Genomic DNA, 56,945 nt, shown 5'->3' with positions numbered 1-56,945 from the left:
CGTACAGGTGCCGGCGCGCCTCCATCAACTCCCGCCACTGCTTGCGCGGGTTGACCGCCAGCAGCGGGCGGGCCGTGTTGAGGCCGGTCCGCCGCACCGCCTCCTCCACGTCCATCGACAGGTACACCACCCGCCGGCCGGCCAGCAGGGCGCGCGTGCCGGCGTCCAGGATCGCGCCGCCGCCCAGGGCCAGGACGCCGTCGTGCTCGGCGACCGCCCGGGTCACCGCCTCCTTCTCCAGCGCCCGGAAGGCCGCCTCGCCCTCGTCCACGAAGATCTCGGCGATGGTGCGGCCCTGCGCGGCCACGATGTCGTCGTCGGTGTCCCGGTAGCCGGCTCCGAGCCGCTCGGCCAGCAGCCGGCCGACGGTGGACTTGCCCACCCCCATCGGGCCGACCAGGACGATCAGCGGCGAGCTCATCGGACGGCCAGGTTCTCGAGGTAGCCCCGCACGTTGCGGCGGGTCTCGGCCACGCTGTCGCCGCCGAACTTCTCCGCGACCGCGTCCGCCAGCACGAGGGCCACCATCGCCTCGGCGACGATGCCGGCCGCCGGCACCGCGCACACGTCCGAGCGCTGGTGGTGGGCCTGGGCCGGCTCGCCCGTGGTGACGTCCACCGTCCGCAGCGCCCGCGGCACGGTCGCGATCGGCTTCATCGCCGCCCGCACCCGCAGCAGCTCACCGGTGGACAGTCCGCCCTCGGTGCCCCCGGACCGCCCGGTGGCCCGCCGGATGCCCTCGTCCGTGGTGACGATCTCGTCGTGCGCCTGGGAGCCGGGCACCCGGGCCAGCTCGAACCCGTCGCCGACCTCGACGCCCTTGATCGCCTGGATGCCCATCAGCGCCGCCGCCAGCCGCGCGTCCAGCCGCCGGTCCCAGTGGACGTGCGAGCCGAGGCCCACCGGCACGCCGTACGCCAGCACCTCGACCACGCCGCCGAGGGTGTCGCCGTCCTTGTGGGCCTGGTCGATCTGGGCGACCATCGCCTTGGAGGCGTCCGCGTCCAGGCAGCGCACCGGGTCGGCGTCCAGCCTCTCCACGTCGGCCGGGGTCGGGTACACGCCGTGGGGCGCCCTGGCGCCCGCCAGCTCCACGACGTGGGAGACGATCTCGACGCCGGCCGTCTCCTTCAGGTACGACCGGGCCACCGCGCCGAGCGCCACCCGGGCCGCGGTCTCGCGGGCGGAGGCGCGCTCCAGGATCGGCCGGGCCTCGTCGAACCCGTACTTCTGCATGCCGGCCAGGTCGGCGTGGCCGGGACGCGGCCGGGTCAGCGGGGCGTTGCGGGCCAGGCCCGCCAGCACCTCCGGATCGACCGGGTCGGCCGCCATGACCTGCTCCCACTTGGGCCACTCGGTGTTGCCCACCATGATCGCCACCGGGGAGCCCAGGGTGAGACCGTGCCGGACACCGCCGAGGAAGGTCACCTCGTCCCGCTCGAACTTCATCCGCGCACCGCGCCCGTAGCCCAGCCGCCGCCGCGCGAGATGGTCCGCCACCATGTCCGTGGTGATCGGCACGCCGGCGGGAAGACCCTCCAGCGTCGCGACGAGTGCGGGACCGTGGGACTCCCCCGCGGTCAGCCAACGCAGCCTGCTCAACGGTGCTCCTCAGTGCTCGCGCCCCGGTACTGCCCTGCGTACGCGCGTCCTCGCGTACGGCGACGGCGCGACCGGGTGCGCGGCCCCGGTCCGCCGCCTCCGATCCTCCCACGTCCGGCTCCCGGACCCGGCCCGCGGTCCATCAGGCGGACGGCACGGTCCGGGTCCGGCGGCCGGCCGGTGGACGCGGGCCGTCCTCCCCGCCCGGTTCCGCGCCCCGCGGAACCGGGCGGCACCTAGCGGGCCGCCAGCGCGTGCTCGCCCGCTCTCCGCATGGCCTCCACCGGCGCCGGGGCGCGTCCCGTCATCTGCTCGACCTGCAGCACCGCCTGGTGCACCAGCAGGTCGAGGCCGCTGACGACGGCCCCGCCGTGCGCCGACCAGCGGGCGGCGAGCGCGGTCGGCCACGGGTCGTACAGCACGTCGAACAGGGTGGCGGGCATCTCGGGGACGGCGGAGGCGAGCGCGTCGGTCGTCCCGGACGGCGTGGTGGCGACGACGAGCGGGGCGCGCAGCGCCTCGGCCGCGTCCGCCCAGTCGGCGGTCCGGACCTCGACGCCGAGCCGCTGCCCCCACTGCCGCATCTCGGCGGCGCGGGCCTCGCTGCGGACGTAGGCGACGACCTCGCCGGTGCAGACGCGGGCCAGGGCGGCCAGCGCGGAGGAGGCGGTGGCGCCGGCGCCGAGGATCGCGGCCGAGTCGACCTGCTCGATGCCGCGCTCGCGCAGGGCGGCCACCATGCCGGGGATGTCGGTGTTGTCGCCGACGCGGCGGCCGTCCTCGGTGAACACGACGGTGTTGACCGCGTCGACCAGGGCCGCGGTCTCGCTGATCCCGTCCAGCAACGGGATCACGGCCCGCTTCAGCGGCATGGTGAGCGAGAGTCCGGCCCACTCCGGCCCGAGCTGCTCCAGGAAGCCGGGCAGCGCCGCCTCGTCGACCTCGAACCGGTCGTACGTCCAGCCGGTCAGGCCCAGTTCCCGGTAGGCGGTGCGGTGCAGCACCGGGGAGAGGGAGTGGGCGATGGGCGAACCGAGCACCGCGGCCCGGCGGACGTCAGTTGCCCGAGCTCTCATTGAACTTGTCCTTCAGCCTCTCGAACTCGGCGTACGTCTTGGCGAATTCGGTCTTGTTCACGCCGTCGGTCGCCACGAAGTAGATCCAGCCGTCGTCCGTCGGGTCCAGCGTCGCCTTCAGGGCGTCCTCGCCGGGGTTGCCGATCGGCCCGGGCGGCAGCCCCTTCTGGGTGTACGTGTTGTACGGGTCCTGGTTGCTGTTGATCTCGGACTCGCTGATGTGGATGTTGCTCTCGTTCTTCAGGTAGTTGAAGGTCGAGTCGAACTGGAGCAGCTGGTTGGTCTCGGTGTTCGTGGGCTTGAGCCGGTTGTAGACCACCTCCGCCATCTTGCGGAAGTCGTCGTGCGTCTTGCCCTCGGCCTGGACGAGGCTGGCGACCGTGACGACCTGCAGCGGACTCTCCAGGTCCAGTTCCTCGGCCTTCTCCTCCAGGTCGTACTCGCCGTACTTCACGACCGCCTGGGCGACCATCTCCTTCAGCACCGATTCCGGCTTCATGCCCTCGGCGGCGGGATAGGTGCCCGGGTAGAGGAAGCCCTCCAGCGGGTCCTTGATGTCGTCGTTGTCGTTCGCCCAGCTCGGCAGTCCGAGGCTCTCGTACTTCTCCTCGGCGACCTTCCTGGTGGTGCCGGACGACAGGCCGAGCTTTTCGTCGATCGCCTTGTAGACGCTCACGTTGCGCTGACCCGGAGTGACCATCACGTTGTTCTGGCTCTTGGGGTCGAGCATCATCGCGACGGCGCTCCGGGCGGACATCTGCTTCTTCAGCAGGTAGGCGCCCGCCTGGATCGACTTCCCCTCGGGGTGCTGCGACTGGGCGGCGACGAACGCGTCGACGCTCTTGACGACGCCGGCCTCCTTCAGCCGCTGCCCGATCTCGAATCCGCCCGCGCCCTTGGGGATCTGGACGGTCACGGTCTCGCCGGTGCCGTCGCCCGCGTAGTCCGGCGCCGCACCGAAACGCTCCTGGTAGAACTGGTAGCCGAAATATCCGACACCGGCCACACCGCCGCCGAGCACCAGGGCCACCACCAGGCAGGCGAACCCGTTGCGGCCCTTTCTGCCCTTGCCCCGGCTCCGCCGGTCACCGCGGCCACGGGCGCCTTCCTCGTCCCCGTCGTCACCGTCGTCCCCGCCCGCGAAGAAGGCGTGTTCGCCCTGGTCGGGGCCCGGGTCCCAGTCCTCCTGCCGCGGTTCCGGCCCGGTGTGCCGGCGGCTCGGCGGCTCCGGCGGCGGATACGCGTCCGGGGAGCCGTAGAAGTCGGGCTGCTCCCCGCCGTACGCGGCGGTCTGCTGCCCGTAGGGGTCGGCCGGGTCGGCGCCGTACGGAACCTGCTGGTGCGTCCCGGTGGCCCAGCCGCCGCCGTCGTACTGCTGCTGGTGCTGCTGCGCCGGGTCGGCGTACTGCTGGTGCTGCGCCGGGTCGGCGTACTGCTGCTGGTGCTGCTGCGCCGGGTCGGCGTACTGCTGACCGTGCTGCTGGTGCTGCTGGTGCTGCTGCGCCTGGCCGTAACCGGGCTGCTCGCCGGTGCCCCAGTCGTCGTACTGCGCCTGCTGCGGCTGCTCCGGATAATGCTGCGGCCGGCCGCCGTAAGGGGACTGCCGGCCCGCGTGGGTCTGCTGTCCTCCCCATCCGCCGTCCCCGTACAACGGGTCCTCCGGATGCCACGGTTCGGAGCCTGGGCCCCGGCCATACTCAGTCATCGATCCCCTAGAGCCGCGAGGCGGCGGTCGCGCGGCTTCCGGCCCGGCTCCGTCCCGCCTCTTGCTGTGCGGCGGCTGTTCGAATGCCGCCGCATCGCGCGGAACGTTACCGTATCGCGATCAGATGACCACTTCGACGCCCTCACCGGGTGCGGTGCCTGACACCCGTTCGGATTCGAGCGCCTGCTGCAGGATGATCACTGCCGCCGCCTGGTCGATGACGGAACGTCCCTTCTTGGACTTCACGCCCGAGGCGCGCAGGCTCTGGCCGGCCGTCACCGTCGTCATGCGTTCGTCCACGAGTCTGACCGGAACGGGCGCGATCATGCGGGCCAGTTCCTGGGCGAAGCCGCGGACCTTGACCGCGGCCGGCCCCTCGCCCCCCTTGAGGGAGCGCGGGAGGCCGACCACGACCTCGATCGGTTCGTACTCCTCGACGAGCTGTCCCAGACGGCGCTGAGCCGCGGGGACGTCCCGTCCCGGGACCGTCTCCACCGGGGTGGCGAGGATCCCGTCGGGGTCGCACGAGGCGACCCCGATACGGGCGTCCCCGACGTCGATCGCGAGGCGGCGGCCGCGGCGCATGCCCGGGCCGCCCCCGCTCGGCTGTCCGGCGGTGTTCACTTGGCCGTGTCCGCCACGAGGCGCTCGACGGCGTCGATGGCCTCGCCGACGGCGGCCGGGTTCTGGCCGCCGCCCTGGGCGACGTCCGGCTTGCCGCCACCGCCGCCGCCGAGCGTCTTGGCGGCCGTGCGGACGAGGTCACCGGCCTTGAGACCGCGCTCGCGGGCGGCGTCGTTGGTGGCGATGACCGTGAGCGGCTTGCCGTTGTTCACGGTGAACAGGGCGACCACGGCGGCCCGGCCGCCCTGGATGCGGCCGCGCACGTCGAGGACCAGCTTGCGCAGGTCGTCGGCGGTCGTGCCGTCGGGGACCCGGCCGGTGACGAACGCCACACCGCGGACGTCCTTGGCGGACTCGGCGAGGCCGGCGGCGGCCTGGAGCACCTTCTCGGCGCGGAACTTCTCGATCTCCTTCTCGGCGTCCTTCAGCTTGCCGAGCATGGCGGAGACCTTCTCCGGCAGTTCCTCGGGGCGGCCCTTGAGCAGTTCGGTGAGCTGGTTGACCACCGTGTGCTCACGGGCGAGGAAGCTGTAGGCGTCCACGCCGACGAGGGCCTCGATACGGCGCACGCCCGAGCCGATGGACGACTCGCCCAGCAGCTTCACCAGGCCCAGCTGGGCGGTGTTGTGCACATGGGTGCCGCCGCACAGCTCCTTGGAGAAGTCGCCGATGGTCACGACGCGCACCCGCTCGCCGTACTTCTCGCCGAACTCGGCGATGGCGCCCTGCTTCTTGGCCTCGTCCAGGCTCATGATGTCGGCGCGCACGTCGAGGTCGCGGGCGAGCACCTCGTTGATCTTCTGCTCGACGTCGAGCATGACCGTCTGCGGCACGGCGGACGGCGAGCCGAAGTCGAAGCGGAAGCGGCCGGGCTGGTTCTCCGAGCCGGCCTGGGCGGCCGTCGGGCCGAGGGCGTCGCGCAGGGCCTGGTGGGTGAGGTGGGTGGCCGAGTGGGCGCGGGCGATGGCCTTGCGGCGGCGGGCGTCGATGGAGGCGTGGGCCTTGGCGCCGACGGTGACCTCGCCGACCTGGACGACGCCCTTGTGGACGTACACGCCCGGGACCGGCTTCTGGCAGTCGCGGACCTCGATGACGGCGCCGGAGTCCGCCTTGATGCGGCCGGTGTCGCCGATCTGGCCGCCGCCCTCGGCGTAGAACGGGGTGCGGTCGAGGACGATCTCGACCTCGTCGCCCTCGGTGGCGGCGGGCGAGGACACGCCGTCGACGAGGATGCCGACGACCGTGGACTCGCCCTCGGTGTCGGTGTAGCCGATGAAGTCGGTGGCGCCGGCCCGGTCGGCGATCTCGCGGTAGGCGCCCAGGTCGGCGTGGCCGGTCTTCTTGGCCTGGGCGTCGGCCTTGGCGCGCTCCCGCTGCTCCTTCATCAGGCGGCGGAAGCCCTCCTCGTCCACGGACAGCCCCTGCTCGGCGGCCATCTCCAGGGTGAGGTCGATCGGGAAGCCCCAGGTGTCGTGGAGCAGGAAGGCCTTGTCGCCGGGCAGCACGGTCCCGCCGGAGGCCTTGGTCTCGGCGACGGCGGTGTCGAGGATGTTGGTGCCGGCCTTCAGCGTCTTGAGGAAGGCGTTCTCCTCGGCGAGGGCGACCTTCTCGATGCGCTCGCGGTCGGTGATGAGCTCGGGGTACTGCCGGCCCATCATGCCGATCACGGTGTCGATCAGGTCCTTGACGACCGGGCCGGTGGCGCCGAGCAGGCGCATGTTGCGGATGGCGCGGCGCATGATGCGGCGCAGCACGTAGCCGCGGCCCTCGTTGCCCGGGGTGACGCCGTCGCCGATGAGCATGGTGGCGGTGCGCATGTGGTCGGTGACCACGCGCAGGGAGACGTCCGAGTCGTGGGCGTCGCCGTAGCGGACGCCGGTCAGCTCGGTGGCCTTGTCGATCACGGCCATGGAGGTGTCGATCTCGTACATATTCTGCACGCCCTGCAGAATCATGGCGAGCCGCTCCAGGCCGAGGCCGGTGTCGATGTTCTTGCTCGGCAGGTCCCCGAGAATCTCGAAGTCCTCCTTGCCGGTGCCCTCGCCCCGCTCGTACTGCATGAAGACGAGGTTCCAGATCTCCACGTACCGCTCGTCGTTGACGGCGGGGCCGCCCTCGGCGCCGAACTCGGGGCCGCGGTCGTAGTTGATCTCGGAGCAGGGGCCGCACGGGCCGGGCACGCCCATGGACCAGAAGTTGTCCTTCTTGCCCAGGCGCTGGATGCGCTCGGCGGGGACGCCGACGACGTCGCGCCAGATCTGCTCGGCCTCGTCGTCGTCCTGGTAGACGGTGATCCACAGCCGCTCGGGGTCGAGGCCGTAACCACCCTTGTCCTGGGGCGTGGTGAGCAGCTCCCAGGCGAGCTTGATGGCGCCTTCCTTGAAGTAGTCGCCGAAGGAGAAGTTGCCGCACATCTGGAAGAACGTGCCGTGGCGCGTGGTCTTGCCGACCTCTTCGATGTCGGGCGTGCGCACGCACTTCTGCACGCTGGTGGCGCGGTCGAAGGGCGGCTTGACCTCGCCCAGGAAGTAGGGCTTGAAGGGCACCATGCCCGCCGGGACGAGCAGCAGAGTCGGGTCGTCCGCGATGAGCGACGCCGAAGGGACGACGGTGTGCCCGCGCTCCTCGAAGAAGCTCAGCCAGCGACGGCGGATCTCAGCCGACTCCATCAGTGGTCCTCATTCCGGTTGTACGGGTTCTTCTGGTGTGCCGGGCCCTCGACGTGCTCGGGGCCGGTGCGGTTCTCGATGGCGGCGTACCGCCGGGGCGGGGGGAGCGCGCGGTCGGCGACCGGGGCGTTGAGGCCGAGCGCGTCTCCCAGCTCGGCCTCCCGCTGGACCATGTTGTCGCGGACGTCGAGCGCGAAGCCCACCGCGCGGTCCTTGAGCCGGTGGCCGGCCTCGATCGCCTTGTTCGCCGCGGTCACGGCGAGGTTCTCGGGGGTCAGTTGCTTCAGCTTCCGGTTGACCTTGGTGGTGGCCCACACTCCGGCGGCCACGCCACTGGTGAACCAGAACGTACGACGGAACATCCCTGGATCAGTCCCTCTTCCCGCGGGGGTTGCGCTTCGCTCGCCGCGCGGCCGGGACGGTGCGGCCCACGATCACGGTACGCCTCGGCGTCCCGGCGGGCTCGCCGTCCCGGCGGCCGGCGATCGCCTTGCGCACCCCGTACCCGAAGGCCGCGACCTTCACCAGGGGGCCGCCGAAGGTGGAGGCGACGGTGGTCGACAGGGCCGAGGCGTTCGACGTGACCTCCTGGACATCGGAGGCGATGGCGTCCACCCGGTCGATCTGGGTCTGCGCGGAGCGCACCGCCGCGGAGGCGTCGGCCAGCAGCGGGACGGCCTGGTCGGTCACGTCCGCCACGAGCTTGGTGGTCGCCCTGAGCGTCTGGGCCAGCCTCGCCAGCGCGACGGCGAGGAAGGAGACCAGGATCGCCCAGAAGACGGCCACCAGGATTCCGGCCACCTCTCCACCGGACACTGTGTGCACCCGCTCCCTGAAACGTGTCTGAGCATCGGAAAAGTCGTGCACCGAGCCTATCGCGCCGAGGGTGCGGCTCCGTACCGGATTGGTGTCCGCGACCGTGGGGCCGCGTGCGCCGGCGGTGCCGCGCGGGCCGGTGCGGCCGGGCGGGGAGCCCCGCACATGCGTGAGCCCGCCGCCTCGCCCGCCCGGAAGGGCGGGGAGACGGCGGGCCGGGGTACCGCGCGCCTGCCGGGGTCAGCGGGCGTAGTACTCGACGACGAGCTGCTCGTCGCAGATCACCGGGATCTCCTTGCGGTTCGGCTCGCGGTCCAGGCGGAACGCCAGGGCCTTGAGGTTCACCTGCAGGTAGCGCGGGGTCTCGCCGTCGGGGGCGAAACCGCCCTCGCGGGCGATCTGGAAGAGCGTCTTGTCCTTGCTGCGGTCGCGGACCTGGACGACGTCGTCGGGACGGACGACGAAGGACGGCTTGTCGACCTTCTTGCCGTTGACCTGGATGTGGCCGTGGACGACCATCTGGCGGGCCTGGTAGATCGTGCGGGCGATGCCCGAACGCAGGACCAGCGCGTCGAGGCGCTTCTCCAGCTCCACGATCAGGGCCTCACCGGTCTTGCCCTGGACCTTGGCCGCGCGCTCGTAGGCGCGGACCAGCTGGCGCTCGGAGATGTCGTACTGGGCGCGCAGGCGCTGCTTCTCCAGCAGACGGACCTTGTAGTCCGAGTTCTGCTTGCGGCCGCGGCCGTGCTCACCCGGCGGGTAAGGACGGGCCTCGAAGTACTTGACGGCCTTCGGGGTCAGCGCGATGCCGAGGGCACGCGACTTCTTGACCTTGGGGCGGGACTGATTCGCCACTGTCTCTGTCTCTTTTCCGTGGTTTCCGGCTCACCAGGGTTAAGGGAGGTCGCATCCGCAGCCGGGGAATCCCTGCGGGCCCGAGGGACCCGCCGGGCAGCCGCTCCCCGGTCTGGGCACATACGTGCAGCACGCGAGTGGCCCACCGACCTCTCCCGGGAATCCGGGTGGTGGTGGGCTGCCCGCGACACCGTTCGACGGTGCGCGACGCTCCTGGAGATCCCCGCCCGGGGGCCGGGTCTCCGGCTGGATGTCCCGCTCTGGTGACGCCGGCTTCCCCGGGAAGGGGCCGGACACGGGACGCAGCACTTCGCGGAAGTCTACCGCGCGCTCAGGTCCGCCTGCGACCGAGGTGTTTCCTGGTCCACTCGACGGCGTCCGCGTACCGCGCCTCGGCGCCGTGCCGGGTGGGGGCGTAGTACTCGCGGTCCTTGAGGGCGTCCGGGGCGTACTGCTGGGCGGCGATGCCCTCGGGCAGGTCGTGCGGGTACACGTACCCCTGGCCGTGCCCGAGCTTGCCCGCGCCCCGGTAGTGGCTGTCGCGCAGATGCGGCGGCACCGGCCCGGCCAGCCCCTTGCGCACGTCCTCCAGGGCGGCGCCGATCGCGGTGGTCGCGGAGTTGGACTTGGGGGCGAGGGCGAGGGCGATGGTGGCGTGGCTGAGGGTGAGGGCGGCCTCGGGGAAGCCGATCATGGCGACGGCCTGGGCGGCGGCGACCGCGATGGGCAGGGCGTTCGGGTCGGCGAGGCCGATGTCCTCGCTGGCGGAGATCATCAGGCGGCGGGCGATGAAGCGCGGGTCCTCGCCGGCCTCGATCATGCGGGCCAGGTAGTGCAGGGCGGCGTCGACGTCGGAGCCGCGGATGGACTTGATCAGGGCGCTGGCGACGTCGTAGTGCTGGTCGCCGTCGCGGTCGTACTTCACCGCCGCGCGGTCGACCGTCTCCTCCAGGGTGGCGAGGGAGATCTCCGTCTCGCCCTTGTCGAGGGCGGCCCCGGCGGCGGCCTCCAGGGCGGTCAGGGCGCGGCGGGCGTCGCCGCCGGCGATCCGCAGCAGGTGCTCCTCGGTGTCCTCGGGGAGGGTGACGGCGTCCCTCAGGCCGCGCTCGTCGGTGATCGCCCGCTTGAGCAGGCCCCGGACGTCGTCGTCGGTGAGGGGTTCGAGGGTGAGCAGGAGGGAGCGGGAGAGCAGGGGCGAGATCACCGAGAAGTACGGGTTCTCGGTGGTGGCCGCGATCAGGGTCACCCAGCGGTTCTCGACCGCCGGGAGCAGGGAGTCCTGCTGGGCCTTGCTGAAGCGGTGGATCTCGTCGAGGAAGAGGACGGTCTCCTTGCCGTACCCGCCGGAGGCGCGGCGGGCGCCGTCGATGACCGCGCGGACCTCCTTCACGCCCGCGGTGATCGCCGACAGTTCGACGAAGCGCTTGTCGGTGGCCTTGGAGACGACGTACGCCAGGGTCGTCTTGCCGGTGCCGGGCGGGCCCCAGAGGATCACCGAGGAGGGGCCGGCGGGGCCGGAGGCGCCCTCGCCGACCAGCCGGCGCAGAGGCGAGCCGGGTTTCAGCAGGTGCTGCTGGCCCACCACCTCGTCCAGGGTGCGCGGACGCATCCGTACCGCCAGGGGGCTGCCGGCCGGATCCTTCTCCTGACGTTCTTCTGCTGCGGCGGTGAACAGGTCGGGCTCCACGTCGGCAACCCTAAATCACCGCGCCGGCGACGCGACGGGCGCTGTCAGCCGGTCCAGAAGTCCCACCAGCGGGTCAGGACCAGCATGCCGATGATGCCGATGTGCAGCACGGGCAGGACCCAGGTGAACTCGCCGAAGAAGCCCTTGAGCCAACCCGGCGCGGGCAGGAACCCCGTGCGGACGTTGAAGGACGTCACGTACCAGAACATGACGATCGTGGCGACCCAGGCGAGGCAGCACCACAGGCACAGCGCGTTGATCCGGTACAGGGACTGGAACGTCAGCCAGGCGCAGAAACCGACGCCGAAGAGCGTGCCCGCGTTGAAGGTGAGCCAGTACCAGCGCGGGAAGCGGGCCCGGGCGAGCAGGCTCATGCCGACGCAGACGACGACGCCGTAGGCGACGAGGCCGAGCATGGGGTTGGGGAACCCGAAGACCGAGGCCTGGTCGCTCTCCATGACGCTGCCGCAGGAGACCACGGGGTTGAGGCTGCACCCCGGGGTGAAGGTCCGGCCCTCCACCTTGGCTTCCAGCAGCTTGAACTTGTCGATCGTGATGACCCACGCGGCGAGCAGTCCGGCCGCGCCCGTGATCACCAGCAGCAGCGCGAAGGCGCGGCTGCCGCCCTCGGCGCGCGGCGCGGCGGCCGTGCGCTCCGGCGAGGAGGCGGGCTCGGTGGAGACGTCGTTGACTGTCGTCTTGCTCATCACGCCGTTCCGTCACTTGAGAGCTGGAACATCTTCGGGCAAGGCCATTGTGCCGCACGCGTGCCCGCGTCCACCGTTCGACGGACACAACAGCAGACGTGGAGCCGTCCCCGAACGTTCGATTCCGGCCGAATTTGATGAGCATGACAACGCGCGGGGCGTGTTCGCGGCGGACGTGCGCGGACCGTGCGAGCGGTACCGGGAGGTGACCGCCGCCGGCGGCACCGAGCTGGGCATTCGGCGGGGCGGGCGAGCGGGCCGCGGGAGAATCCCGCGGGGCGGCCGGCGCGGGACGCGGGCGAGGTGTCCGTGCCCGGCCCGGATGCGGCGACCGGCACGCGCGCGGCGCGCTCGCGCGCCGGCATCGTCCGGCGGGACGAACCCGCGCTCGCGGAGTTGACGGCCGGGCGGGGCGTCCGGCCGCCGGCTTCCCGCCGGGGCCGCGGTGACGGGCGCGACGCGGTACGGGCTTCCCGGCCGGTGGCGGGCGCCGGTCCCCCGGCGCCCCCTCGGCGTGCCGGATGCGCTAGCCGAGCCGCGCCTCCAGCTCCGCCACGATCTCGTTCACGCCGATCGCCGTCTGCTCGCCGGACTCCATGTCCTTGAGCTGGACGACGCCCTCGGCGAGGTCGCGTTCCCCGGCGACGACGGCGTAGCGGGCGCCGCTGCGGTTGGCGTTCTTCATGGCGCCCTTGAGGCCCTTGCCGCCGTAGGAGAAGTCGGCGGCGATGCCGTTCTTGCGCAACTCGGTGACCTTGGCGAACAGCACGCGGCGGGCCTCCTCGCCGAGCGGGACGGCGAACACGCTGGTGGCGGCGGGCAGCTCGAGCTCGACGCCCTCGGCCTCCAGGGCCAGCACCGTGCGGTCCACGCCGAGGGCCCAGCCCACGGACGGCAGCGCGGGGCCGCCGATCATCTCCGACAGGCCGTCGTAGCGGCCGCCGCCGCCCACCGCGGACTGCGATCCCAGACCGTCGTGGACGAACTCGAAGGTCGTACGGGTGTAGTAGTCCAGACCGCGCACCAGCTTCGGGTCGTCCTCGAAGGCCACGCCCGCCGCCGCGATCAGCTCGCGGACCTCCTCGTGGTACGCCTTGCAGGCGTCGCAGAGGTAGTCACGCAGCAGCGGGGCTCCCGCCAGCTGCTTCTGGACCGACTCGCGCTTGTCGTCCAGGACCCGCAGCGGGTTGATCTCGATGCGCCGGCGCGTGTCCTCGTCCAGGTCCAGGCCGCGCAGGAACTCCTGCAGCTCCGCGCGGTACACCGGGCGGCACTCCTTGTCGCCCAGGCTGTTGAGGAGGATGCGGAAGTTCCGCAGGCCCAGCGAGCGGTACGCCTGGTCGGCCAGGATGATCAGCTCGGCGTCCAGCGCCGGGTCCTCGGCGCCGATCGCCTCGGCGCCGACCTGCGAGAAGTGGCGGTAGCGGCCCTTCTGGGGGCGCTCGTAGCGGTAGTACGAGCCCGAGTACCACAGCTTGACCGGGAGGTTGCCCGCCTTGTGCAGGTTGGCCTCCAGGGCGGCGCGCAGCACGGAGGCCGTGCCCTCCGGACGCAGGGCGAGCCTGTCGCCGCCCTTGGTCTCGAAGGCGTACATCTCCTTGGTCACGATGTCGGTCGACTCGCCGACCCCGCGCGCGAACAGCTCGACGTTCTCGAAGCCGGGCGTCTCGATGTAGCCGTACCCGGAGGTGCGCAGCGGCGCGGCGATGGCCTCGCGGACCGCCAGGTACGTGGCGGAGTCCGGCGGGATCAGGTCGTACGTGCCCTTGGGGGCCTTGAAGGTGCTCACGGAAGGTCTCTCGTCACATTCCTCGTCGGGGAGCCTCGGCGGCGCCGCTGTCCCGGCGGCCCGCCGCCACCTGCCGCAGGTAGGGGTTGGTGGCGCGCTCCTGGCCGATGGTCGTCTGGGGGCCGTGGCCGGACAGCACCACGGTCGAGTCGTCGAGCGGCAGGCACACGCGGGCCAGCGAGTCGAGGATCTCGGCCATGTCGCCGCCGGGCAGGTCGGTGCGTCCGATGGAGCCGGCGAACAGCAGGTCGCCCGAGAACAGGATCGGCGGGACGTCCGCCGCCTCGGGCATGCCGAAGGTCACCGACCCCTTGGTATGGCCCGGCGCGTGCGACACGGTGAACTCCAGCCCCGCCAGTTCCAGCTTCGCGCCGTCGGCCAGCTCCCTGACGTCGTCCGGCTCCCCCACGGTCAGCTCGCCCATGAGCGGCATCCCGATGGAACGGCCGAGCGCCTTCTCCGGGTCGCCCATCATGTACCGGTCCTCGGGGTGGATCCAGGCCGGTACGTCGTGCGCGCCGCACACCGGGACGACCGAGGCCACGTGGTCGATGTGGCCGTGGGTGAGGACGACGGCGACGGGCTTGAGCCGATGCTTCCGGACCGCTTCCTCCACGCCCCGGGCGGCCTGGTGGCCGGGGTCGATGATCACGCACTCCTCACCGGCGGCGGGGGCGACGAGATAGCAGTTCGTCCCCCAGGCCCCGGCGGGGAACCCGGCAATGAGCACGATCGTCCTTCGTTGTGTCGGTACGGGGGCGCTCTCCGGTGGTCGCGCCTGCTGTCAGAGCCTACCGGCGCTGCCGATTCCTCAGCGAACCCATATACGGTACGGGGCACACGCATGCGGTCGGCTCACAGGGCGCACGCGTACCGGTCGGCATACGAGACGCATGAGGAGAGAACCCGGTGGTCAGCCAGGAGCAGCGGCGGCGTCAGCTCGCCCGGGAGAAGTTCTTGCGGCAGCAGCAGCGGCGCACCCAGGCGCGGCGCAGGGCGCGCACGCGCAACGCGGTGATCGCGTCGGTGCTCGGCGTGGTCCTGGTGGGCAGCCTCGCGCTGTACACGACCGGGGTCCTGGAGGGAGACGACGACCGGGCCGAGGCCGGCGCGGAGGTCACGCCCAGCGCCTCGGCGAGCAAGCCCGAGGACCCGTGCGAGAAGCCCGCCGCGGGCAAGGCCACGTCGAAGACCTGGAAGAAGGAGCCGGCGATGGCCATCGACAAGTCGGCGAAGTACACGATGACGCTCGCGACGACCTGCGGCGAGATAGACATCGCGCTGAAGGCGTCGGCGGCGCCGCACACCGTCAACTCCTTCCACTTCCTCGCCGGGAAGGGCTTCTTCGACCACACCAAGTGCCACCGGCTCACCACCAGCGGCATCTACGTGCTGCAGTGCGGCGACCCGACGGGCAGCGGCAGCGGCGGCCCCGGCTACACGATCCCCGACGAGAACCTGAAGGACGAGAGCCTGAAGGACAACGTCTACCCGGCGGGCACGGTGGCGATGGCGAACACCGGGCAGAAGAACAGCGGTGGCAGCCAGTTCTTCCTGGTGTACCAGGACAGTCAGCTGCCGCCCAGCTACACACCGTTCGGCACCGTCTCGGACGCGGGGATGAAGGTGCTGAAGAAGATCGCCGCCGCGGGTGAGAGCACGGGCGCCGGGGACGGCGCCCCGAACGCGACGGTCGTGATCGACAAGGCGACGGTCACCGAATCCTGACCCCCAACTGCGAAATTTCGGTCGCGCGGGATGCGGACAGGCCGCCCGCCGGTCGCCTATGTTGGCCGTGACGAAACTGTGGACGATGCCCGGGGGAGCTCTTCGGCCCCCTGGTGGGCATCATGTGGAGGAGGCGCTGTGAGCAGCGACCCGTGGGGCCGCGTCGACGAGACGGGGACCGTGTACGTGCGTACGGCCGACGGCGAGCAGGTCGTCGGTTCCTGGCAGGCCGGCTCCCCCGAGGAGGCACTGGCCTACTTCGAGCGCAAGTACGAGGGCCTGGTTGTCGAGATCGGCCTCCTCGAGAAGCGGGTGAGGACCACCGACCTGTCGGCGAAGGACGCCCTGGCCGCCATCGACCACCTCCGGGAGCAGGTCGACGCGCACCACGCCGTGGGCGATCTGGACGCTCTCAGGGCCCGGCTGGACAAGCTCGTGGAACTGGTGGAGGCGCGCCGCGAGGAGCGCAAGGCGCAGCGGGCCCGGCAGTCCGACGAGGCGCGTCAGGCCAAGGAGGCGCTGGTCGCGGAGGCCGAGGAGCTCGCCCGGTCCGACCAGTGGCGGGCGGCCGGGGAGCGGCTGCGGGCCCTGGTGGACACCTGGAAGGGCCTGCCGCGGCTGGACCGCAAGTCCGACGACGAGCTGTGGCACCGGTTCTCGCACGCGCGGTCGGCGTTCTCCAAGCGGCGCAAGCAGCACTTCGCGCAGCTGGACGCGCAGCGCGAGGAGGCCCGCAGGGTCAAGGAGCGGCTGGTCGCCGAGGCCGAGGCGCTGTCGGACTCGACGGACTGGGGTCCGACGGCCGCGCGCTACCGCGAGCTGATGGCCGAGTGGAAGGCCGCGGGCCGCGCCCAGCGCGAGCACGAGGACGAGCTGTGGAACCGCTTCCGCGGCGCCCAGGACGTCTTCTTCGCCGCCCGCAGCTCGGTGTTCGCCGAGCGCGACGCCGAACAGGCGGAGAACCTCAAGCTCAAGGAGGAGCTGGCCCAGGAGGCCGAGAAGCTGCTGCCGATCACGGACCTGAAGGCGGCCCGCGCCGCGTTCCGCGCGATCAACGAGCGCTGGGAGGCCATCGGCCACGTGCCGCGTGACGCCCGGCCGAGGGTCGAGGGCCGGATGCACGCGGTGGAGCGGGCGCTGCAGGAGGCCGAGGAGGCCGAGTGGCGCCGGACCAACCCGGAGGCGCGCGCGCGTGCGGAGGGTCTGACCGGCCAGCTCCAGGCCGCCGTGGACAAGCTGAGGTCCCAGATCGAGCAGGCCCGCGCCCAGGGCAACGACGCCAAGGCCGAGAAGCTGGAGAAGGAGCTTCAGGGCCGCCAGGCGCTGCTGGACCAGGCGCTGAAGGGGCTGCAGGAGTTCGGCGGCTGACGCCGGCGCCGGCGCACGACGGCGAGGGGCTCCCGTACCCGGGTACGGGAGCCCCTCGCCGTCGTGGGCGCGTCCTCGGGGCCGCTACGACCGGTTGCGTGCCGACGTCACCCGGTACACGTCGTACACGCCCTCCACGCCCCGGACCGCCTTGAGCACGTGCCCCAGATGCTTGGGGTCGCCCATCTCGAAGGTGAAGCGGGAGGTGGCGACGCGGTCGCGGGAGGTCTGGACGGCCGCGGAGAGGATGTTGACGTGCTGGTCGGACAGCACCCGCGTGACGTCCGACAGCAGCCGGGAGCGGTCCAGGGCCTCGACCTGGATGGCGACCAGGAACACCGAGGACTGCGTGGGCGCCCATGCGACGTCGAGGATGCGCTCGGGCTCGCGGGACAGTGACTCCACGTTGACGCAGTCGCTGCGGTGAACCGATACTCCGCTGCCCCGCGTGACGAAACCGATGATGGGATCGCCGGGCACGGGCGTGCAGCACCGGGCGAGCTTCACCCAGACGTCCTCGACGCCCTTGACGATCACGCCGGGGTCGGCGCTGGCGCGGCGCTTGCGGCCGCGGCCGCGGGACGGCGGTACCGCCTCGTCGATCTCCTCGCTGGCGGCCTCTTCGCCGCCGAGGGCCTGGACGAGCTTCTGCACGATGTTCTGCGCGGAGACGTGGCCCTCGCCGATCGCCGCGTACAGCGCGGAGATGTCCGCGTAGCGCATCTCGTGCGCGAGCGTCACCAGGGAGTCGCCGGTCAGGATGCGCTGGATCGGCAGGTTCTGCTTGCGCATCGCGCGGACGATGGCGTCCTTGCCCTGCTCGATCGCCTCGTCCCGGCGCTCCTTGGAGAACCACGCCCGGATCTTGTTGCGGGCGCGCGGCGACTTCACGAAGCCGAGCCAGTCGCGGGAGGGGCCCGCGCCGGGCGCCTTGGAGGTGAAGACCTCGACCAGGTCGCCGTTGTCCAGTGTGGATTCGAGCGGTACCAGACGGCCGTTGACCCGGGCTCCTATGGTGCGGTGGCCGACCTCGGTGTGCACGGCGTACGCGAAGTCGACCGGGGTGGCACCGGCCGGGAGGGCTATGACGTCACCCTTCGGGGTGAAGACGAAGACCTCGTTGCGGGAGAGGTCGAAGCGCAGCGACTCCAGGAACTCGCTGGGGTCCTCGGTCTCCTTCTGCCAGTCGAGGAGCTGCCGCAGCCACGCCATGTCGTTGACGGCGGCCGCGTCCTTGCCGGCCTTGCCGGCGGGCTTGGGCGCGTCGGTGCGGATCTTGGAGGCGCCGGCGACGGCCTCCTGCTTGTACTTCCAGTGCGCGGCGATGCCGTACTCGGCGCGGCGGTGCATGTCGAACGTGCGGATCTGCAGCTCGACCGGCTTGCCGCCCGGGCCGATGACCGTCGTGTGCAGCGACTGGTACATGTTGAACTTGGGCATCGCGATGTAGTCCTTGAACCGGCCGGGGACCGGGTTCCATCGCGCGTGCACCGTGCCGAGGGCCGCGTAGCAGTCGCGGACGGTGTCCACCAGGACGCGGATGCCCACCAGGTCGTAGATCTCCGCGAAGTCACGGCCGCGGACGATCATCTTCTGGTAGACGCTGTAGTAGTGCTTGGGGCGGCCGGTGACGGTCGCCTTGATGCGGGCGGCCCGCAGGTCCTGCTGCACCTCGTCGGTGACGACGGCGAGGTACTCGTCGCGCTTGGGGGCGCGCTCGGCGACGAGGCGGACGATCTCGTCGTACATCTTGGGGTAGAGGATCGCGAAGGCGAGGTCCTCCAGCTCCCACTTGATGGTGTTCATGCCCAGGCGGTGGGCGAGGGGCGCGTAGATCTCCAGGGTCTCGCGCGCCTTCTTCTCCTGCTTCTCGCGCTTGAGGTAGCGCATGGTGCGCATGTTGTGCAGGCGGTCGGCGAGCTTGATGACCAGGACGCGCGGGTCCTTGGCCATCGCCACGACCATCTTGCGCACCGTCTCGGCCTGCGCGGCCTCGCCGAACTTGACCTTGTCCAGCTTGGTGACGCCGTCGACGAGCAGGGCGACCACGTCGCCGAAGTCGCGGCGCAGGTCCTCCAGGCCGTACTCGGTGTCCTCGACGGTGTCGTGCAGCAGGCCCGCCATCAGCGTGGCCGGGTCCATGCCGAGTTCGGCGAGGATGGTGGTGACGGCGAGCGGGTGCGTGATGTAGGGGTCGCCGCTCTTGCGTTTCTGGCCGCGGTGCCAGCGTTCGGCGACCTGGTAGGCGCGTTCGATCTGGCGGAGGGTGGAGTTCTCGATCTTCGGGTCGTTGCCGCGCACGATCCGCAGCAGCGGCTCCAGGACCGGGTTGTAGGGGTTCGCGCGCTGGACGCCGAGCCGGGCGAGGCGGGCGCGGACGCGGTTGGAGGAGCCGGAGCGGACGGGCTGTCCGGAGGACTGGCGGACCGCGGGGGGCGCGGGCTTGGGACGGGCCTGCTCGGCGGGCTTGTCGACGGGCGCGGACGGGGCGTGCCGCACCGGCCCGCGGGTGTCGTTCTTCGCGTGCGGCGCGTTCGGCGCGGGCTTCGCCGCGGCTGCCGAGGCGGACTCGGGCTTGGCGGCGGTCAGGTGCTGGGCCTCGTCTGGCAAGAGGACTCCTCGTGCGCGATCCGGGTCCCCCGGTCAGGCTCCGGAGACCCCATGGTAGCGATCCTGGGTCCCAGGAGCGCCTTCCGGCCACGGTGAGGACCGTGTACCCGGGAAACGCGGGAGGCGGACACCGGATTCCTCCGGGTCCGCCTCTTCGGTGGCGCACCGGTGTACACCGGTGCGCCCAGGGGTTTCTAGACCGTGAGCAGCGCTTCCAGCGGGGCGCCGGCCAGGGCCGGTTCCAGGCGGGCCCGGCCGCCGAGGAAGTCCAGTTCCATCAGGACGGCGAGGCCCGCGACCTCGGCACCCGCCCTGCGGATGAGCTGGATCGAGGCCTCGGCGGTGCCGCCGGTGGCGAGGACGTCGTCGACGATCAGGACGCGGTCGTCGGCGGCCAGGTCCTCGGCGTGCACCTCGATCTCCGCCGAGCCGTACTCCAGGTCGTACGCCTGGCCGAGGGTGGCTCCGGGGAGCTTGCCCGCCTTGCGGACGGGGATGAAGCCGAGGCCGGCGCGGACGGCGACCGGGGCGCCGAGGATGAAGCCCCGGGCCTCCAGGCCGACGATCTTGGTGGCGCCGGTGCGCTCGGCGATCGACGCGAGCGCGTCGGTGAGCGCGCTGAACGCCGCCGGGTCCGCCAGGAGCGGGGTGATGTCCTTGAACGTCACGCCCGGCTCCGGGTAGTCGGCCACGTCCCGGATGCGGCTGAGCAGCAGCGTCCTGATGTCGGTGAGCCCGGTCATCGGCGCTTCCCCGAGGGTCGGCCACGGCCCCGGCTGCGGGACGCGGGCTGGTTGCGCGGGCCGACGACCGCGGGGGCGGCGTCCTCGGGCTCGTCGGCGTACGGCTCGTCGGCGGCGTCCCGGGTCTCCTCCGGGGACTCGCCCTGCTCCGCGGCCTGGGCCCGCTTGGCCAGCACCCGCTTCCTGAGCGCCTTCATCTGCGGCTCGCGCTCCTTGAAGTCGGCGACGAGCGGCGTGGCGATGAAGATCGAGGAGTACGCGCCGGCCGCGAGGCCGACGAACAGCGACAGCGAGATGTCGTTGAGCATGCCGGCGCCGAGGACGCCGCCGCCGATGAACAGCAGGCCCGCCACCGGCAGCAGCGCGACCACCGTGGTGTTGATGGACCGCACCAGGGTGCTGTTGATCGAGCGGTTGGCGACGTCGCTGTAGGTCCAGCGGGTCTGCTTGGTGATGTCCTTGGTCTGTTCCTTGAGGCTGTCGAAGACGACCACCGTGTCGTAGAGCGAGTAACCGAGGATCGTCAGCAGACCGATCACCGTGCCGGGCGTGACCTCGAAGCCGACGAGGGCGTAGATGCCGGTGGTGATGGTGATGTCATGGATCAGCGCGACGAACGCGGCCAGCGCCATCCGCCACTCGAAGGCGATCGCCAGGTAGATCACCACGAGGAGCAGGAAGATGCCGAGGCCCTGCCAGGCCTTGTCCGCGATCTGGTCACCCCAGCTGGGGCCGACCAGGTCGGCGTTGATCTGCTCGGCGTCGACCTTCAGGTCCGCGGAGAGGTCGGCCTTGATCTGGTCGGCCTTGTCGGTGTCGATGCCGGCGACCTGGATGCGCAGGCTGCCGTCGCCGAGCTTCTGGACGATCGCGTCGTGCCCGGAGGCCTCCTCCGCGTACCTCTCCGCCTGGGACACCGAGACGCTGGTGTTCTTCGGCGTGGTGAAGACGGCACCGCCCTGGAACTCGATGCCCATGTTCAGGCCGCGCACCGCCAGGCCGACGATGGCCGTGATGGTGATCAGGATCGAGATGCCGTACCAGATCTTGCGGTTCTTGACGAAGTCGTAGCCGACCTCGCCACGGTGCAGTCGGGCGCCGAGGTTGCCGAGTTTCGACATCGCTCACGCCTCCTTCGTCTCGACGGGGCCAGCGGGACGACGGGTGCGGCGCAGCGGCGGCTTGGCACCCAGGCTCTTCGGGTCCAGGCCGGACCACTTGTGGCCGCTCGCGAAGAACGTGCGGCGGGCCATCAGCGTGAGCAGCGGCTTGGTGAAGAGGAAGACGACCACCACGTCGAGCAGGGTGGTCAGGCCGAGCGTGAACGCGAAGCCCTGGACCTTGCCGACGGTGACGATGAAGAGCACCGCGGCGGCGAGGAACGACACGAAGTCGGAGACCAGGATGGTGCGCCGGGCGCGCGGCCAGGCCCGCTCGACGGCGGGACGCAGCGAACGGCCCTCGCGGATCTCGTCGCGGACGCGTTCGAAGTACACGATGAACGAGTCCGCTGTGATGCCGATCGCGACGATCGCGCCGCACACGGCCGGCAGGTTCAGCGCGAAGCCGATGGCCGGACCGAGCAGCGACATGATCACGTAGGTGAGGACGGCGGAGACCAGCAGCGAGAAGATGGCGATGATCGACAGGCCGCGGTAGTAGACCAGCAGGTAGATCACGACCAGGGCGAGGCCGATGGCGCCGGCGATCAGACCGGCCTGCAGCTGCTCGCCGCCGAGCGCGGCGGTGACGGTGTTGACGCTGTCCTCCTTGAAGGTCAGCGGCAGGGCGCCGTAGGACAGCATGTTGGCGAGGCTCTGCGCGGACTCCTGGGTGAAGTTGCCGGAGATCTCCGCGTTGCCGCCGGTCAGCGCCTGGCTGACGTACGGGTCGGAGACGACCTCGCCGTCCAGGACGATGGCGAACTGGTTCTGCGGGGACTGGTTCTGGGCCAGCTTGCCGGTGATGCTCGCGAACTTCTTGGAGCCCGAGGACGTGAAGTCCATCTGGACCGTCCAGCCCGCACCGGTCTGGGTGTTGAAGACGGCCTGGGCCTTCTTGACGTCCGTGCCGTCGACCTCGGCGGGGCCGAGGATGTACTTCTGCCACTGACCCTGCGCGTTCTGGCCGCAGGCCACGGTGGAGTCGGTGGGCTTGGCGCCGTCCCCGGCGGCGGCACGGGCCGCCTTGTCGGTGCAGTCGAGCGCGGCGTACGCGGCCTGCAGCCCGCTGTCCGCCTCGGTGCCGCCGGCGCTCGCGGAGGGGGAGGCGCTCGCGGAGGCGCTCGCGCTCGCGGAGGCGCTGGGCGTGGCGTCCGCCTTCAGGGCGTCGGTGACCGCACGGCCCTGGGAGGTGGGGCTCGACGACGGGGACGTGGAGCCGGACGCGGACGGGGACGAGCTCGCCGCGTCCTTGTCGGTGGCCTTGTCCTCGTCCGAGGCGCCGCCGGAGGCGCTCGGCGAGGGGTCGGCCGTCGCGCCGCCGGAGACCTCGGTGGCGACGACCGGGCGGAAGTAGAGCTTGGCGGTGGTGCCGACCTGTTCCCGGGCCTGCTCGGAGTTCGTGCCCTTGGGAATGTTGACGATGATGTTCCTGGAGCCCTGGGTCTGCACCTCGGCCTCGGACACACCCAGACCGTTGACACGGCGGTTCATGATGTCGACCGCGGTGTCCATGTTGGTCTTGTTGATCGCGGACTCCTGGCCCGCCTCCGGGACGGCCCGGAGCGTGATGCTCGTACCGCCGGCCAGGTCGATGCCGAGGCGCGGGGTGGTGTGCCCGGAGGCGAACATGCCTCCGGTGAGCGCCACGATGGCGATCAGGATCAGGGCCAGCGAGCGCCCCGGTTTGCTCTGGGCGCTCGCGTTCCGGCCCTTTTTGGGTGCTGCCACCTTCTCGTACTCCCTCTCGGGCCGCCTCGCGCCGGGTCGGCGGACGGGCGGCCATGACATGGTGTCGGGATCCCGTGCGAGCCGCGCAGGGTCCGGGGCGCGCGGGCATGGCCCGCGCGCCCCGGGGCACGGCTACTTCGCGTCGGAGTCGCCGTCGGTCTTCTTCGGCTGTGCGTCCGTCCTCACCTCGTCGGGCACGACGGCGTCGGCCGGCTCGCCGGCCGGGTCCTTCTTGCCGAGGTCGACGGACTTGTCGTCGGAGGCGGCGGCAGCGTCGGCGGGCTCGTCGGTCCCGGTGAGGGAGGAGGCGTCGTCCGGGACGATGTCGGCGTCGGACTTCAGGTCGTGCTCGATGCCGTGGACGATGCGGTTGTACTCGTCGTCGGACAGGACGGCGCCGATCGCGTTCTTGGCGAAGAGCAGCTCGACGCCCGGACCGGCGTCGAGGAGGACCGTGTCCTCGTTGACCTCCTTGACCGTGGCGTACATGCCCCCGATCGTGCGGACGCCGGAACCGGGCTGCATCTGGTTCCGCATCTCGATGGCCTGCTGCTGCTTCTTCTTGGCCGACCGGGTCATCAGGAACATGGCCCCGATGAGCACGATGAACGGGAGGAGGGTCACGAGACTCACGGGTCGGTACTTCCTTCACACGACCGCGATGGTGAGCGGCCTGATGGTTGGGGGTATGCGTACCGCCGACGAAGGCGGCATCGGCGGAGTCTAAGCGAGTCCGCGCGCAGGGAACAACGCCCAGCATGGCACCGGGGTTCCTGCTCCGGCCACCGAGCTCGCCGGGCCGGCGCCCCCTCACGCCCCGAACAGATCCTGTTGTCCGTTTCCGCCGCCCTGCGCACGGGGCGGGGTCAGGCCGAGGTGCGCCCATGCGGCGGGCGTCGCGATCCGGCCACGCGGAGTACGGGCGAGCAGGCCCTCCCGGACGAGGAAGGGTTCGGCGACCTCCTCCACGGTCTCCCGCTCCTCCCCCACCGCGACGGCGAGCGTGGACAGGCCGACGGGGCCGCCGCCGAACAGCTTGAGCAGGGCCTCCAGGACGGCCCGGTCGAGGCGGTCCAGGCCGCGGGAGTCGACCTCGTAGACCGCGAGGGCGGCCGCGGCGATCTCCTTGGTGATCACACCGTCGGCCTTGACCTGGGCATAGTCGCGCACCCGGCGCAGCAGGCGGTTGGCGATGCGGGGCGTGCCGCGGGAGCGGCCGGCGATCTCGGCGGCGCCGTCCGGCTCGATCTCGACGTCCAGGAGGCCGGCCGAGCGGTGGATGACGCGTTCCAGTTCGGCCGGTTCGTAGAACTCCATGTGCGCGGTGAAGCCGAAGCGGTCGCGCAGCGGGGGCGGCAGCAGGCCCGCGCGGGTGGTGGCGCCGACCAGGGTGAACGGCGGCAGTTCGAGCGGGATGGCGGTGGCGCCCGGTCCCTTGCCGACGATGACGTCGACGCGGAAGTCCTCCATCGCCATGTAGAGCATCTCCTCGGCGGGCCGGGACATGCGGTGGATCTCGTCGAGGAAGAGGACCTCGCCCTCCTGGAGGGAGGACAGGATCGCGGCGAGGTCGCCGGCGTGCTGGATGGCGGGGCCGGAGGTGATGCGGATGGGGGCGCCCATCTCGGCCGCGATGATCATCGAGAGGGTGGTCTTGCCGAGGCCGGGGGCGCCGGAGAGCAGGACGTGGTCGGCGGTGGCGCCGCGCGCGCGGGCGGCGCGCAGGACGAGGTCGAGCTGCTCGCGGACCTTCTCCTGGCCGATGAACTCGTCCAGGTCCTTGGGGCGCAGGGCGGCCTCGACCGCCTGGTCGTCACGGTCGGCGGCGGAGTCCACCAGCCGCTCCGCGGCGGGACCGACGGGCCGCTCGGGGGCGGGGCTGTCGGTCGTGTCGTCCCAGTTCATGTGTGCCTCGGAGGGTCGTGGATCGAAGGGTCGTGGATGGGAGGGCCAGGGGCCGGAGGGCCGCGGGTCAGCGGGCCCGGTTCAGCATCCGCAGGGCGGCCTTGAGCAGGTGGCCCACCTGGGGCGTGCCCCCGGCCGCCTCGGCCTGCGGGGCGACGGCGGCCACCGCCTCGTCGGCCTCGCGGGCCGCGTACCCGAGGCCGACGAGCGCGGCGTGCAGCTGGTCGCGCCAGCCGGCGGCGGCCGGTGCCCCGGCGGCCGGGGCGCCGACGGGCTCGCCCAGGCGGTCCTTCAGTTCCAGGAGCAGTTTCTGGGCGCCCTTCTTGCCGATGCCGGGGACCGCGGTGAGGGCCTTCTCGTCCCCGGTGGCCACGGCCCGGCGCAGGGCGTCCGGGGTGTGCACGGCCAGCATGGCCTGGGCCAGGCGGGGTCCCACCCCGCTCGCGGTCTGGAGCAGCTCGAAGACCTGGCGCTCGTCGTCGTCCGCGAAGCCGTACAGGGTGAGGGAGTCCTCGCGTACGACGAGGGAGGTGGCGAGCTTGGCGGGCTGGCCGGCGCGGAGCGCGGAGAGCGTGTTCGGGGTGCACTGGACGGCCATGCCGACGCCGCCGACCTCGATCACCGCGGCGTCGGGGGCGAGTGCGGCGACCGTGCCGCTGACGAAGGCGATCATGCCGTACGGCCTTTCGGTGCGTGCGGGGCGTTCGCCGCCGGCGGGGTCTTCGCCGTGTGCAGGGCGACGGCCCGCTGGAGACGGTTCTGGGCGGGGGCGCGCCAGATGTGGCAGATGGCGAGGGCGAGGGCGTCGGCGGCGTCGGCCGGCTTCGGGGGCGCGCCGAGTCTCAGCAGGCGGGTGACCATGGCGCCCACCTGGGCCTTGTCGGCGCGGCCGGTGCCGGTGACGGCGGCCTTGACCTCGCTGGGGGTGTGCAGGGCGACGGGGATGCCGCGGCGGGAGGCGCAGAGCAGGGCGACGGCGCTGGCCTGGGCGGTTCCCATGACCGTGCGGACGTTGTGCTGGCTGAAGACGCGCTCGACCGCCACGTATTCCGGCCGGTACTCGTCGATCCACTGTTCGATGCCCTGCTCGATGGCGACGAGGCGGTCGCCGAGGTCCGCGTCCACGGGCGTGCGGACGACGCCGACGCCGAGCATCGTGAGCGGCCGCCCCGCGACCCCCTCGACGACACCGACGCCGCACCGCGTCAGTCCCGGGTCCACCCCCAGTACGCGCACGCGTTCCTCCTTCGGTCTTCCCCGGTCTCGTTGGGCGGTACCCCCGTTCGTGCAGGCTATCGGGTGCCACCGACAACGCCTCGCGGCGGCGCCCGGCAAAGCGACGGGCCGACGGGGTGTCCCGTCGGCCCGTGGAGCCAGTGGAGCCCGCGGCGGCGTTACGCGCCGACCTTCTCCATGATCTCGTCGCTGACGTCGAAGTTGGCGAAGACGTTCTGCACGTCGTCGCTGTCCTCCAGCGCGTCGATCAGCTTGAAGATCTTCTTGGCGCCCTCCTCGTCCAGCTCGACCTGCATGGTCGGGACGAAGTTGGCGTCGGCGGACTCGTAGTCGATGCCGGCGTCCTGCAGGGCGGTGCGGACCGCGACCAGGTCGGACGGCTCGCTGATGACCTCGAAGGTCTCGCCGAGGTCGTTGACCTCCTCGGCGCCCGCGTCCAGCACGGCGGCCAGCACGTCGTCCTCGGTCAGCCCGCCCTTGGGGACGATCACCACGCCCTTGCGGTTGAACAGGTACGACACCGAGCCCGGGTCCGCCATGGAGCCGCCGTTGCGGGTCATCGCGACGCGGACCTCGGAGGCGGCGCGGTTGCGGTTGTCGGTGAGGCACTCGATGAGCACCGCGACGCCGTTCGGGCCGTAGCCCTCGTACATGATCGTCTCGTAGTCGGCGCCGCCGGCCTCCAGGCCCGCGCCGCGCTTGACCGCGGAGTCGATGTTCTTGTTCGGGACCGACGACTTCTTGGCCTTCTGGATGGCGTCGTACAGCGTCGGGTTGCCGTCGGGGTCGGGACCGCCCATGCGGGCCGCGACCTCGATGTTCTTGATCAGCTTCGCGAAGAGCTTGCCGCGCTTGGCATCGATGACGGCCTTCTTGTGCTTCGTCGTGGCCCATTTAGAGTGGCCGGACATCTGCCTGTCTCCTTCGCGTTACCCATCCCTGTACGAACGCCTGGAATCCTACAAGGACTCGGCTGCCGTCTTGGCGCGCACCATGTCGGCGAACAGAGCGTGCACCCGGTGGTCGCCGGTCAGTTCCGGGTGGAACGACGTGGCCAGCGCGTTGCCCTGGCGGACCGCGACGATGTGGCCGTCGTGCTCGGCGAGCACCTCGGCCGCGCCGCCGACGGACTCGACCCAGGGGGCGCGGATGAAGACTCCCTCCACAGGATCGCCCGGAACGCCCTTGACGTCGAGGGCGGCCTCGAAGGACTCGTTCTGCCGTCCGAAGGCGTTGCGGCGCACGATCATGTCGATGCCGCCGATCGTCTCCTGGCCCGAGCGGGGGTCGAGGATCCTGTCGGCGAGCATGATCATGCCCGCGCAGGTGCCGTAGACCGGCATGCCGGCCCGCACACGCGCGCGCAGGGGGGCCATCATCCCGAAGAGGACGGCCAGCTTGGAGATGGTGGTGGACTCGCCGCCGGGTATGACGAGGCCGTCCACGCCGGCCAGCTCCTCGGGGCGGCGCACCGGCCTGGCCACGGCGTCGGCCGCGGCCAGGGCGACGAGGTGCTCCCGTACGTCGCCCTGGAGGGCCAGGACGCCGATGACAGGGGTTTCGTCGGTCATGGGGCGGTCACCAGCCGCGGTTGGCGTAGCGCTCGGTCTCGGGGAGGGTGTCGCAGTTGATGCCGACCATGGCCTCGCCGAGGTTGCGGGACGCGTCCGCGATGATCTTCGGGTCGTCGTAGAAGGTGGTCGCCTTGACGATGGCGGCGGCGCGCTTGGCCGGGTCGCCGGACTTGAAGATGCCGGAGCCGACGAAGACGCCCTCGGCGCCGAGCTGGCGCATCAGGGCCGCGTCGGCCGGGGTGGCCACGCCGCCGGCGGAGAACAGCACGACCGGCAGCTTGCCGAGCTCGGCGACCTCCTTGACCAGCTCGTACGGGGCGCGCAGCTCCTTGGCGGCGGCGTACAGCTCGTGGTTGTCCAGGCCGCGCAGGCGGGCGATGTCGTTCTTGATCTGGCGCAGGTGGCGGACGGCCTCGACGACGTTGCCGGTGCCGGCCTCGCCCTTGGAGCGGATCATCGCGGCGCCTTCGGCGATCCGGCGCAGGGCCTCGCCCAGGTTGGTGGCGCCGCAGACGAACGGGGTGGTGAAGGCCCACTTGTCGGAGTGGTTCACCTCGTCGGCCGGGGTGAGGACCTCGGACTCGTCGATGTAGTCGACACCGAGGGACTGCAGGACCTGGGCCTCGACGAAGTGACCGATGCGGGACTTGGCCATCACCGGGATGGAGACCGCGTTCATGATCCCCTCGATCATGTCCGGGTCGGACATGCGGGCCACGCCGCCGTCCTTGCGGATGTCGGCCGGGACCCGCTCCAGGGCCATGACGGCGACGGCGCCCGCGTCCTCGGCGATCTTCGCCTGCTCCGGCGTGACGACGTCCATGATCACGCCGCCCTTGAGCTGTTCGGCCATGCCGCGCTTCACGCGGGCGGTGCCGGTCGCGGGAGCCTGGTTCTCGGTGATGGACACGGGTTGACCTCACTGAAGGGAAGAGGGTTCGGTGCGGTACCGAGGAAACGGGAAGGAGAGGGGCCACTGCAAGGGCCAATGGGAAGGCAGTGGCCTGTTCCCTCGGCCGGAATTCACCCTTCCGTCACCGGGGCCGTCCCGGCGCCGTGCGGGACGCCCCTAGGACGCCCGGTCCACCAGCGCCGCCGGCGGTTCGTCGTCCATCTCGAAGGCCATCGGGAACGGCGCGTGGCCCGCCAGCCGGAACCAGCGCACCTTGCGGTGCCGGCGCAGCGCGCGGGCGGCCCGTACGGCGTCGTTGTGGAAGCGGCGGGCCATGGGCACCCGGCGGACCGCCTCGGTCAGCTCGCGGGCCGCCTCCTCCCCGCCGGGGGCCGCCCGCACCTCCTCGACCTGCTGGGCCTCCGCGAAGACGGCGCGCAGGGCCTGGCTCAGCTCGCTCTCGACGACCTCGCGCTGCTCCTCCTCGGCCTGCCGGGCGGCGTGCGCCGCCTCGTACAGGACGATCGAGGCGGCCGGGTCGAGCACTCCGGAGGTGGCCAGTTCCTGGGCCACCGAGGCCCGGCGCAGCAGCTGGGCGTCGAGCGCCGCGCGGGCGGCGTCGATCCGGGCGTGCAGCCGGTCCAGGCGCCCCGCCGTCCAGCTCAGATACAGGCCGACGGCGACGAGCGCGACGAGGATCCAGATGAGGGTTGCGGTCACGGGCGGCAAGGCTACCGGGGCGCTTCGCGGGGCCGGCCGGGTGCCGTGCGGCGGCCGGCCGCGGCGGCCGCACCCCCGGACACCGGCGGAGTGCGCTCCCCGCGCCCCCGGCGGAACGCTTCGACCGGTGTGGCGCCGCGGCGCCGGAAGGCGCGCCCCCGCGCCCGGCGGGGCTCCGGTCCCGCGCCCCGGGGGCGGCGCCCTCCGGCCCGGTCCGGTCCGAACGGCCCCGGAGGCGCGCCGTCGCCGTCAGTCCCGCGCCAGCCCGAACCGTGCCCGCAGTCCCGTGGTCCGCTCGTCCGCGGCCACCGCCGCCGCGCCCGCCGTCACCGTCTCGTACACCGACAGGATGTCCGCGCCGACCGTCGACCAGTCGAACCGCCGTACGTGGGCGCTGCCCCGTTCCCGCAGCTCCGCCCGCCGCTTCGGGTCCGCCAGGAGCCGTACGGCCGCGTCGGCCAGCGCGTCGGCGTCCTCGTTGGGAAACAGCTCCCCCGCCGCTCCCCCGTCCAGGACCTGCGCGAAGGCGTCCAGGTCGGCGGCGAGGACGGGGGCCCCGGCCGACATGGCCTCGACGAGGATGATCCCGAAGCTCTCGCCGCCGGTGTTGGGCGCCACGTACAGGTCGACGCTGCGCAGCAGGCGGGCCTTGTCCTCGTCGCTGATCATGCCGAGGAACTCGACCCGGGAGCGGAGCCGCGCCGGCAGGCTCTGCACCGCCTCCTCCTCGTCGCCGCGTCCGGCCACCAGCAGCCGGGTCCGCGGGCGGGCGGCGAGGATCCCCGGCAGGGCCCGCATCAGCACCGGCAGGCCCTTGCGCGGCTCGTCGATCCGCCCGATGAAGCCGATCGTCTCGCCCTGCCACTCGGGCCGGGGCTCGGCCCTGGCGAAGAAGTCGACGTCGACGCCGTTCGGGATCACCACCGCGTCCCCGCCGAGGTGCTCCACGAGGGTGCGGCGGGCGTATTCGCTCACGGCGATCCGCGCGCTGATCTTCTCCAGCGCCGCCTGCAGGATGGCGTACGCGGCGATCATGGCGCGGGAGCGCGGGTTGGACGTGTGGAAGGTGGCCACGATCGGGCCCTGGGCCGCCCAGCAGGCCAGCAGGCCGAGCGAGGGCGAGGCCGGCTCGTGGATGTGGATGACGTCGAACGCGCCCTCGTGCAGCCAGCGCCGCACCCGGGCCGCCGACAGGAAGCCGAAGTTCAGCCGGGCCACCGAGCCGTTGTACGGCACCGGCACCGCGCGTCCGGCCGAGACGACGTACGGCGGCAGCGGCGTGTCGTCGTCGGCGGGCGCCAGGACGGACACCTCGTGGCCGAGGCGGATGAAGTACTCGGCGAGGTCGCGGATGTGGAACTGGACGCCACCGGGCACGTCCCAGGAGTACGGGCAGACGATGCCGATCCTCACGCGGTCCCCTTCTCGGCGGACGCGGCGGGGCCGAGGTCCGCGAGCCACAGCCGCTGCAGCATGTGCCAGTCCTGCGGGTGGTCGGCGATGCCCCGGGCGAAGACGTCGGCCAGCGCCTGGGTCATGACGGACGTCCTCTCGGCCCGCGTGCCCGTCTCGGGCACCTCGATCGGCGGGTGCACCCGGCCCCGCATGACGGGCGAGTCGTCGTACCAGAGCGTCGCCGGCAGCAGCAGCGCCCCGGTCTGCTGGGCGAGCAGCGCGGGACCCGCGGGCATCCGGGCGGTGGCGCCGAAGAACTCGACCTCGACGCCGGAGGCGGACAGGTCGCGGTCGGCGACCAGGCAGACCAGGCCGCCGGCGCGCAGCCGCCGGGCCAGCAGGCCGAAGGCGGCGCCGCCGTCGTGCGGCAGGACCTCCATGCCGAGGCCCTCCCGGTAGGCGACGAACCGGTCGTACAGGGTCTCCGGCTTCAACCGCTCGGCGACCGTGGTGAACGGGATGCCCAGCCGGGTGATCGCCCACGCGCCGGCCAGGTCCCAGTTGGCCAGGTGCGGCAGGGCGAGCACGACGCCCCGGCCCGTGGCCAGGCCCTCGGTCAGGTGGTGCAGGTCCTCGGGGTCGAACGCCGCCCCGATGCGCTCGGGGCTCCAGACGGGGAGCCGGAAGGACTCCATCCAGTAGCGCAGGTAGGAGCGCATGCCCGCGCGCGACAGCTCGGCGAGCTGTTCGGGCGACGCGCCGGGCACCACACGCGCGTAGTTGTCCTCCAGCCGCCGCACGCCCGCGCCGCGCTGCTTCCAGGCCAGGTCGGCGATGGTGCGGCCGAGCCGCACGGCGACCGGCTCGGGCAGCTTCTTGACCGTGCCCCAGCCGAGGCCGTACAGCGCATCGGACAGCTGCTCCCGGACCGTCATGTGGCCGCCCCGCTCCCCTGGGAGGTGTTCTTCCCGGGGGCCCCGGAGGCGTTGTCCCGCGCGGGCGCCGCCTCGCCCGCCTCCGCCTCGGCCGCCTCCGCCTCGGCGGACTCCCGGCGGACGGTGACGACCCGCTGGACCAGCGTGACGAGGCTGCCGACGGCGACGACCCACAGGGCGACCGGCAGCAGGTACTGGATGCCCGGCACGCCGAACGCGTGCAGGCCCGCGAGACCGGCCGCGACCAGCGAGACCACCAGCCGCTCGGCGCGCTCGACCAGGCCGTTGACGGCGACCGGCAGGCCGATGGACTCGCCGCGGGCCTTGGTGTACGACACGACCTGGCCGCTGGCCAGGCAGAAGATCGACACCGCGCACAGCACGTCGTCGTCGCCGCCTCCGGCGTACCAGAGCGCGAAGCCGCCGAAGATCGCGCCGTCGGCGACCCGGTCGAGCGTGGAGTCCAGGAAGGCGCCCCAGCGGCTGGAGCGGCCGAGCTGGCGGGCCATGTTGCCGTCGACGAGGTCGGAGAAGACGAACAGCGTGATCACGACCGTGCCCCAGAAGAACTCGCCCCGGGGGTAGAAGACCAGCGCGCCCGCGACCACACCGGCGGTGCCGATCAGCGTGACCGTGTCGGGGCTGACGCCCCGGCGGATGAGAAACGCGGCGAACGGTGTGAGGACACGCGTGAAGAATGCACGCGCGTACTTGTTCAGCATGGCCTTCCCGACGGTCGGTGTCGCCGCGTGGCCCCTGCTGGCCACCGGCTGGCCCATCGTAGCCACGCGCGCGCGGGCGCGGCGGCCGGGCACCCGGGCGCCGTGCCGCGGCCCGGGGACGTGCCGGTCACGGCGGGACCGGGGCCTTCGTATGGACGCACCGTGACGGGAGTGGAAAGCTCGAAGGACACCGCGGGCGTCGCCGGAGCCGCCCCGCAGGCGGCCCCCGCGTGTCCGCGCCCACAGTGACCTCACCGCGCACGGGAGGCAGGATCATGGGCGACAAGGCACACACCCACCCCGGAGCCGCCGGCAGGGCACAGGCGGCCGACCATCCCCAGTCCGTACGGAACGTGGTGCTGGTCGGCCACTCCGGTTCGGGCAAGACGACACTGGTGGAGGCTCTCGCCCTGACGGCGGGAGCGGTGAACCGGGCGGGCCGCGTGGAGGACGGCGGCTGCGTCTCCGACTACGACGAGATCGAGCACCGGCAGCAGCGCTCCGTGCAGCTCTCCCTGGTGCCCGTCGACTGGGACGGCACCAAGATCAACCTTCTGGACACCCCCGGATACGCCGACTTCGTCGGGGAGCTCAGGGCCGGTCTGCGCGCGGCGGACGCGGCCCTCTTCGTCGTCTCGGCCTCCGACGGCGTGGACGGCTCGACCCGCATGGTGTGGGACGAGTGCGCGGCCGTCGGCATGCCCCGGGCGATCGTCGTCACGCACCTGGAGGCCGCACGCGCGGACTTCGAGGAGATGACGCGGATCTGCGCCGAGACCTTCGGCGCGGACGACCCCGACGCCGTGCTCCCGCTGTACCTGCCGCTGCACGGCCCGCAGGCGCCCGACGGGCACGCGCCCGTGACCGGGCTGGTCGGACTGCTGTCGCAGAAGCTGTTCGACTACTCGACCGGCGAGCGCAAGGAGTCCGAGCCCGGCGAGGACCAGCTGCCGCGGATCGAGGAGGCCCGCAACCGGCTGATCGAGGGGATCATCTCGGAGAGCGAGGACGAGACCCTCATGGACCGCTACCTCGGCGGCGAGCAGGTCGACGTCGGGACGCTGATCGAGGACCTGGAGCGAGCCGTGGCGCGCGGGGTCTTCTTCCCCGTCCTGGCCGCCGCCCCCGCGGCCGAGGGCGCCCGGCAGGGACTCGGCACGGTCGAGCTGCTCGAGCTGATCACCGGCGCCTTCCCGACGCCGCTGGAGCACGAGGCGCCCCGGGTGACGACGCTCGACGGCAGGCCGCGCGAGCCGGCGCCGTGCGATCCGGACGGGCCGCTGGTCGCGGAGGTCGTGAAGACCTCGTCCGACCCGTACGTCGGCCGGATCTCGCTCGTCCGCGTCTTCTCCGGCACCCTGCGCGCCGACCAGACGGTGCACGTGTCCGGGCACGGGCTGGCCGACCGCGGGCACGAGGACCACGACGTGGACGAGCGGATCGGCGCGCTGTCCACGCCGTTCGGCAAGGTGCAGCGCCCGGTGTCGCACGTCATCGCGGGCGATCTGGCGTGCGTGGCGAAGCTGGGCCGCGCGGAGACCGGGGACACCCTCTCCGCCAGGGACGACCCGCTGCTCATGGAGCCGTGGGAGATGCCCGACCCGCTGCTGCCGCTCGCCATCCAGGCGCACAGCAAGCCGGACGAGGACAAGCTCTCCCAGGGCCTGGCCCGGCTGGTCGCCGAGGACCCGACGATGCGGCTGGAGCAGAACCAGGACACCCGTCAGGTGGTCCTGTGGTGCCTGGGCGAGGCCCACGCCGACGTCGCCCTGGAACGGCTGCGCAGCCGGTACGGCGTCCAGGTCGACGTCGTCCCGCACCGGGTCGCCCTGCGGGAGACGTTCGCGGAGAGGTCCGCCGGGCGCGGGCGGCACGTCAAGCAGTCCGGCGGGCACGGCCAGTACGCCATCTGCGAGATCGAGGTGGAGCCGCTGCCGGCCGGCTCGGGCATCGAGTTCGTGGACCGGGTGGTCGGCGGCGCGGTGCCGCGGCAGTTCGTCCCGTCGGTCGAGAAGGGGGTGCGGGCCCAGGCCGCCAGGGGGGTCGCCGCGGGCCACCCGCTGGTCGACGTGCGGGTCACCCTGGTGGACGGCAAGGCGCACTCCGTGGACTCCTCCGACGCCGCCTTCCAGACGGCCGGGGCGCTGGCGCTGCGGGAGGCCGCGGCGGGCGCGCGGATCCATCTGCTGGAACCGGTGGCCGAGGTGAGCGTGCTGGTCGGCGACGACTACGTGGGCGCCGTGATGAGCGACCTGTCGGGACGGCGCGGCCGGCTGCTCGGCACCGAGCAGACGCCCGGCGGGCGCACGCTGATCCGGGCCGAGGTGCCCGAGATCGAGATCGGCCGGTACGCCGTCGACCTGCGTTCCCTCTCGCACGGCACGGCGCGCTTCAGCCGCCGGTACGCCCGGCACGAACCGATGCCGCCGCAGATCGCGGAGAGGATGCGGCAGAAGGAGCACGCCGCCGCGTAGTCGGTGCCGGGCGCCCGCACACGGTGTGCGGGCGCCCGCCCGTGGTGCGCGCGCGTCGTCGAGTGCCGTGTGCGCGCCGGTGAGCGGCCCGTGCGCGGAGCGCTCCCCTCCGTCCGGCGGGCGGCTTCGGCCGTCCGCCGACGGATGCCGGTGCCGAGGGCTACCCTGATGACCTGATCAACAGGTGTGCGGAGCAAGGAAGTCGGGAAGGCCGCAAAGCGACAGTGGCGGCGATCGGGGGCGGACATGACCGTTGAGAGCGGCTATGCGGACATCTTCGGGCCACAGGTGCCGCGCACGGGGGACGGGGGGCAGACGCCGACCCTCGCGCTGGCGTCGGCGGCCTACCGGGACGGCCCGGTCGAGGAGATCAAGAAGGCGGACAACGACTGGCATCAGACGACCGTCAAGCCGGGCCGGCCCTGGGCCACGATCTTCCGGCCCAATCTCGGCGAGGCCTTCTCCCGCGCGGTGGTGGACCGGATGCTGGGCAGTGGCCGCAAGCCCCTCATCCAGTCCTTCGGCGCCGAGCCGCAGGTGGTCGTGGAGCACTGCCTGGCGGCCAACCGCATCCGCCGGGAGCGCGACAACAAGCTGACCGCCGTCATGGTGGTGTGCGGTCTGCTGTTCCTGCCGGGCCTGCTGGCCTGGCTGTTGGTCTTCCAGATCCGCGCCACCGTCGCCAAGTCCGAGAACCGGCAGGCTGGGGCGTTCGGCACCGTCCTGCTCGTCGCGGTCGGCGCCCTGGCCGTGCTCTTCCTGGTCCGGATGCCCTTCGGCGGCTTCTGGGGCTGGTACGCGCGCGCGGCGGTGGTGATGCCCGTGGTCGGCTGGTTCGGGGCCAAGCAGATCTGCGAGCGCACGGCGCGGGACCTGCGGGAGCGCTGGGACAGCCTGCTGTCCGGCAGCAGCGTCGGCGCCAAGGTCCCCGAGACGGTGCCGACCGGCCCGAACGCGACCGCGGCCGAGCAGCTGCGCCGGTCCCTGGCCGAGCTCAGCGCCGAGCAGCAGTCCAACTCCGTCTTCTACGCCGGGCCCAAGGGCATACTCGGCATGGGCACCCGCTGGGGCAGCTGGCAGCTGGCCGAGGAGCTGGTGCCCGCCGACCCCGCCCGGGAGATCCACCCGTTCCGCAGCTGGGACGTCGTACGGTCCATCCACGACCAGCTGCGGATGCTGGAGCGGGGCCCGCTGAACACCGGCGGCTTCCCCACCCCGTCGATACGGCACTGGATCGTCACCCCGATCGGGGAGAACGCCTCGGCGGTGTCCCGGCCGGAGGGCACCGACGTCGAGGCCTACCAGGTCAAGCCGCACGCCATACAGGAGATCTGCAACAAGCAGCAGTTCGGCGCGGGCGACCGGCACTATCTGGGCGTGCAGTGGACGCTGTGGGACGGACAGCTGGTCATCACGATGCTGATCACGGTGACCGTGCTGCACGCGACCCTGCGGATCGAGGTCACCGGCCATGCCCTGGGCCCCGTGAACGGTCTGTTCACCTCCAAGCCGGAGGCGCCGTCGAAGGAGGTCACCAAGTCGTTCAAGCCGTGGGAGACGCGCACGGTGAAGCTGCCGCTGGTGACCACCAACGAGGTCGTGCGGCTCGCGGTGCGCGCGCCGCTGACCTGGTACCCGCCGCTGCTGAACTGGCTGGGCGGGACGATCGCCCTGCCGGAGCCGTTCGGTCTGCGGCACGCGTGGGCGGACCAGCCGTGGCGGCACCGGTTCATGGCCGACGACGCGCTGCGCGCCGCCACGCCGGTGCTGCGGGTGGTGCACACCGCGGCGATCAAGGTGCTGAAGGAGAACGGCGTGGACACGGAGAAGTTCGGCGCGCGGTCGGCGTTCCTCAGCACCCAGGTGCAGGACCCGGCGCCGAGGAAGGCCGACCTGTACGACGCGTAGTCCCCCGGCGGGTGACCGTGCGGGCGGCTCCCGGGAGAGCCGGCCCGAGACCGCGCCCCCGGGCCGCCTTCCGGCCCGGGCGGGCCCGGCCCCGGGGCCGGGTCCGCCCGGCGGTCACGCCGCCGGCCACGCCTCCGCCAGCATCTCGCGGGTGTCGGCCAGCAGTTGCGGCAGCACCCTCGTGTGACCGACGACCGGCATGAAGTTCGTGTCACCGCCCCAGCGCGGCACGATGTGCTGGTGCAGGTGGGCGGCGATGCCCGCGCCGGCCACCGTGCCCTGGTTCATGCCGATGTTGAAGCCGTGCGCGCCGGACGCGGTGCGCAGCGCCGTCATCGCCTGCTTGGTCAGCTCGGCGAGTTCCGCGGTCTCCGCCCCGGTCAGGTCGGTGTAGTCGGCGACGTGGCGGTAGGGCACGGTCATCAGATGGCCGCCGGTGTACGGGTACAGGTTGAGCACCGCGTACACCTGCTCGCCGCGTTTGACGATCAGCCCGTCCTCGTCGGACTTGGCCGGGATCGAGCAGAAGGGACATCCGTCGCCGGCCCCGGGGCCGCTCGGCTTGTTCTCGCCCTGGATGTAGGCCATCCGGTGGGGCGTCCACAGACGCTGGAACGCGTCCTGCGTCCCCACTCCCAGCTGCTGCTCCGGCTCACTCGTCATGCAGTGCAGCATATGGCTTCGCCGCGGGGGCGCGGCAAAGGCCCCCAGGAGATCCCGGGGGCCTTCGCCGCGTGCGATCAGCGGTGTGATCAGACCTGGGCCCGCTCCTCGACGACCTGCGCGATCTTCGCGATGGCCTCGTCGAACGGGATGCCGTTCTCCTGCGAGCCGTCGCGGTAGCGGAAGGACACCGAGCCGTTCGACATGTCCTCGTCGCCCGCGATGACCATGAAGGGCACCTTCTGCTTCTGGGCGTTGCGGATCTTCTTCTGCATGCGGTCCGAGGAGGAGTCGACCTCGACCCGCAGGCCCTTCTTCCTCGCCGCCGCGGCGAACTTCTCCAGGTACTCGACGTGCGCGTCGCCGATCGGGATGCCGATCGCCTGGACCGGGGCGAGCCAGGCGGGGAAGGCGCCCGCGTAGTGCTCCAGCAGCACGGCGAAGAAGCGCTCGATGGAGCCGAACAGCGCGCGGTGGATCATGACCGGGCGCTGCTTGGAGCCGTCGGCGGCGGTGTACTCCAGGTCGAAGCGCTCCGGCAGGTTGAAGTCGAGCTGGATGGTCGACATCTGCCAGGTGCGGCCGATGGCGTCCTTGGCCTGCACGGAGATCTTCGGGCCGTAGAAGGCGGCGCCGCCCGGGTCCGGGACCAGCGGCAGGCCCTGCTTCTCGGCGACCTGGCGCAGCGTCTCGGTGGCCTCCTCCCAGGCCTCGTCGGAGCCGACGAACTTCTCCGGGTCCTTGGTGGACAGCTCCAGGTAGAAGTCGGTCAGGCCGTAGTCGCGCAGCAGGTTCAGCACGAAGGTGAGCGTCTTGTCGAGCTCGTCCGACATCTGCTCGCGGGTGCAGTAGATGTGCGCGTCGTCCTGGGTGAAGCCGCGCGCGCGGGTCAGGCCGTGCACGACGCCCGACTTCTCGTACCGGTACACGGTCCCGAACTCGAACAGGCGCAGCGGCAGTTCGCGGTAGGACCGGCCGCGCGCGTCGAAGATCAGGTTGTGCATCGGGCAGTTCATGGGCTTGAGGTAGTAGTCCACGCCCTCGTCGAGCTGCATGGGCGGGTACATGCCGTCGGCGTACCAGTCCAGGTGGCCCGAGGTCTCGAAGAGCTTCCCCTTGGTGGCGTGCGGGGTGTAGACGAACTCGTAGCCCTCCTCCTCGTGGCGGCGCCGCGAGTAGTCCTCCATGACCCGGCGGACGATGCCGCCCTTGGGGTGGAAGACGGCGAGGCCGGAGCCGATCTGCTCCGGGATGGAGAACAGGTCCAGCTCGCTGCCCAGCTTGCGGTGGTCGCGCTTCTCGGCCTCGGCGAGGAAGTCCAGGTACTGCTTCAGCTCGTCCTTGGACGGCCAGGCGGTGCCGTAGATGCGCTGGAGCATGGGGTTCTTCTCGCTGCCGCGCCAGTAGGCGGCCGCGTTGCGCATCAGCTTGAACGCCGGGACGAGGCGGGTGGAGGGCAGGTGCGGACCGCGGCAGAGGTCCTTCCAGCACAGCTCGCCGGTCTTGCCGTCCAGGTTGTCGTAGATCGTCAGCTCGCCGGCGCCGACCTCGACGTCGGCGCCGTCCTCGCCGGAGGCGGAGCCCTTGAGGCCGATCAGTTCCAGCTTGTACGGCTCGTCCGCCAGTTCCTCGCGGGCCTGCTCGTCGGTCACCACGCGCCGCGCGAAGCGCTGGCCGCGCTTGACGATCTCCTGCATCTTCTTCTCGATGGCCTTGAGATCCTCGGGCGTGAACGGCCTGTCGACGTCGAAGTCGTAGTAGAAGCCGTCCTTGACCGGCGGGCCGATGCCCAGCTTGGCCTCGGGAAACAGCTCCTGCACGGCCTGCGCCATGACGTGCGCGGTGGAGTGGCGCAGGATGTTCAGGCCGTCCTCGGAGGAGATCTCGACGCCCTCCACCTCGTCCCCGTCGGAGAGCACGTACGACAGGTCCCTGAGCTCGCCGCCCACGCGCGCGGCGACGACCGAGCGCTCGCCGGCGAAGAGGTCGGCGGCCGTAGTGCCCGTCGTCACCACGCGTTCTTCCCGCTCGGAATCGCGTTGGATGATCACACGGACGTCTGACACCGGTCTCTCCTGACTGAAGGGTGGGTTCGCGGCGCCATACCGGAGCGCGCGCATGAGGGCGATCGTACCGACCCGGGCCCCTTCACCGCGAAATCATTCCTCGCCGCACGCCTCCTCGAAGAAGTCCGCGACCCCCGCGGTCTCCCGCAGCGACTTCATCAGCCGGTCCCGCTCGGCGTCGTCGACCCGCACCGGCACGACCTCCGAGGCGCCGGTGAGCCGGCGGAAGCCGCCCCGGCTCTCCAGCCGGCCCCGCACCCGCACCGGCAGCCCGGCCAGGTGCGCGTGCCCGGCGATCCGGTACGCCTCCTCGTCGAGGGTGACCCGCACGTGCGGGACGTCGGCCCCGGTGAGCACCCGCAGCCGTACGGTGCCCGCGCCGTACGGCTGGGACCTGCGCATCCGCACCACCGTGCCGGTGATCCGCACCGGCACGGACGGCTCGGCCCGCCGGTAGCGGTCCCCGGCCTCGCGCAGCGCGGGCAGGTCGCCGGGGGAGAACTCGACGGGCCCGGCGGCCGCGCAGCCCGGGGGGACGCCGGCCGCCGGGGCCCACGCGACGGCGATCCGGGCGCCCTCGGTGCCGCGCACCAGGGCGACGAGGGCCCCGGTGAGCTCGTGGCTGACGCCGGCCCGGACGGCCGAGTCGAAGGCGTCCGGGCCGCCGCCGGCCCGCCGGTGGTCGACGGCCTCGCGGGCGGCGTGCAGGGCGTGGTGCAGGCGCACGGCGAGGGGGCGGCCGGTGGCGGCCGGCACGAACGCGGTCAGGCGGCGTCCGCCGGGGGCGGGGTCGACCAGGACGTCCTGGAGCATCGCGGCGGCGAAGCGGCGGTGCCGGGCGCCGTGGTAGCCGGCCCGCGCGCGGACGGCCAGCGCCGCGGCGAGCAGCGTCCGGCGGGCGGCGGAGCGCAGCTGCTCCTCCACGGTCCAGGGGACGGTGTCGCCGGGGCCGCCGGGGACGTCCCGCCACCAGCGGATCTCGTCGCCGGGCACGGCGAGGGCGACCAGGATCTCGCGCGCGGCGGGCGTGCCGCTGCGGGCCAGGGCGTGCAGGGCCTCGCCGAGCAGGTCGTCGCTGTCGGGGAAGGCCCGGGTCTCGGGCACCAGCAGGCTCGTGCCGCCGCCGCCCGGCCCCGGCGGGGTCCAGCGGCCGTAGCGTCCGGCGGCGCCGCCGCGCCGCTGCCAGCCGTGCCGGTGCAGCAGGGCGCCGAGCACGGCCGGGTCGACCTGGCCGGGCTCGGGCGGCGGGCCGGGCCGGGCGGCGTCGGCGGGGCGCGGCCGCACGGGCCGCAGGGGTTCCCCGGTCGGGCGGTGCGTCACGGTGTCCCTCCCGTCCCGACCCGCGTCATGATCCCGCACAGCGCCCGGTCGTCGAAGATGTGCGAGGTCGGTATCCGCACGGTGGTGCGGCGCCGGCCCGTGACCGGGTGTCCGGCGAGGTTGGTCCAGTAGCAGCAGTGCCGCAGGTCGAGCCGGTCGTGGCCGGCCCGCAGCCAGTCGTCCCGCGAGCGGGGGACGAGCATCACGACGAGGATCTTGTGCACCGAGACCGGGGTGCGGGCGAGCTTCGCCAGGTGCTCGTTGTCGAGCGTGAAGGAGAAGAAGCGGCCCGGCGGGTTCGGCGGGACCTGGTACGTCGCCTTGAGCTGCACCTTGACGGTGACCTCGTCGTCGACCGTGTGGCCGGGTGCGCTGTGGCTGACGTGCCAGTCGATGCCGTTGTCCGGGAACGGCTGGGACAGCGAGCAGCCGGCGGCCGCCGCGACGGCGTGCAGATAGCCGACCTGGAGCGTCTCCATGCAGGCGGTGGTGGCGAGCGTGCCGCGGGAGGGTGCCGGACACCCGGGCAGCAGCCCGCCCCGTTCGGGCTGCGCGATGGACATGACGGACAGCCTTCCGGAACAAGCAGATCCCCGTCGCGGGCCCTTGAGGCGGAAAGACCCGTTGTTCCTGTTGTGTCCTTCCGGCGTACGGCGCAAACAGGCCGGGTATCACCGGAGCGGGCAGGCGACGGGACGTCAGCCGCCCTGGTGGATCGAGGAGTTGGTCGGTATGACGTGCTGGTACGAGGGGCCCTTGGCCGCGTTCGACACGGAGACCACGGGTGTGGACGTCGAGGCCGACCGGATCGTGTCGGCCGCCGTCGTCGTCCAGGACGCGCCGGGTCTGCGGCCGCGGGTGAGCCGCTGGCTGGTCGATCCGGGCGTGCCGGTGCCCGAGGCGGCGACGGCGGTGCACGGGCTGACGGAGGAGCATCTGCAGCGCAACGGCCGCTGGCCGGCGCCGGTGATGTACGAGATAGCGGAGGCGCTGGCCGAGCAGGCCGCCGCGGGACGTCCGGTGGTGGTGATGAACGCGCCGTTCGATCTCACGCTGCTCGACCGGGAGTTGCGCCGGCACCGCGCCTCGTCCCTGGGCCGCTGGTTCGAGGCGACGCCGCTGCGCGTCCTGGATCCGCGGGTGCTCGACAAGCATCTGGACCGCTACCGCAAGGGGCGCCGCACCCTCACCGACCTGTGCGCGCACTACGGGGTGCCGCTGGAGGAGGCGCACGACGCGGCGGCCGACGCGCTGGCCGCGCTGAACGTGGTACGGGCGGTGGGGCGGCGTTTCGCGTCCCGGCTGGAGCGGCTGTCCCCCGCCGAGCTGCACACGCTGCAGGCGGTGTGGCACGCGGCGCAGGCGCGGGGGCTTCAGGCGTGGTTCGCGCTCAACGGTTCGGAGGAGCCGGTGGACCCGGCGTGGCCGCTGCGGCCGGACCTGCCGGCGGCTGCCTGAACCAGGCGGCTCGGGCCGGCGGCGGAGGTGCGGGGCGGGATCCTCGCTCCGTGCGGCGCAACCGCGCCGGACACGACGAGAGCGACGCGGTCCGCACTGTCTGCGGACCGCGTCGCTCTCGTGGACGTGGGCGATACTGGGATCGAACCAGTGACCTCTTCGGTGTGAACGAAGCGCTCTCCCGCTGAGCTAATCGCCCGGGAACGCATTGAACAATACAGGTCTTCGCGGGCTTCCTTCAAACCGCTTGCCGGCCGTGCTCCAGGTGGCGTGCTAGCCCGCGCCGCCCGGCCCGCATCATCAGCCGGTGGTTGGCGCGAAACAGCGGGCGTCCCGGCACCGCGAACCGCCTGAGCAGCGGTTTGGTCACGTCGACGACCTGGTCGTAGCGGGCGAGGCTGCCGGTGCCGCGCGGGGTGACGGCCCAGCGCGCCGAGCCCTCGATGTCGCCGGACAGGGCGATCTCCAGGATCCCGGCCACCGGATCGCGTCGGATCCCGCGCGCGGTGAAGATCATGTCGTAGGGGAGGAAGGAGCGGATCCGGACGGTCCCGGTGGTGTCGTCGAGCCGGGTCACCTCGCGCACCTGGGGCCACCAGCGGGGGTAGTCCTCGGGTCGTTGCAGCACGTCGTAGACGGCGTCGGGCGGTGCGGGCAGGGACCACAGGCTGCGGAAGCGGTAGTGGGTCCAGTCCATGGACGGAGTGTGCCCGCGGGCGGGGACCGCATGCCGGTCCCCGCCGCCGTCCCGATCCGCACCGCACGCGCCCGCCGGGGCGCGTGCGGTGCGGCCGGCCGCCCGGCCGGACGTGGCTCCGCCGGGGGCCTCCCGTCCTCGCCGGGCTGCCGCTGTCCCCGCCCGGGGCGAGGCACGGGCGGGAGACAGCGGGGAAGCCGGACCGGTGGGCTACGACGGCATCCTGTCGCCGAGCAGCGCCAGGTTCTCGATGGCGGCGAGGCCGTACAGCGCGGTGTCGTTGGTGGACACCCAGGGGGCCTCGCTGCCGGGCACCAGCGCGACCGGACCGCTGATCTGCTCCGTCTTCCAGGGGGCGGACTCCCGGTAGCCGTCGGAGTTGTAGAACTTGTCCCACGCCCGCTCGGCGAGCTTCTCGTCGCCGGTCTGGACGGCGGCGTAGGCGTCGAGGCGCGAGTGGCCCTGGAAGAGGATCAGCGAGCCGAAGTTGCTGCCGTAGCGGGCCGCCTGCTCGGCCTTGGTGGCGTTGAAGTAGCGGCAGTAGTCGAGGTACGCCTCCTTGAACTCCGGCATGTCGACGAGGTCGATCAGTTCGGCGCACAGCTCGTTGAGGCCGAAGACCGCCGAGAGGTGGGAGACGGACACCGCCGGCTGGTCCGCGACGGCGAACCTGCCCGTGTCCAGGTCGTACAGGCCGCTGCCCTGCACGAAGCCGTTGGGCTGGGCGGCGATGGTCTCCATCGTCGACAGCACGCGCGCCCTGGCCTTCTCCCACTTGGGGCCCCGGCGCTCCCACTCGGTCAGCCACGCCGAGACCAGGCCGGACCAGTCCGTGCCGAAGCCGATGGACAGGGCGTGCGGGTCGGGCTGGTAGTCCGGGTCGGGGCGGACCTTGCGCTGCGGGTCGAGCACCAGGAACGTCTCGTCGGAGTCGACGTTGGCGTGCATGAGGTCGCCGACGCGTTCGTCGGCGGTGAGGAAGTAGTAGAAGCGGCGGTAGGTGGTGTTGGCGATGCGCTGCTGCTTGGCGCTGTCCGCGAAGTGCTGCACGCCGTGCCGGGTGCCGAGGCCGGCCCACTCGCCGATGTGGTAGACGTCGACCTCGCCGGTGTGCCGGGTCATCGCCTCGGCGAAGCGGAAGATGTCCGCGCGGCCGGAGCGCAGGTAGGCGTACCACAGCCACAGGTCCGGCGACAGCTCCGAGTTGTCCCAGGCGTAGCCGCCGACGTCGTAGCGCCACTGGTGCCGGGCCGTGTCGTAGGTGTGCATGATGTCGCCGTAGTCCCAGAAGCCGTACCAGCGGCGCTGCTCCACCTGGTCCTTGTAGTAGGTGAAGAGGAAGTCGAGGTGGTCCTCGATCCTCGCCTTGGCCGGGGTGGAGCGGTCGGGCTCGGCGAACAGGCCGGGGCCGAACACCTTGGCCTGGATGAGCTGCTTGGGCGGGGCGGCGAGCTGCGGGAGCACGCGCACGGCCCGGACCTGCTCGGCGAGCTGCTCCGCGCCGGGCGTGGACTCGTTGGCCCAGAAGAGGAGTTCGGAGGTGCGGGCGATGCCGTACGGGGTGCCGAAGCCGGGTTCGTAGTCCTCGTAGGTGATGTTGAGGCCCTCGAGCTGTTCGGCGTAGGTGTCCTGGCCCATGCCGTCGTGGTAGAAGCGCAGGTCCATGGGGAGCGCCTCGGGCGACCAGAGCCAGAGGGTGACCTCGGCCTCGTCGGTGTGGGCGCCGCGGATGTCGAGCTGGGCGGGGAACTTCTCCCAGAAGTCGCGCAGGCCGAAGGAGAATCCGCCGCTCGCGCCGCCGACGTAGCCGAAGCCGGAGGCGCGCCGGCCGCCGCCCGCGGGGATCCAGCCGTAGCCCTTCTCGGTGCGCTTGCGCACCGTGAAGCCGTCGGCGGACAGCTGGGAGAGGGTGTAGTCGCCCCACTCGGGGATGTACTGCAGGCGGATGGTGACCCGCTGGTCCCAGCTGGCCGGGTCGGGCAGCTTCCTGCCCTCGAACTGGGCCGCCTGGACGGCCGCCCCGGGGTCGCGGCGCAGGCCCGTGATGCCCTTGACGGCCTCGCGCAGCAGGCCGGTGCCCTCGCCGCCGATGCGGATGTGCCGGTCGTAGGACTCGTCCCGCATCGGCACGGTGAAGCGGACGCCGAGGCCGCGGATGAAGTCGCCGCTCGCCTTGCCGGGTTCCTGGGTGCCGTCGTAGGTGATGGTGTGCACCATGCGGAAGGAGTCGGCGCCCGCGTAGAAGTAGAGGCGCACGGAGAACGGCAGCCAGCTCCGGTCGCCCTTGCGGTGCTTGCCGTCGACGCGGACGACCGCGCGGACCGGGCCCTCCTGCTCGACCTTCACCTCCGAGATCGCGCCGTCGAAGCGCTCGGTCCTCACCGCCGTCTGGTCGCCGTCCTCGAACTCCGGCTGGCGCAGCAGCACCAGCCGTCCGTTCCTGGCGATCTCGGTGGAGCCGCGGGTGACCGACTTGACGAGGGTGGTGCCCGACTTGCCGATCCGCACGGTGATGACGCCGGTCGAGACGGTGACGGCGCCTCCGCCGCTGTCGACCGTGACCTTCTTCTCGGGCGCGGCCGGGGTCCCGGCGGTCAGGGTGAGCTTGCCGGCGCCCGAACCGACGGCGTGCGCGGTCCACTTCAGGGAGCCATCCGGCCAGTACGCGAGCGGCCAGGACTGCACGGGCACGGCCTTGCCGTCCGCGTCCGTCAGCGCGAACGTCTGGTCCTCCCGGTACGCGCCCTTGGGCCAGGGCACGCCGACGGTGGAGCCGGGGGCGGCGCCCAGGCCGCCCTCCTCCAGCCAGTCCAGGGTCACCGGGTCGGCGTCGGCGGTCCCGGCCGCGGGCGCGGCCTGGGCGTTCCGCGCTCCCAGCGCCCAGCTGAACTGGGCGGCGGCTCCGGCGGCGGCGGCCGCCTTGAGGAGGGATCTGCGGGGGATGGGGGACATGGGGGATCCAGCCTTTCCTCGTCCGTGCGGGAAGCGTTCCGTACCGAGATGGTCAGGGGCATGACAGGAAGAGGCGCGACGCCCGGAGGCGCCGGCCCCGTTTGCGGGGCGCCGGCCGTCAGCGGTGCCGGTACCGCTCCTCCACGGCGACGGCCGCCGCCGCGACGGCCCCCAGCACGGGGACCGCCAGCGGCGCCACGATCCAGGCGGAGCAGACCACCACGGCCAGCCCGCCGACGATCAGGAAGGAGCCGGCCGGGTCGAGCACGGTCCGCCGCCCGGCACCGGCGAGCAGCGACCGCCAGGAGGCGCCGGGCCGCCAGACGGCCGCCGCGCGCAGCACGGCGACGGCCGCGCCGATCAGGGCGGACAGTCCGACGGCGCCCACCAGCGGGCCGCCCGGCAGACCGGCCCGCACGGCCTGCACGTCCACCCACACGGCGGCCGCGGCGGCCCAGCCGGCCAGCCCGACGAGCCAGCCGCGGCGCGCGGCCGACCGGAAGTCGGCGGCGAACTCGCGCCAGCCGCCGCCCTCGTGGGCGGCGCGCCGCCGCAGGTGCCGGGCGCCGGCGGCGGCCGCGGCGGGCCAGGTGACCACGCCGAGGGAGGCCACCGCGATCCACACCCCGGTGAGCAGGCACTCGGCGAACAGGGCGAACCGCTCGGCGAGCAGCGACTCCCCCCGTCCGGTACGGTCCTCGACGCGTGTCCGCCTCATGGCCGGGTCACCTCAGCCCTTCAGACCGGAGGTCGCCATGCCGTCGATCAGGTAGCGCTGGAAGGCCAGGAAGAAGGCCAGGACCGGCAGCAGGGCGACCAGCGACATGGCGATCATGCCGCCGTAGTCGGCCACGGCATCCTGGTCCACGAACATCTTCAGGCCCAGCGAGACCGTGTACTTGTCGGGCTCGTTGAGGTAGATCAGCGGGCCCATGAAGTCGTTCCAGGCGTTGATGAAGGTGAAGATCGCGCTGGTGATCAGGGCGGGCCGGCTCAGCGGGAGCACGATCGACCAGTAGATGCGGAAGTGCCCGCAGCCGTCGAGGCGGGCCGCCTCGTCCAGCTCCCTGGGCAGGTTGCGCATGAACTGGACCATCAGGAACACGAAGAACGCTTCCGTGGCCAGGTACTTGCCGATCAGGAGCGGGGTGTAGGTGTTGATCATCTCCATGTTGCGGAACAGCACGTACTGAGGGATCAGCAGCACGTGGTACGGCAGCAGGAGGGTGCCGATCATCAACGTGAACAGCAGGTTCCGGCCCGCGAACCTGATCTTCGCGAAGGCGTAGGCCGTCAGCGAGCAGGACAACAGGATGCCGACCACCGAACCACCGGCCAGGAACAGCGAGTTCATGAAGAAGGTGGAGACCGGGACGTCCGCGATGCCCTCGGTCAGGCGCGTGTAGTTGTCGGTGATGGGATCGCCCGGGAAGAGGTCCAGGCTGCCGACGATGTCCTCGCTCCTCTTGAAGGAGCCGCCGACGACCCACAGCACCGGGTAGAGGATCACCGCGAGGAGGGCCAGCGCGCCGAGGTGCCAGGCGAGCGACCCGGGCAGCCGGCGGCGCAGGGCGCCGCCCCCCGCGGGCCGGGCCGCCGGGGGCGTCCCCCGATCGATCGGGGTCGAGAGACCGGGGGAGCTCATCGGGCGTCCTCCTCGTAGTGCACCCAGCGCTTCTGGGACCAGAACAGCACCGCGGTCACCAGCGCCACGGCGATCAGCAGCATCCACGCCATGGCGGAGGCCAGGCCCATCCGGCTGTTCTCGAAGCCCTGGACGTAGAGGTAGCAGGTGTAGACCATCGAGCCGTCCGCCGGACCGCAGGCGTTGCCTCCGGCGCCCCCGCCGACGATGTACGCCGAGCTGAAGATCTGGAAGGAGTGGATCGTCTCCAGCAGGACGTTGAAGAAGAGGACCGGGGAGATCATCGGCAGCGTGATGTTCCAGAACTGCCGCAGCTTGCCGGCCCCGTCCACGTCGGCCGCCTCGTACAGCTCGCGCGGCACCTGCTTGAGTCCCGCCAGGAAGATGACCATGGGGGCGCCGAACTGCCAGACGGTGAGCGCCACGAGGCTGTAGATGATCATGTCCGGGTCGCCGGCCCAGCCGCCGGCGTCGAACCCGAGGAACCGCTGCGCGCGGTCGACGGCCGCGTCGTCCGAGAAGATCGCCTTCCAGACGATGGCGATGGACACGCTCGCGCCGATCAGCGACGGCGCGTAGAACGCGGCCCGGTAGAAGGCCTGGCCGCGCCGCTTCTGGGCCAGCAGCAGCGCCACGCCGAGGGCGAGGATCAGCTTGATCGGCGTGCCGACCACGACGTACCACAGCGTCACCCGCACCGAGTGCCGCCAGCGCGGGTCGGCGAACATCTCGGAGAAGTTGTCCAGGCCGATCCACCGGGGGGCGTCGAACAGGTTGTAGTCGGTGAACGCGAAGTAGAGGGAGGCCGCCATCGGGCCCGCCGTCAGCAGCAGGAACCCGGCGATCCAGGGGGACATGAACAGGTAGCCGGCCAGGTTCTCCCGGCGGCCCCGCCGCTTCAGGGCGGCGGAGCCCGCGGAGTTCACCGGACCGTGCCGCGGCTCGGAGTCCTCGGTCAGGTCCTCCATCGCAGGGGCGTGTGTCACGGCGGTTCCCATCAGCTGCCGAGAGCCGTCTTCGACTCGGTGAAGAACTGCTTGACGGCGTCGTCCACGGACCGCTTGCCGAGGGCCAGTTCCTCCGCGATGCGCAGGAAGGCGGCCTCGCAGATGTCGGCGCCGGCCGGATGCGGGGTGATGGTCTCCAGGACGCCCGCCTCGACGAGGGACTCCTCGTAGGCGGCGATCGCCTGGTTGACCGGATCGGTGGGCCGGTACGCGTCGTACTGGGCCTGCGTCGCCGGCACGCCGCGGTCGTAGCCCATGATCTTGGCGACCTCGGGGTCGTGGACCATGAAGTCGATGAACTGGGCGACTTCCTCGGGGTGCTGGGTGCGCCTGGAGGCGCTGAGCATCAGGGAGCCGAGGTACTGGCCGGTCTTCTTGCCGTCCGTGGTCGGGATGGGCGCGAGGCCGTACTCGCTCTTGCCCTCGGAGGTGTAGCGGACGGTGAAGTTGTCCCAGGTGAACTCGCTGCCCGCGAGCTCGGCGGAGAGGGCCGACTTGGGCTTGATCTGGGCGACCTTCCTGGCGTCGGCGTACAGCCCGGCCCGCACGCCCTTCTCGGCCTTGGTCCACCAGTCCGTCAGGTCCGCCTCGGTGAAGCCGAGGCCCTTCTCGGTGAAGAACGCCTTGCCGTTCTGCCGGAGGTAGAGGTCGTAGAGGTACATGACGCCGTACATGCCGCTGTCGCCGGCGCGCCCGGTCCTGTCGCGGATCTTTTTCATCGCCTCGTCGAAGTCGTCCCACGTCCAGCCCATCTCGGGCTTCACGCCGGCCCTGGTGTAGACGGGCTTGTCGATGACCAGGGCCATCGAGTTGGAGCCGACGGGAACGCCGAGGAGCTTGCCGTCGATCTCGCCGAACTTCTCCAGGCCCGCCCGGAAGCCCTCCATGGAGAGATTGCCCGCCTTCACCTGCTCGCCGAGATCGAGCAGAACGTTCTTGGCGTCGTATTTGCGCAGGAATCCGATGGCGTTCTGGAAGACGTCCGGCGGATTCCCGCCGGAGGCCTGGGTGTTGAACTTCTTCCAGAAGTCGAGGTACGGCTGGAAGTCGGTTTTCACCTTGATCTTCGGGAACTTCTTCTCGAAGAGCGCGATGGTCCTGTTGATGCGCTCGGCCCGGTCCTGGGCGCCCCACCAGGCGTAACGGATCGTCACCGTCCCGTCTCCCGAGCCGCTGCCACCACCGCAGGCCGTGGCCGTCGCGCCCAGTCCGGCGACGGCCAGCGAGGCCCCGGCCGCTTTGAGGACTGTCCGCCTCTCAACATTCCTGCCCTGCTGCATGTGAGCCTCCCCGCGACGTTGCGTTCGCCCCATGAATCGTTTCAAGTAAGCGCTTGCTGGCACAAGTTACGTAGGCCCTACGGGGACGTCAATGATTCGGACAGGAATTCATGGGCGGCGCGGCCGGGCAGCGGAGGCCGGCCGTCCGCTCCGACTCGGCCGCCCGGGCGGGAGTGCGCAGGTAGGAACGCCGTGATCGACCGGCCGAACACCGGTGGACACTGCGGGACGCGCGCCGGGGAAGGTCACGGTTGGATGAAGACGGGCGGGAAGTGGCGGGCTCCGCCGGCCCGGACGGCACAGGCCCCGCGGCGCGCGCCCGGCCCGCACCGCGGCCCCGTCCGGTCACCCGCCGGGACGGCGGCGCCGGCCCGCTCTCCGAACGACGGCGGCCCGCCTGCGCAGTCGCAGGCGGGCCGCCGGTCCGGGTGGGCGATACTGGGTTCGAACCAGTGACCTCTTCGGTGTGAACGAAGCGCTCTCCCACTGAGCTAATCGCCCGGGCTCAGGAAGAACATTACCCCATGTCAGGGGGTGCCCGTGACCGGCGCCGGCCGGGCGCGCACCCCGCCGCGGGTCACTGGTCCTCGATCTTCCAGGGCATGACGATGCCGAACTTCCAGACGTAGACGCCGCCGATGACGGCGATGATCACCAGGCCGATCGTCGTCAGGATGATGTTGCGGCGGCGCACCCGGGGATCGAGGGCGCGCTGTGCCGCCTCGGTGACCTTGCGCTTGGTCCAGCGCAGGACGATCTGGGCCCAGACGAACTCGGTCGCCCAGATCGCCATGCCGCCGAAGATCACGACCCAGCCCGGTCCGGGCAGCGGCAGCATGACGATGCCCGCGCCCACGACCGCGAGCCCGACGACGAACACGCCGACCTGCCAGCTCAGGTGCAGCACGCGGCGGGCCTTGATGAATTCCGGCGCCCTGGAGCCGAGCCCCTGCTCGCTGTGCGCCCCGTCCGTCCTGGTCTCGTCGGATGCCACGGCTACCTCGCCCGGCTCGTCACTCCCCGTATTCATACGGCCAAACCCTACCCGAGGCAGACGAGCCGCCGGAATGACCGCACCCCGACAACGATCCCTCGGCCGGAAGAGTTACGTAAAGGCACCCAAAACACTCAGAGGGGTTTACAACGGCACTGTAGGTGGCATGTCGATTTCGCCGACGTGCGAATCCCCGAGCGCACACTGAGCGAAAGGCCCTGGCGCTTATGAACACCACGGTCAGCTGCGAGCTGCACCTGCGCCTCGTTGTGTCGAGCGAGTCCTCCCTGCCTGTCCCCGCAGGCCTGCGGTACGACACGGCCGACCCCTACGCCGTGCACGCCACCTTCCACACCGGAGCCGAGGAGACCGTCGAGTGGGTGTTCGCCCGCGACCTCCTCGCCGAGGGGCTGCATCGCCCCACGGGCACCGGCGACGTCCGCGTCTGGCCGTCGCGCAGCCACGGCCAGGGCGTCGTGTGCATCGCCCTGAGCTCCCCGGAGGGAGAGGCCCTGCTCGAAGCCCCGGCACGGGCCCTGGAGTCCTTCCTGAAGCGGACCGACGCCGCCGTGCCTCCCGGCACGGAGCACCGGCACTTCGATCTGGACCAGGAGCTCTCGCACATCCTGGCGGAAAGTTAGGCCGCAGCTCCTCGCGAAGCCGCCCGGCGCCGTCGACTCGGGGTGACGGTCCGGGCCGGGACAACCGCATACGGCACACACCGGCGCCGTCGCCGCGGGCCTCCGCGGGGCGGTGCCGGACGCCTGCGCGCGAACGGGAACCCCGGCGCCGCCGGTGCCGTTGTACCGGCAGTCACGGGCCGAAGCGGTAACGCCGCATGCGGGAGCCACTACCATCGGCCAGCATCGGCGGGCGCCCGCCCGACCCCCCAGGCCAGGGAGCGAATCGTGCTGATCACCCACGACACCCGGTGCGCCCTCGACACCGTGGTCGATCTGGTGAACACCGCACCGGAGGACGACACGACGCCGGACGGGCTGCCGGACGTGACGGCCCTGGAGAAATTCGTACGCACGCACGAAATCAGCGATGTCGGGGTGCTCTCCGAGTCCGACCTCTCGGCGGTGCGCGCGGTGCGCGGGCGGTTCGCCGCGGTCTTCGCGGCCCCGGACACGCGGACCGCCGCCGGGCTGATCAACGAACTGGTGGCCGCCGCGGGCACCACGCCCCGGCTCACGGACCACGACGGCTACGACTGGCACGTGCACTACTTCGCGCCCGGCGCGTCCGTCGCCGATCATCTGGCCGCCGACTGCGGAATGGCCCTGGCGTTCTTCGTGGTCGCCGGAGAGCGGGAACGGCTGCGGCGCTGCGAGGCCCCCGACTGCCGGCGCGCCTTCGTCGACCTCTCCCGCAACCGGTCGCGGCGCTACTGCGACAGCCGTACGTGCGGCAACCGTCTGCACGTGGCCGCGTACCGGGCGCGCCGCAAGGAGGCGGCGGGCTGACCCGCCCCGGCGTTCGCGGACACCGGTGGCCGCGCTCCCCCGCCGGTCCGCGGACCGGACGCCCGTGTCCGCGCGGTCCCCGGCGGATGGCGCCGGGGAGCGCGGGTACGGCTCACAGCAGCAGCAGATCGTGCAACGCGGCCATGAGCAGCAGACACCCGATCACCGCAAGGAAGATCATCAGCGGTGGCTGGGAAAGGGCGAAGAGGCAACCGCGCGGCTCGTCCGGCTCTTCCTGCGGTTCTTCCCGTGTCGGCGCGGTGTCGCTCTGTGTCGTGTCCAGCATCTCGCGGCGATGATGGCGCAGCCGGCGCACCCGACGCGATCAATACACCCCTGACGAGCGGTACTTCGCTGTTTTCCGTGTTGTCCTTTTCGGGTTGTGATCGTTTCCGCGCGCCCAGGGATCACTGCGTCGTCCCGGTCCGCCGGGGCGGAACCGCGAGGGCCCCTCGACGTCGCGCTTCCTCATATGCCGTGCTTCTTCAGGATGGCCTCGATGTCGCTGAAGTCGTCCTCGGCGGCGCGGGACGCGCCCGCGGGCCCGGCCGTCGGCCGGGAGCCGGATCCCAGGGAGGGCGCCGAGGCCGCCGGGCCCACCGCGTCGCCCCGGGCGTCCGCCCGGGCCGCCCTGCGCTCCCTGCGGGTGCCGCCGCGGCGGCGCTCCACGGCGCGGGTCGTGGCGAACAGCAGCCAGGCGGCGCCGAGCAGCCCGAAGCCCGCCCAGGCGGTGGGGCTGAAGGCGGTGCCGGCCAGCCAGTCGACGACGCCGGTCAGCACCAGGCCGAGCGGGACCAGCGCGTAGGCGGCGATGCGGGCCGCGGTCAGGAAGCGCCGGCGGTACGCGGTGACCGCCGCGATGCCCAGGCCGGCCGCGGACACGGCGGAGCAGACGGTCTCGGCAATCATCCGGTCCTCCAGGCGGGGCGCGCTCGGGCAGGGGACGCTTCGTCCCTCTCCATCCTGCACCGCCCCGGGTCCGCCCGGCCATGCCCCGGCCGGACATCAGGGACATCTCCGGGCCGGCTCCTCCGCGGGTACCGGTGCCCGCCGTGCGACCGCGCCGGGCGGGGTCCCGTTTGGGCCGCCGGCGCCGGGACTGGGAGACTGGGCGCATGAGCGACTCCTCCCCCGCCCGTCCCGCCGTCCCCGTTCTCGACGTGTGGTGCGAACTGCAGTGCCCGGACTGCCGCACCGCCCTGGACGACCTCCGTGCCCTGCGGGCCCGCTACGGCGACCGGCTGGAGCTGCGGCTGCGGCACTTCCCGCTGGAGAAGCACAAGCACGCCTTCGCCGCCGCGCAGGCCGCCGAGGAGGCCCTGGAGCAGGGCCGGGGCTGGGAGTACGTCGAGGCCGTACTGGGCCGGGTCGAGGAGCTGGACCGCAAGGGGGAGCCCTTCCTGGTCGAGGTGGCCCGGGAACTCGGCCTGGACGCCGAGGAGGTCGACACCGCGCTGATCGACGGCCGGCACATCCTGGTCGTCGACGCCGACCAGGCCGAGGGCAGGGCGATCGGGGTGACCGGCACCCCGACGTACGTCATCGGCGGCGAGCGCCTCGACGGCGGCAGGAGCCAGGAGGGCCTGCGCGAGCGCGTCGAGGAGATCGCGGACCGGCTGCTGGCCGGGCCGACCGGCTGACCCCGGGCCGCTACAGCAGCGGCTTGTACAGGCTGTACTGCGTCGTTCCGTAGCCGAGCGACTCGTAGAGCCGCTCGGCGGGGGTGTTTCCCGCGAAGACGTTGAGGCCGATGGTCCGCCTGCCCGCGGTGATCGCCTGGGCCTCGGCCAGCAGCATGAGCGAGCGCCCGTGCCCCCGGCCGCGGTGGGCGGCGCCGGTCTCGACGTCGAAGACGAAGGCGTTCTCCTCGCGCACCGCCAGCCACAGCGTGCCCACCGGTGTGCCCGCGTGCTCCAGGACGCTGAAGAGCATGCCCGGTGTGGCCCGGCCGCCGGGCAGCAGGGTGGCGTGGTCCCGCTCCGCCTTGGCGCGGGCCTCGGCCTCGGGCACGCCGCGGTCGCTCCAGTCGCGGGCGTAGTCCTCCTTGCCGCGCGCCAGCCAGGGGCCGAACTCCGCGTCCGTCATGGGCCGCGCCCGGCTGCCCGCGGGCAGGGCGGGCGGGGCGTCGCCGAGCGGCTTCTCCATGCCGCGGTTGCGCACGACGTAGCCGAGCGCCGTGGCGAGGCGCAGGGCCGGCCCGGCGTCGGCGGGGACCGTCGCCTCGATGCGCCGGCAGCCCCAGCCGCGCGCCACCTCCTCCGCGGCCAGCGCGGCCACCGTGCCCCGGCCCCGCCGCCGGTCCGGCTCCTCGATCCGCAGATCCAGGATCCGGGCCACGGCGTCGCCGAAGACGGGATGCGTGCCGAGGTGCACGGCGCCGACGGGACGGCTGTTCACGCACACCTGGTAACGGCGTGAGCGCGTCCCGTCGGCGTGCTGCTGAAGCGGCTCGGTCGGCCGCAGGGTCGTGGTCATCAGGAGTGTTCTACCCGCTGCCGCGCCCCGGGTCAGCCGGATGTCCCCGCCTCCCGCGGATCGGGCCGCTCACGGATCGAGGTCGCCCGCCGCCCGCTCCTCGAAGATCCGCATCGCCTTGGCGGTCACCGGGCCGGGTGCGTCCGGCAGGTCGCGGTCGTCGACCCGGTGCACGGCCTGGACGTCCCGCAGCGTGGACGTCAGGAAGACCTCGTCGGCCTCCCGCAGGACGTCCAGCGGGAGGTCCGTCTCCCGGGCGCCGGTCCACTCGACGGTCAGGGCCCGGGTGACGCCCGCGAGACAGCCGGAGGCCAGGGGCGGGGTGTGGATCTCGCCGTCGAGGACGACGAAGACGTTCGACCCGGTGCCCTCGCACAGCTGCCCCACCGTGTTGCCGAACAGCGCCTCGGAGGCACCCTGCCGGTGGGCCCGGGCGAGCGCGACGACGTTCTCCGCGTAGGAGGTGGTCTTCAGGCCGGTGAGCGCGCCGCGTTCGTTGCGGGTCCAGGGGACCGTGACGACGGCCGTGGTGTCGGGGCGGCGGGTGGTCTCGCCGAGGGCGACCAGGAGGGTCGGGCCGTGGTCGCCGCGGTCGGAGCCGAGCGGGCCCTGGCCGCCGGTGTAGGTGATGCGCAGCCGGCCGAGCGGCATCGGGTTGGCCTCCAGGACGGCGGCGCAGGCCCGGCGGATCTCGTCGAGATCGGGGTCGGGCAGGCCGAGGCCGCGCGCCGAACGGGTCAGCCGGTCGAGGTGGCGGGTGAGCGCGAACGGCCTGCCGTCCACCGCCTTCACCGTCTCGAAGATGCCGTCGCCCACGGTCAGTCCGTGGTCGAAGGCGGAGACGCGGGCGGACTCGATGTCCCGCAGCCCGCCGTCGAGCCAAAGCTTCACTGCTCTCTACCTCGCAACTCCGTGCCGGGTGCGCCACACCGGCCGGGGGTCCGGCCGGCGGCGGAGCCACCGTGCGCCGCGGCGTCCTCCGGAGCGCACGGCGCGCGGAGGAGCACGGCACCTCAGGGGGTCCCTTCACTCACCTCGTATGTTCCCGACGCTACCGCGAGCAGCCGCGACGCCTTCAGCTCGGTCTCCCGCCACTCCCCCTCGGGGTCGGATCCCCAGGTGATGCCGGCGCCGGTGCCGAAGCGCAGCGCGCCCTCCGCGCGGTCGATCCAGAAGGTGCGGATGCCGACGGCCAGCTCGCCGGTCCGCCGGTCGGCGTCGACCCAGCCGATGCCCCCGCAGTACGGCCCCCGGGGCGCCGTCTCCAGGGCCGCGATGATCCCGAGGGCACTCGACTTGGGCGCACCGGTGACCGAGCCGGGCGGGAAGGCGGCGGCGAGCAGCTCCGGCCAGCCGGCGCCGGCCCGCAGCTCCCCGCGGACCGTGGACACCAGGTGTACGAGGCCCGGGTGCTTCTCCACGACGCACAGGTCGGGCACGGTCACGCTGCCGGTGGCGCAGACCCGCCCGATGTCGTTGCGGACCAGGTCCACGATCATCACGTTCTCGGCGTAGTCCTTCTCCAGCAGGTCCGCCTCGGTACGCCCGGTGCCCTTGATCGGCCCCGACTCCACGGCCCGCCCGGCGCGCCGCAGGAACAGCTCCGGCGACGCGGTCGCCGTCTCCACTCCGTGCCGGGGCAGGCGAATCGTTCCTGCATACGGCGCGGGGTTGCCGCGCGCCAGCAGGGCGGTCAGGGCGTCCACGTCGGCGCCGGGCGGGAGGGGCGCGGAGAGCACCCGGCAGAGGTTCGCCTGGTAGACCTCGCCGGCCGCGATGTGCTCGCGGATGCGCCGCACGGCCGCCGTGTACGCGGCGCGGTCGAGCGAGGACGTCCAGTCGCCGACGCCCGGCCCCCGCCACCGGCCCGGCACGGGCGCGGGCACCGGCTCCTGGCGCACGTCCCGGAAGCGCGCGCAGGTCAGGCCGCCCTCGAAGTCCGCGCACACGGCCCAGAAACCACTGGAGTCCAGGGCCTCGGGATCGCTCGTGACATCGAGGAGACCGGTGGCGACGCGGTCGCCGAAGCGGGCGAGAGGAGGCAGGTCGGACACGCGGTCGAGTCTAGGACCGGCGCCTGCGGGACGACCCGCGCGCGTCCCCTCCGGGGCCCCGGTCGCCTCCGTGACCAGGCGCAGGGCGGCACGCTGCGCAAACGCGTTTTTGTACTGGCCCCGGAATCCGCTAGAGTTCAACACGTCGCCGGGACGCGGGAGCGGACCGGAAACGACAAGCGGACGTAGCTCAGTTGGTAGAGCGCAACCTTGCCAAGGTTGAGGTCGCGAGTT

52 protein-coding genes and 2 tRNA genes (1 of these 54 running past the window's edge) are annotated in these 56,945 nt (G+C 72.2%); 8 read left to right on the top strand and 46 right to left on the bottom strand.

Annotation, left to right across the window (positions count from 1 at the left end):
* The 13 genes from ABD363_RS22305 to ABD363_RS22245 form a co-directional block, all read right to left on the bottom strand.
* A protein-coding gene (locus ABD363_RS22305) for a shikimate kinase (protein ID WP_344606349.1) crosses the window boundary here: on the bottom strand, positions 1-421 show its 5' portion. The gene continues 95 nt to the left of window position 1, outside the view; only the first 421 of its 516 coding nucleotides appear in the window; it begins with the start codon at positions 419-421; the stop codon falls past the left edge of the window.
* The gene (aroC, locus tag ABD363_RS22300; protein WP_344606347.1) at positions 418-1,602 is read right to left on the bottom strand and encodes a chorismate synthase; all 1,185 of its coding nucleotides are present in this window, start codon (positions 1,600-1,602) and stop codon (positions 418-420) included. The genes ABD363_RS22305 and aroC overlap by 4 nt, the downstream gene beginning before the upstream one ends.
* 236 nt (positions 1,603-1,838) lie before the next feature.
* Positions 1,839-2,678, bottom strand: a complete 840-nt coding sequence (locus tag ABD363_RS22295; RefSeq protein ID WP_344606345.1) for a shikimate dehydrogenase — start codon at positions 2,676-2,678, stop codon at positions 1,839-1,841.
* Positions 2,659-4,383, bottom strand: a complete 1,725-nt coding sequence (gene mltG / locus ABD363_RS22290) for an endolytic transglycosylase MltG (RefSeq protein WP_344606343.1) — start codon at positions 4,381-4,383, stop codon at positions 2,659-2,661. Before mltG ends, ABD363_RS22295 begins: the two co-directional genes overlap by 20 nt.
* Positions 4,384-4,503: 120 nt before the next feature.
* Entirely contained in the window at positions 4,504-4,968 is a 465-nt protein-coding gene (ruvX, locus tag ABD363_RS22285) for a Holliday junction resolvase RuvX (protein ID WP_344606379.1), read from the bottom strand.
* A gap of 35 nt (positions 4,969-5,003) precedes the next feature.
* Positions 5,004-7,676, bottom strand: a complete 2,673-nt coding sequence (alaS, locus tag ABD363_RS22280) for an alanine--tRNA ligase (RefSeq protein ID WP_344606341.1) — start codon at positions 7,674-7,676, stop codon at positions 5,004-5,006.
* Entirely contained in the window at positions 7,676-8,038 is a 363-nt protein-coding gene (locus tag ABD363_RS22275) for a hypothetical protein (protein WP_344606339.1), read from the bottom strand. Before ABD363_RS22275 ends, alaS begins: the two co-directional genes overlap by 1 nt.
* Positions 8,039-8,045: 7 nt before the next feature.
* Positions 8,046-8,501, bottom strand: coding sequence for a DUF948 domain-containing protein (locus ABD363_RS22270; protein ID WP_344606337.1), 456 nt, complete (start codon positions 8,499-8,501; stop codon positions 8,046-8,048).
* Between the two features lie 231 nt (positions 8,502-8,732).
* Positions 8,733-9,347 carry a 30S ribosomal protein S4 gene (gene rpsD / locus ABD363_RS22265; RefSeq protein ID WP_344606335.1) on the bottom strand — a complete coding sequence of 205 codons (615 nt, stop codon included), beginning with the start codon at positions 9,345-9,347 and terminating at the stop codon, positions 8,733-8,735.
* A gap of 331 nt (positions 9,348-9,678) precedes the next feature.
* A complete protein-coding gene (locus ABD363_RS22260; protein WP_344606333.1) occupies positions 9,679-11,034 on the bottom strand; it encodes a replication-associated recombination protein A in 1,356 nt (451 codons plus the stop codon).
* A gap of 44 nt (positions 11,035-11,078) precedes the next feature.
* The gene (locus ABD363_RS22255) at positions 11,079-11,741 is read right to left on the bottom strand and encodes a vitamin K epoxide reductase family protein (protein ID WP_344606331.1); all 663 of its coding nucleotides are present in this window, start codon (positions 11,739-11,741) and stop codon (positions 11,079-11,081) included.
* Between the two features lie 526 nt (positions 11,742-12,267).
* Positions 12,268-13,530, bottom strand: a complete 1,263-nt coding sequence (gene hisS, locus ABD363_RS22250; protein WP_344606329.1) for a histidine--tRNA ligase — start codon at positions 13,528-13,530, stop codon at positions 12,268-12,270.
* Positions 13,531-13,543: 13 nt separating this feature from the next.
* Positions 13,544-14,260 (bottom strand): MBL fold metallo-hydrolase, encoded by a 717-nt coding sequence (locus tag ABD363_RS22245; RefSeq protein ID WP_344606327.1) that lies wholly within the window; start codon positions 14,258-14,260, stop codon positions 13,544-13,546.
* A gap of 179 nt (positions 14,261-14,439) precedes the next feature.
* Here ABD363_RS22245 and ABD363_RS22240 point away from each other — a divergent pair, with 179 nt between their 5' ends.
* Together ABD363_RS22240 and ABD363_RS22235 are read left to right on the top strand one after the other, a co-directional pair.
* Positions 14,440-15,258: a peptidylprolyl isomerase gene (locus ABD363_RS22240; RefSeq protein WP_344606325.1), complete on the top strand. Its 819-nt coding sequence runs from the start codon at positions 14,440-14,442 to the stop codon at positions 15,256-15,258.
* Between the two features lie 138 nt (positions 15,259-15,396).
* The gene (locus ABD363_RS22235; protein WP_344606323.1) at positions 15,397-16,626 is read left to right on the top strand and encodes a DUF349 domain-containing protein; all 1,230 of its coding nucleotides are present in this window, start codon (positions 15,397-15,399) and stop codon (positions 16,624-16,626) included.
* 84 nt (positions 16,627-16,710) lie between these two features.
* Here ABD363_RS22235 and relA read toward each other — a convergent pair whose 3' ends face one another.
* The 15 genes from relA to pgsA form a co-directional block, all read right to left on the bottom strand.
* On the bottom strand, positions 16,711-19,236 hold the full coding sequence (gene relA, locus ABD363_RS22230; protein ID WP_344606321.1) for a GTP pyrophosphokinase: 2,526 nt from the start codon (positions 19,234-19,236) through the stop codon (positions 16,711-16,713).
* Positions 19,237-19,430: 194 nt separating this feature from the next.
* Positions 19,431-19,979: an adenine phosphoribosyltransferase gene (locus ABD363_RS22225; protein WP_344606319.1), complete on the bottom strand. Its 549-nt coding sequence runs from the start codon at positions 19,977-19,979 to the stop codon at positions 19,431-19,433.
* Positions 19,976-21,100: a protein translocase subunit SecF gene (gene secF, locus ABD363_RS22220; RefSeq protein ID WP_344606317.1), complete on the bottom strand. Its 1,125-nt coding sequence runs from the start codon at positions 21,098-21,100 to the stop codon at positions 19,976-19,978. The genes ABD363_RS22225 and secF overlap by 4 nt, the downstream gene beginning before the upstream one ends.
* 3 nt (positions 21,101-21,103) lie before the next feature.
* Positions 21,104-22,870 carry a protein translocase subunit SecD gene (gene secD / locus ABD363_RS22215; RefSeq protein WP_344606315.1) on the bottom strand — a complete coding sequence of 589 codons (1,767 nt, stop codon included), beginning with the start codon at positions 22,868-22,870 and terminating at the stop codon, positions 21,104-21,106.
* Positions 22,871-23,002: 132 nt separating this feature from the next.
* Positions 23,003-23,503 (bottom strand): preprotein translocase subunit YajC, encoded by a 501-nt coding sequence (yajC, locus tag ABD363_RS22210; protein WP_344606313.1) that lies wholly within the window; start codon positions 23,501-23,503, stop codon positions 23,003-23,005.
* A gap of 177 nt (positions 23,504-23,680) precedes the next feature.
* On the bottom strand, positions 23,681-24,775 hold the full coding sequence (gene ruvB, locus ABD363_RS22205) for a Holliday junction branch migration DNA helicase RuvB (protein ID WP_344606311.1): 1,095 nt from the start codon (positions 24,773-24,775) through the stop codon (positions 23,681-23,683).
* A 67-nt stretch (positions 24,776-24,842) separates the two neighbouring features.
* Positions 24,843-25,448, bottom strand: a complete 606-nt coding sequence (gene ruvA / locus ABD363_RS22200; RefSeq protein ID WP_344606309.1) for a Holliday junction branch migration protein RuvA — start codon at positions 25,446-25,448, stop codon at positions 24,843-24,845.
* Positions 25,445-26,011: a crossover junction endodeoxyribonuclease RuvC gene (ruvC, locus tag ABD363_RS22195; protein ID WP_344606307.1), complete on the bottom strand. Its 567-nt coding sequence runs from the start codon at positions 26,009-26,011 to the stop codon at positions 25,445-25,447. The genes ruvA and ruvC overlap by 4 nt, the downstream gene beginning before the upstream one ends.
* A gap of 158 nt (positions 26,012-26,169) precedes the next feature.
* Positions 26,170-26,922: a YebC/PmpR family DNA-binding transcriptional regulator gene (locus tag ABD363_RS22190; protein WP_344606305.1), complete on the bottom strand. Its 753-nt coding sequence runs from the start codon at positions 26,920-26,922 to the stop codon at positions 26,170-26,172.
* 48 nt (positions 26,923-26,970) lie between these two features.
* Positions 26,971-27,582, bottom strand: a complete 612-nt coding sequence (gene pdxT / locus ABD363_RS22185) for a pyridoxal 5'-phosphate synthase glutaminase subunit PdxT (RefSeq protein WP_344606303.1) — start codon at positions 27,580-27,582, stop codon at positions 26,971-26,973.
* Between the two features lie 7 nt (positions 27,583-27,589).
* The gene (pdxS, locus tag ABD363_RS22180; RefSeq protein ID WP_344606302.1) at positions 27,590-28,495 is read right to left on the bottom strand and encodes a pyridoxal 5'-phosphate synthase lyase subunit PdxS; all 906 of its coding nucleotides are present in this window, start codon (positions 28,493-28,495) and stop codon (positions 27,590-27,592) included.
* A gap of 159 nt (positions 28,496-28,654) precedes the next feature.
* Complete coding sequence (locus ABD363_RS22175; protein ID WP_344606300.1) at positions 28,655-29,197, bottom strand: LemA family protein; 543 nt, start codon at positions 29,195-29,197, stop codon at positions 28,655-28,657.
* A 249-nt stretch (positions 29,198-29,446) separates the two neighbouring features.
* Complete coding sequence (locus ABD363_RS22170; RefSeq protein ID WP_344606298.1) at positions 29,447-30,610, bottom strand: glycosyltransferase family 4 protein; 1,164 nt, start codon at positions 30,608-30,610, stop codon at positions 29,447-29,449.
* Positions 30,607-31,527 carry a phosphatidylinositol mannoside acyltransferase gene (locus tag ABD363_RS22165; RefSeq protein WP_344606296.1) on the bottom strand — a complete coding sequence of 307 codons (921 nt, stop codon included), beginning with the start codon at positions 31,525-31,527 and terminating at the stop codon, positions 30,607-30,609. The genes ABD363_RS22170 and ABD363_RS22165 overlap by 4 nt, the downstream gene beginning before the upstream one ends.
* Entirely contained in the window at positions 31,524-32,306 is a 783-nt protein-coding gene (gene pgsA / locus ABD363_RS22160; RefSeq protein WP_344606377.1) for a phosphatidylinositol phosphate synthase, read from the bottom strand. Before pgsA ends, ABD363_RS22165 begins: the two co-directional genes overlap by 4 nt.
* A gap of 218 nt (positions 32,307-32,524) precedes the next feature.
* Here pgsA and ABD363_RS22155 point away from each other — a divergent pair, with 218 nt between their 5' ends.
* Positions 32,525-34,723: an elongation factor G-like protein EF-G2 gene (locus ABD363_RS22155; RefSeq protein WP_344606294.1), complete on the top strand. Its 2,199-nt coding sequence runs from the start codon at positions 32,525-32,527 to the stop codon at positions 34,721-34,723.
* Between the two features lie 246 nt (positions 34,724-34,969).
* Complete coding sequence (locus ABD363_RS22150; protein ID WP_344606292.1) at positions 34,970-36,631, top strand: hypothetical protein; 1,662 nt, start codon at positions 34,970-34,972, stop codon at positions 36,629-36,631.
* 114 nt (positions 36,632-36,745) lie between these two features.
* Here the strand turns inward: ABD363_RS22150 and ABD363_RS22145 are convergent, their stop codons facing one another.
* The 4 genes from ABD363_RS22145 to ABD363_RS22130 form a co-directional block, all read right to left on the bottom strand.
* Entirely contained in the window at positions 36,746-37,306 is a 561-nt protein-coding gene (locus ABD363_RS22145) for an HIT family protein (RefSeq protein ID WP_344606290.1), read from the bottom strand.
* Between the two features lie 77 nt (positions 37,307-37,383).
* The gene (gene thrS / locus ABD363_RS22140; RefSeq protein ID WP_344606288.1) at positions 37,384-39,360 is read right to left on the bottom strand and encodes a threonine--tRNA ligase; all 1,977 of its coding nucleotides are present in this window, start codon (positions 39,358-39,360) and stop codon (positions 37,384-37,386) included.
* Between the two features lie 93 nt (positions 39,361-39,453).
* Positions 39,454-40,680: a hypothetical protein gene (locus ABD363_RS22135; protein WP_344606286.1), complete on the bottom strand. Its 1,227-nt coding sequence runs from the start codon at positions 40,678-40,680 to the stop codon at positions 39,454-39,456.
* Complete coding sequence (locus tag ABD363_RS22130) at positions 40,677-41,243, bottom strand: DUF4365 domain-containing protein (RefSeq protein WP_344606284.1); 567 nt, start codon at positions 41,241-41,243, stop codon at positions 40,677-40,679. Before ABD363_RS22130 ends, ABD363_RS22135 begins: the two co-directional genes overlap by 4 nt.
* Before the next feature lie 169 nt (positions 41,244-41,412).
* Between ABD363_RS22130 and ABD363_RS22125 the strand changes: the two genes are divergently transcribed.
* Entirely contained in the window at positions 41,413-42,138 is a 726-nt protein-coding gene (locus ABD363_RS22125; RefSeq protein ID WP_344606282.1) for a 3'-5' exonuclease, read from the top strand.
* 127 nt (positions 42,139-42,265) lie between these two features.
* Here ABD363_RS22125 and ABD363_RS22120 read toward each other — a convergent pair.
* The 9 genes from ABD363_RS22120 to ABD363_RS22080 all read right to left on the bottom strand — a co-directional run bounded on the left by ABD363_RS22120 (position 42,266) and on the right by ABD363_RS22080 (position 50,749).
* Positions 42,266-42,337: transfer RNA gene (locus ABD363_RS22120), tRNA-Val, on the bottom strand.
* A 39-nt stretch (positions 42,338-42,376) separates the two neighbouring features.
* Positions 42,377-42,835, bottom strand: coding sequence for an SRPBCC family protein (locus ABD363_RS22115; protein ID WP_344606280.1), 459 nt, complete (start codon positions 42,833-42,835; stop codon positions 42,377-42,379).
* Positions 42,836-43,045: 210 nt separating this feature from the next.
* Complete coding sequence (locus ABD363_RS22110; protein WP_344606278.1) at positions 43,046-45,787, bottom strand: exo-rhamnogalacturonan lyase family protein; 2,742 nt, start codon at positions 45,785-45,787, stop codon at positions 43,046-43,048.
* A 118-nt stretch (positions 45,788-45,905) separates the two neighbouring features.
* Positions 45,906-46,505, bottom strand: a complete 600-nt coding sequence (locus ABD363_RS22105) for a hypothetical protein (RefSeq protein ID WP_344606276.1) — start codon at positions 46,503-46,505, stop codon at positions 45,906-45,908.
* Positions 46,506-46,517: 12 nt separating this feature from the next.
* Positions 46,518-47,432, bottom strand: a complete 915-nt coding sequence (locus ABD363_RS22100; RefSeq protein ID WP_344606274.1) for a carbohydrate ABC transporter permease — start codon at positions 47,430-47,432, stop codon at positions 46,518-46,520.
* Positions 47,429-48,430 carry a carbohydrate ABC transporter permease gene (locus tag ABD363_RS22095; RefSeq protein WP_344606272.1) on the bottom strand — a complete coding sequence of 334 codons (1,002 nt, stop codon included), beginning with the start codon at positions 48,428-48,430 and terminating at the stop codon, positions 47,429-47,431. Before ABD363_RS22095 ends, ABD363_RS22100 begins: the two co-directional genes overlap by 4 nt.
* Positions 48,430-49,719, bottom strand: a complete 1,290-nt coding sequence (locus ABD363_RS22090; RefSeq protein ID WP_344606270.1) for an ABC transporter substrate-binding protein — start codon at positions 49,717-49,719, stop codon at positions 48,430-48,432. The genes ABD363_RS22095 and ABD363_RS22090 overlap by 1 nt, the downstream gene beginning before the upstream one ends.
* Positions 49,720-50,148: 429 nt before the next feature.
* Positions 50,149-50,220: transfer RNA gene (locus ABD363_RS22085), tRNA-Val, on the bottom strand.
* A gap of 76 nt (positions 50,221-50,296) precedes the next feature.
* Positions 50,297-50,749: a TIGR02611 family protein gene (locus tag ABD363_RS22080; protein WP_344606268.1), complete on the bottom strand. Its 453-nt coding sequence runs from the start codon at positions 50,747-50,749 to the stop codon at positions 50,297-50,299.
* Between the two features lie 191 nt (positions 50,750-50,940).
* On the opposite strand from ABD363_RS22080, the gene ABD363_RS22075 reads away from it, so the two are divergent.
* Complete coding sequence (locus ABD363_RS22075) at positions 50,941-51,354, top strand: SsgA family sporulation/cell division regulator (protein ID WP_004002642.1); 414 nt, start codon at positions 50,941-50,943, stop codon at positions 51,352-51,354.
* Between the two features lie 267 nt (positions 51,355-51,621).
* The gene (locus ABD363_RS22070; RefSeq protein WP_344606266.1) at positions 51,622-52,182 is read left to right on the top strand and encodes a CGNR zinc finger domain-containing protein; all 561 of its coding nucleotides are present in this window, start codon (positions 51,622-51,624) and stop codon (positions 52,180-52,182) included.
* A gap of 112 nt (positions 52,183-52,294) precedes the next feature.
* Here ABD363_RS22070 and ABD363_RS22065 read toward each other — a convergent pair whose 3' ends face one another.
* Both ABD363_RS22065 and ABD363_RS22060 read right to left on the bottom strand, forming a co-directional pair.
* The gene (locus tag ABD363_RS22065) at positions 52,295-52,468 is read right to left on the bottom strand and encodes a hypothetical protein (protein WP_344606264.1); all 174 of its coding nucleotides are present in this window, start codon (positions 52,466-52,468) and stop codon (positions 52,295-52,297) included.
* Between the two features lie 182 nt (positions 52,469-52,650).
* Positions 52,651-53,091 (bottom strand): hypothetical protein, encoded by a 441-nt coding sequence (locus ABD363_RS22060; RefSeq protein WP_344606262.1) that lies wholly within the window; start codon positions 53,089-53,091, stop codon positions 52,651-52,653.
* A 206-nt stretch (positions 53,092-53,297) separates the two neighbouring features.
* On the opposite strand from ABD363_RS22060, the gene ABD363_RS22055 reads away from it, so the two are divergent.
* Positions 53,298-53,822 (top strand): DsbA family protein, encoded by a 525-nt coding sequence (locus ABD363_RS22055; RefSeq protein ID WP_344606260.1) that lies wholly within the window; start codon positions 53,298-53,300, stop codon positions 53,820-53,822.
* 10 nt (positions 53,823-53,832) lie between these two features.
* Here the strand turns inward: ABD363_RS22055 and ABD363_RS22050 are convergent, their stop codons facing one another.
* The 3 genes from ABD363_RS22050 to ABD363_RS22040 form a co-directional block, all read right to left on the bottom strand.
* A complete protein-coding gene (locus ABD363_RS22050) occupies positions 53,833-54,657 on the bottom strand; it encodes a GNAT family N-acetyltransferase (RefSeq protein ID WP_344606258.1) in 825 nt (274 codons plus the stop codon).
* 69 nt (positions 54,658-54,726) lie between these two features.
* On the bottom strand, positions 54,727-55,548 hold the full coding sequence (locus tag ABD363_RS22045) for an aminotransferase class IV (RefSeq protein WP_344606256.1): 822 nt from the start codon (positions 55,546-55,548) through the stop codon (positions 54,727-54,729).
* Positions 55,549-55,670: 122 nt separating this feature from the next.
* Positions 55,671-56,711 carry a chorismate-binding protein gene (locus ABD363_RS22040; RefSeq protein WP_344606254.1) on the bottom strand — a complete coding sequence of 347 codons (1,041 nt, stop codon included), beginning with the start codon at positions 56,709-56,711 and terminating at the stop codon, positions 55,671-55,673.
* Positions 56,712-56,945: the final 234 nt, after the last annotated feature.

The organism is Streptomyces glaucus, assembly GCF_039533365.1.
Taxonomy (GTDB): domain Bacteria; phylum Actinomycetota; class Actinomycetes; order Streptomycetales; family Streptomycetaceae; genus Streptomyces; species Streptomyces glaucus.
The sequence above is the reverse complement of the archived record's forward strand: the minus strand, read 5'-3'. Positions and strand labels throughout refer to the sequence as shown.

Coding starts and splice junctions, on each gene's coding strand:
- ABD363_RS22295 (WP_344606345.1), bottom strand. CDS start 2,678: ATGAGAGCTCGGGCAACTGACGTCCGCCGGGCCGCGGTGCTCGGTTCG.
- mltG (WP_344606343.1), bottom strand. CDS start 4,383: ATGACTGAGTATGGCCGGGGCCCAGGCTCCGAACCGTGGCATCCGGAG.
- ruvX (WP_344606379.1), bottom strand. CDS start 4,968: ATGCGCCGCGGCCGCCGCCTCGCGATCGACGTCGGGGACGCCCGTATC.
- alaS (WP_344606341.1), bottom strand. CDS start 7,676: ATGGAGTCGGCTGAGATCCGCCGTCGCTGGCTGAGCTTCTTCGAGGAG.
- ABD363_RS22275 (WP_344606339.1), bottom strand. CDS start 8,038: ATGTTCCGTCGTACGTTCTGGTTCACCAGTGGCGTGGCCGCCGGAGTG.
- ABD363_RS22255 (WP_344606331.1), bottom strand. CDS start 11,741: ATGAGCAAGACGACAGTCAACGACGTCTCCACCGAGCCCGCCTCCTCG.
- ABD363_RS22225 (WP_344606319.1), bottom strand. CDS start 19,979: ATGACCGGGCTCACCGACATCAGGACGCTGCTGCTCAGCCGCATCCGG.
- secF (WP_344606317.1), bottom strand. CDS start 21,100: ATGTCGAAACTCGGCAACCTCGGCGCCCGACTGCACCGTGGCGAGGTC.
- ruvB (WP_344606311.1), bottom strand. CDS start 24,775: ATGAACTGGGACGACACGACCGACAGCCCCGCCCCCGAGCGGCCCGTC.
- ruvA (WP_344606309.1), bottom strand. CDS start 25,448: ATGATCGCCTTCGTCAGCGGCACGGTCGCCGCACTCGCCCCCGACGCC.
- ABD363_RS22190 (WP_344606305.1), bottom strand. CDS start 26,922: ATGTCCGGCCACTCTAAATGGGCCACGACGAAGCACAAGAAGGCCGTC.
- pdxT (WP_344606303.1), bottom strand. CDS start 27,582: ATGACCGACGAAACCCCTGTCATCGGCGTCCTGGCCCTCCAGGGCGAC.
- ABD363_RS22165 (WP_344606296.1), bottom strand. CDS start 31,527: ATGACGGTCCGGGAGCAGCTGTCCGATGCGCTGTACGGCCTCGGCTGG.
- pgsA (WP_344606377.1), bottom strand. CDS start 32,306: ATGGGCCAGCCGGTGGCCAGCAGGGGCCACGCGGCGACACCGACCGTC.
- ABD363_RS22155 (WP_344606294.1), top strand. CDS start 32,525: ATGGGCGACAAGGCACACACCCACCCCGGAGCCGCCGGCAGGGCACAG.
- ABD363_RS22150 (WP_344606292.1), top strand. CDS start 34,970: ATGACCGTTGAGAGCGGCTATGCGGACATCTTCGGGCCACAGGTGCCG.
- ABD363_RS22145 (WP_344606290.1), bottom strand. CDS start 37,306: ATGCTGCACTGCATGACGAGTGAGCCGGAGCAGCAGCTGGGAGTGGGG.
- ABD363_RS22130 (WP_344606284.1), bottom strand. CDS start 41,243: ATGTCCATCGCGCAGCCCGAACGGGGCGGGCTGCTGCCCGGGTGTCCG.
- ABD363_RS22125 (WP_344606282.1), top strand. CDS start 41,413: ATGACGTGCTGGTACGAGGGGCCCTTGGCCGCGTTCGACACGGAGACC.
- ABD363_RS22115 (WP_344606280.1), bottom strand. CDS start 42,835: ATGGACTGGACCCACTACCGCTTCCGCAGCCTGTGGTCCCTGCCCGCA.
- ABD363_RS22110 (WP_344606278.1), bottom strand. CDS start 45,787: ATGTCCCCCATCCCCCGCAGATCCCTCCTCAAGGCGGCCGCCGCCGCC.
- ABD363_RS22105 (WP_344606276.1), bottom strand. CDS start 46,505: ATGAGGCGGACACGCGTCGAGGACCGTACCGGACGGGGGGAGTCGCTG.
- ABD363_RS22100 (WP_344606274.1), bottom strand. CDS start 47,432: ATGAGCTCCCCCGGTCTCTCGACCCCGATCGATCGGGGGACGCCCCCG.
- ABD363_RS22095 (WP_344606272.1), bottom strand. CDS start 48,430: ATGGGAACCGCCGTGACACACGCCCCTGCGATGGAGGACCTGACCGAG.
- ABD363_RS22090 (WP_344606270.1), bottom strand. CDS start 49,719: ATGCAGCAGGGCAGGAATGTTGAGAGGCGGACAGTCCTCAAAGCGGCC.
- ABD363_RS22080 (WP_344606268.1), bottom strand. CDS start 50,749: ATGAATACGGGGAGTGACGAGCCGGGCGAGGTAGCCGTGGCATCCGAC.
- ABD363_RS22075 (WP_004002642.1), top strand. CDS start 50,941: ATGAACACCACGGTCAGCTGCGAGCTGCACCTGCGCCTCGTTGTGTCG.
- ABD363_RS22065 (WP_344606264.1), bottom strand. CDS start 52,468: ATGCTGGACACGACACAGAGCGACACCGCGCCGACACGGGAAGAACCG.
- ABD363_RS22060 (WP_344606262.1), bottom strand. CDS start 53,091: ATGATTGCCGAGACCGTCTGCTCCGCCGTGTCCGCGGCCGGCCTGGGC.
- ABD363_RS22055 (WP_344606260.1), top strand. CDS start 53,298: ATGAGCGACTCCTCCCCCGCCCGTCCCGCCGTCCCCGTTCTCGACGTG.
- ABD363_RS22050 (WP_344606258.1), bottom strand. CDS start 54,657: ATGACCACGACCCTGCGGCCGACCGAGCCGCTTCAGCAGCACGCCGAC.